Origin of the sequence: Streptomyces chattanoogensis (genome assembly GCF_001294335.1) — a bacterium.
In the GTDB taxonomy this organism is placed as follows: domain Bacteria; phylum Actinomycetota; class Actinomycetes; order Streptomycetales; family Streptomycetaceae; genus Streptomyces; species Streptomyces chattanoogensis.
In genome coordinates, this window is sequence record NZ_LGKG01000185.1 from 1 (window position 1) to 57,671 (window position 57,671).

Consider the following 57,671-nt stretch of genomic DNA (forward strand, 5'->3'; position numbering starts at 1 on the left):
GGGGGGGGGGGTGGGCCGGGGAAGGCGCAGGGGCCGTTCGGGGACCGGCTTGGGGGGGGGTGGCGCGATATGCCGAGGGGGCGGTGGCGCCGGCCTCGGTGGCGGTGGCGGCGGCTTGGGCGGCGGCTTTGGTGGTGTCGTGGCGCGCGGCCGGGGTGCCGGCGGGTGGGGCCTGGGCGTCGGGGTGGCCGACGTACAGGGAAAGTGCCAGTGGCGGGGCATGGGCCACCCGGTGGGTACGCCGACGGGCGGGCGGGTCCCGGCGTAGGCGCAGTTGTCGCCCCTGCCGTAACTATTGCCGCTGTGGCTGATGAGGGTGCTGTGGTGACTGAGGCGGTCGTGAGCGAGTGCTGACGGGGCGGGGAGCGCCAGTACGGCGATCCCGAACGGCACGGTGAAGGCGGCGGCCGCGAGGCATGCCGCGAACCGGCGTGATCGATCTATTTCCCACACATCGGACAGCCTGCACAGGCGCGGCGCGGCTCAGCCGTGGTCTTCCGTCGGTTCGCTCGAAGGTGGTAAGTGCCGTTTGTGCGGGAGAACTTGGTGGTGCGGGTGCGTTTCGCGGGGATTGTCCGGCGGCTTGTGCGGGGCGTCCGTCCGGGTCCTGTGTTGGGCGCCGCCCCGGCGTCAACCTTGCGCGGGTCGCACCACCCCGCGCCAACTGGCCGTTTGGCAGGCGACCCCGCCGGATGAGGCACAATTCCCGTCCAGGGATGCCAAGTTGATGAGCGCCGCGGCCGGGATGCGAACCGGTCACGGCCAGGACGATCTCGATCACGACGGCGATGACGAGGGTGCGGGGCGGTAGCGGACGTGTCTGTTGAGGCGGCGGGCCGGGTGGCCGGAACGGGCGAGCCGGGAGGGGGCGGCGCCTGCCTGTGCGGACAGTGCCCGCACGGCGCCCGTGCGGGGCACCGGCAGGCGGTCGCCGCGTTTGTCGCGCTGCGCGAGGACTTCGCCGCCGGACGGGGCGTGCCGGCCGGGCTGGCGCACTCCACCGGGGCCGCCCGGCAGTGGGTCTCCGATGAACTCACCTTGTCCGCCCGGGCGTTGGCCGAGCGCGCCACCGCCGAGGGGGGTGCCTGGCTGGCGGCCGTGCCGCGGCGGACCCTGTCGGTGGTGTGGGCCGCGGTGACGGCGCTGCTGCTCGGGCAGGCGCTGACCGCCATCGGGACGGGCTGGACCCTGGCCCGTACGGCGGGACTGGCCGCCGCCGTCGCGCTCGCCCTCGTCCTGACCGCCGCGGCCTGGCGGCACCGCGCGCACGGCGGCGCGCTGGCCCCGCTGATCGGCGAGGACCGGCGGCTGTCCACCTCGCGCGCGGTCGCGGCGGGGTGGGTGACCGTCGTGCTGTACGCGGTGCTGATGGCCTCCGTCCAGCTCGCCGCGGCGGGCCCCGGCAAGCGCAGCCGCCTCCTCGCCGGACTTGAACTCCCCTACTGCGGCGCCTTGTTGGCGTCACTTTTCCTCGGGTGTGCGGTGGCGGTGTCGGCGCATGCCCTGGTGGCCGTACGGGTCCGGGCGGGGCGGCTGCAGAAGGTCCCCGCCGGACGGCCGCGGGCCGCCGATCTGCTGGCGGACGACGCCGGGCGGGGCAGCTTCCCGGACGCGCAGTATGTGCTGGTGAACGGGGCGGTGGCGGCGTACGCGCTGGTGCGTCTGGCCCGGCGGCCCGAGCAACTGCCGTCTCTGCCTTGGGGGTTGGTGGCGCTGCTGCTGCTTTCCGGCGTCACCTATCTGGCCGGGAAGGCGGTGTCCGGCGGCCGGCCGGTCATCCTGTCGGTCGTCCGGTCCCGGGAGCTGGGTGATCTCGCGGCGCCCATCCGTACCGGCGACGACATCGAGATCCGCGGCACCGGCTTCGTCCCGCCGGGCGCGGGGACGCCGGACCGGCTGGCGCGTACCGTCGTGCGGATCGGGGCGGTGTATGTCCCGGTCCCTCTGGTCCCGGTGGCGGGGGGCTTCGCCAGTCCGGCGGACGATGCGCTGACCGTGCCGGTGCCGGTCGATGTGGAGCCGGGGCGGGTGGAGGTCCGGGTCGTGACGGCCGCGGGGGTGGAGACGGCCGGATATCCGATCGATGTGCAGGAGTGATCCGCACGAGTGAGGCAGGCGTTCCGGCGTGGCGTGATGGCCCGTGGGGTCTGCCGTGGGTGTGGTGTCCCTCTGTCGCGCGGCCGGTGGGTGACCAGCGGGCATCGATTTGTTGAATCCGGCAGGGATGCGTGTACGTACCTCCCCAGGAGGCGCGGGCGCAGGCACAATCGTCTGCGCTTGGTGGCCAACGGAGAGGCGGACGTCATGGTGCACGCGAATCGTACGGTCGGTGCCGATTTGGGAGGTACGGGCGCCGGTGGCCCCGACACCGGGGTGCGGGGGACTCTCGGGCGCCATGCCCTCCTCCCCTTGCGGCTGTTTCTCGGCGTCACCTTCGTCTATGCGGGGCTCGACAAGCTGACGGACTCCGGCTTCCTGGCCGCCCGGGGGAGCGGCTCGCTCGGCGGGATGCTGAACCAGGTCCACGACACGGCGGCGCTGCCCGTGCTGGTGGAGCTGGCCCAGAAGAGTCCGGTCGGTTTCGGCTATGCCATCGCCGTCGGCGAGCTGGCCGTGGGCCTCGGAACGCTCCTCGGTCTGCTGGGACGGCTGGCGGCGTTCGGCGGCGCGCTGATCTCGCTGACGCTGTGGCTCACGGTGAGCTGGTCGACCACGCCGTACTACTACGGCAACGATCTCGTCTACCTCGTGGCCTGGATCCCGCTGGTGATGGCGGGTGCGCCGAAGTTCTCCCTGGATGCGGCGCTGCGGAACCGGCGCAACCGGCATGGGGCGCAGTTGTTCGGGTGAGCCGGGCGGTGGCACGGGGCACCCGTCGGGCCGGTGGTCCGGCGGGTGCCGCCGTGTCAGGAGTCGTGGGTCAGGAGTCGTGGGTTATATGGCGGCGGGTGGTGGCCCAGACGGCGGCGGTGATGCCCGAGAGGAGCAGGCCCGCGGGGATGGCGAAGAAGAGCCAGGGGCCGGGGGCGTGCCAGATGCCGAGGGCGTCGAGGCCGTAGCCCGCCCCCACGGCGATGGCGGTGACGCCCGAGATCAGCCGGGCCGGTTCGAAGGGGTGGCGCTTCATGAGGCGGCTCCCTCGGGGGTGGTCGGTGCGGTGGACGGGACGGCGGGCGGGCGGGGCGGGGCGCGGCGGATGTCGACCTGCCCGGCACCCACATCGAGCCTCAGCTCCAGCGTGCCGCGCGGTTTCTCGCCCTTCTTCAGGCCGGTGGCGGGCAGGGTGACCGTCCGCTCCCCGCCGGCGGAGATGTCCACGTCGTTGGGGGCGTCGCCGGGCAGCTGGAGATCACCGAGGCCCAGCGAGACATGAACGGTCGTGGTGACGCCGGGCGGCAGCGTCACCTGGAGGCGGCCGGCGCCGACGTTCGCGCTGGTGCGGACCGTACGGCCGTCCTTGAGGGCCAGTCCGCCGAGGTCCAGCCTGCCGTCCCCCGAGCCGAGTGCGTAATGCGGCTCGACGGCGGCGAGAGTGGTGGGGGACCAGACGCGCCGCTGCCAGTCGGCGGTGAGGCTCTTCGGCAGGATGGTCGCGCCCGCCAGGAGCAGGGCCGTCAGGACGACCATGAAGACCGTGCCGCCGCCCGTCCGGCCGAGCCAGGCGCTGAGGACCAGGCCCAACCCGAAGACCACCAGGGCGCAGCTCAGGCCCGCTTGGAGCGAGGGCACGAGGGCGTCATGCCGGGAGACGGCGACGGCGGTGCCCGCACCGGCGAACACCGCCAGCAGGAACGTCCAGCCGCCTATGGGCCGTCCCGTACGGGGTCTGCGGCGCGCGGCGCTCTCGGGGGCGGGCACGGGCGGCCGGGGCACGCCCCCGGCGGGCCCTTCACCTCGCAGTCCGGCGGCCTTCCCGGGCCGGCCGTGCTGGAATGTGCAGCTGATGTCGAGCGGGCCGGTCTCGGGGCCCCAGAGATAGTCCACCCTCGACAGTGCTTCGCTGGAGCGCGGGTCCCGCCACCACGACGGACTGTTCGGCGCGGGGGGTGCCTGGGTCTCCGGCGGGGCGTCGGCGACGGCCTGGGCGGTCGCGGCGTCCACCGACTCCAGGCCCTCGGTCTCCGCGAGGCGGCGCCGTCGCGACCAGTAGGCGGAACCGGTCGCTGCCAGCGTCAGCATGATGACGAAGGACATCACGCTGCCCTTGCCCACGGTCGTCAGGAACAGCCCGCAGCCGACCAGCGCGAGCAGCAGGGCCGTCAGCGCCGTGCCCTCGACCCGGCCGGAGAGCAGCCTGCGCCCCTCGTTCTCCTCCTCGCCGACCAGCGGGATGATCAGCCAGGCGAAGCCGTAGACGATCAGGCCGAGGCCGCCGGAGACGGTGAGGACGGCCAGCACGATCCGGAAGATCACCGGATCGAGATCCCACTGGCGGCCCAGCCCGCCGCACACCCCGGCAACCACCTTGTGCCGCCGGCTGCGGCGGAGCGGCGGATGCGGCGGGGTGGGGCCGGCGGGATCGGAGGGCGCCGGCTCCTCGGCGGGGGCTGCGTCGTTCATGGACCCATGGTGACAAGGGCGATGGGCTCCCGGCATCCGTGGAAACCCTGGCAGAACCCTGAGATCGGCCCTGAGGGCGCCCTGACGCGTGGGGTGACGCGTGCGGTGACGTGTGCGGTGACGACGCGCCGGAGGACGGAGGGAGGCCGGTGGCCGCGTCCGGCGGCCGGTGTGGCCCGCACATTTTCCGGCCCCAGGGTCGGTTTTGCCGCCTCACTTGGGCACGCTCAATATCCGCATATCCCCCCGAGTCCTTCCGGAGCCCGGAAATTGAGGCCGCGACGGGCGGTGGGCAGGGGCCGAACTGTCGCCATCGGAGACTATCGTTGCGCCCGGGATACGTACGGGTTTCCGAAGGGGCGTGCGGTGGCGGAGGCTGCGTCGGTGGACGAGGGGCGACTGGTCGCCGGGCGATACCGCCTGGTCGAACGGATAGGCCAGGGCGGTATGGGCACCGTCTGGCGGGCCCGGGACGAACTCCTCGGGCGCCAGGTCGCGGTCAAGCGCCTGCATGTCTCGCCCCAGCTGGACCAGGACGAACTCGCCACCCGCTACGAGCGCACCACCCGCGAGGCGCAGTCCGCGGCCCGTATCAACCATCCCAACGTGGTGGGCGTGCACGACGTCGTGGACGATGCGGGGCTGCCGTGCATCGTCATGGAGTACGTCCCCTCCTCGACGCTCGGCGACGCCATCAAGGAGGAGGCGCGGGCGGGCCGTTCGCTCACCCCGCGGGAGGCCGCACGCATCGGGCGCGGCATGATCGCGGCGCTGCGGGCCGCGCACTCCGCCGGGGTGCTGCACCGCGACGTCAAACCGGGCAATGTGCTGCTCGGCAAGGACGGCCGGGTCGTGCTCACCGACTTCGGGATCGCGGTCGCCTCCGGGACCTCCACGCTCACCAAGACCGGCGAGCTGGTCGGCTCCATCGACTACTTGGCGCCCGAGCGGGTCAAGGGCGGTACGCCCGGGCCCGCCTCGGATCTGTGGGCGCTGGGAGCGACGCTCTATCAGGCCGTCGAGGGACGGCCCCCTTTCCGTAAGCACACCGCGGTGGAGACGGCGTACGCCATCGCGATGGACCCGGTGGAGCCGCCGCGCAACGCCGGGGCGCTCACTCCGCTGATCGAGGCGCTGCTGGCCAAGGAGCCGGAGGAGCGGCCGACGGCGGACGTCGTGGAGCAGGCGCTGCGGGCGGCGGAGGCGGAAGCGGACACGGCGCTCCTGGGGCGCGGTGCGCTGTATCCCGGTGGCGGGGCGGGCGGCGCCGAGGCGACGGCGGGTGACGGGACGCGGGTGTCCACCCGTCAGACGCCGCGGCCCGCCGAGTCCGTGCCGGGTCCCGGGGCGGAGCCCGTACCGGAGTCCCGTACCGAGGAGGTTCCCCGGCCCGCCGCCGGGGGCCGCCGCCGCGCCGTCGTCTGGGGCGTCGTGGGCGCCCTGGCCGCCATGGCCGTCGCGGGCGGTGTGCTGTACGCGACCGGATACCTCGCTCCGTCGACGGACCAGGCGTCGGGAGACCCGAAAGCCACGACGCGCACGCAACATCCCGCCAAGAAACCCAAGCCGGGGCCGAGCCCGAGCAAACTGCCGCCCACGCCGGACGGATATCACCGGGTCACGGAAAAGGAGTTCGACGTGTCCTTTCCCGTTCCCGACGGGTGGACACGTATCTACAAGCCGCTGCTCCGCGAGGTCGACTACGTCGACCCCACCCGGAAGGTCAACCTGAAGATCAGCGTGCTGAACTTCGCCAGCGCGAACCAGGTGCGGCACTTCGAGCAGGTCGAGCAGCAGGTGCAGGCGCAGCTGGCCAAGGAAGGCCACCACTACGAGCGGATGCGGCTGCAGGACACCACGTTCCGGGGGGAACAGGCGGCCATCTGGGAATACCGGTTCGAGGGTTCGGTCCGCACCTTCCGCGCCATGGACCTGGGATTCGGGCACGAGGGCGACAAGGAGTACGCGGTCTATCTGTCCGCGCCCGAGGCCCAGTGGCCGCAGTACGAGCCGGTGTTCAACGCGGTGCGGGACGGATTCAGTTACAAGTAGCGCAGGGCCGGGCGGCTGCGGCCCGCTGCCGTACGACCCTGAGGGCGATCTCCGGGTCCGGTCAGGGTCGACCCTGATGTCCCGGGCCCGCGCGGCGTGTGAACATCGGAGCCATGACCACCGCGCCGCCCCGCGCCGGGACCAGCTACGACCCGGCACCGGACCCCGAAGAACCGCCCGTACGCAGGCTCTACCGCAGCGCCGACGGGCGGTTGCTCGGTGGTGTCGCGCGCGGGCTCGCCGGGCATCTGGGGCTGCCGGTCTCCTGGGTGCGGATCGTGTTCGTGGCGCTCTTCATGGCCGACGGCCTGGGCGCCCTGCTCTATGCCGCGTTCTGGTTCTTCGTGCCGCTGGGCGTCGGGGGAGTGGAGGCCCGGAGTCCCGCGGCGGGCGACAGGAAATGGCGGCGGCCGGTCCGCAGACCGGACAAGGGCCAGGTCTTCGCGCTGATCGCGCTGCTGGCCGGGGCCTCGATCGTCGCCTCCAGATTCCAGCTGGGCCGGGCCAACGGCTATCTCTGGCCGGTGCTGCTGATCGGCGCCGGTGTCGCCCTGGTGTGGCGCCAGGCGGACAACTCCCGCCGCGCGCAGTGGCTGGAGCTCGGCCGCCGCAAGGGCGTGCTGCCGATGGTGCGCGGCGCGGCCGGAGTGGCGCTGGTCGGCGTCGGCGTGACCGGCATCGTCGTGCTCCAGGGCTCGGTGCGCCATCTCGGCTCGGTGCTGCAGGCCGCGCTCGCCGTCGTCGTCGGCATCGCGCTGCTGGCCGGCCCCTATCTCGTACGGATCATGCAGGACCTCTCCGAGGAACGGCTGATGCGCATCCGCGCCCAGGAGCGGGCCGAGGTCGCCGCCCATGTCCATGACTCCGTCCTGCACACCCTCACCCTGATCCAGCGCAGCGCCGACGACCCCCGGGAGGTGGCCCGGCTGGCCCGCGCCCAGGAGCGCGAGCTGCGCGCCTGGCTCTACAAACCCGAGGGCCGCGGCAAGGAGGAGGACGAGGAGCCGGGGACCCTGGCGGAGGCGGTGCGCAGAACCGCCGCCGAGGTGGAGGACCACCACGGCGTCCCGATAGAGGTCGTGGTCGTCGGCGACTGCCCGCTCGACGACGCGCTGGGCGCCCAGATGCAGGCCGCGCGCGAGGCGATGGTCAATGCCGCCAAGTACGGTGGCGAGGGCGGAGCGGTGCAGGTGTTCGCCGAGGTGGAGGGCCGTACCGTCTTTGTCTCGGTGCGTGACCGCGGCCCGGGATTCGACCTCGACGCGGTCCCCGCCGACCGGATGGGCGTCCGGGAATCCATCATCGGCCGGATGGAGCGGAACGGCGGTACGGCCAGACTGCGCGCGGCGCCCGACGGCGGCACGGTCGTCGAGCTGGAGATGGAGCGCAGGGAGTGAGACGGGGCGCGGGGAGCGGGACGGGCGGTACAGGGGGCGTCGGGACGGCGCGTAACGGATCATGCCTGAGGCGACGGGCGTGACGAGCACGGTGCGCACGACGGCCATGACGGGCATGACGGCCACGACGGAACAGACAACGAGGGACGGACGGACGATATGAGCAGCGACGATGCCCGGCAGGGCGGCGCGGAGCGGGGCGAGGCCGACGGCGGGGCCGCGGACGAGGAGCGGACCGTACGGGTGGTACTGGTCGACGACCACCGGATGTTCCGTACGGGCGTCCAGGCGGAGATCGGCCAGACCGACCGGACCCGCGTCGAGGTGGTCGGCGAGGCGGCCGACGTCGACCAGGCGATCACGGTCATCACCGCCACCCGCCCCGAGGTCGTCCTCCTGGACGTTCACCTCCCCGGTGGCGGCGGCGTCGAGGTGCTGCGCCGCAGCGCCACGATGATGGCCGACCCCGCGCGCCCGGTGCGCTTCCTCGCGCTGTCCGTCTCCGATGCGGCCGAGGACGTCATCGGCGTCATCCGGGGCGGCGCCCGCGGCTATGTGACCAAGACCATCACCGGCACGGACCTGGTCAGCGCGATCTTCCGGGTCGCCGACGGCGATGCGGTCTTCTCCCCGCGGCTGGCCGGCTTCGTCCTGGACGCCTTCGCCAACAGCGACACCCTCCCGGCCGACGAGGAAATGGACCTCCTCACCCAGCGCGAGCGCGAGGTGCTGCGGCTGATCGCCCGCGGATACGCGTACAAGGAGGTCTCCAAGCAGCTGTTCATCTCCGTGAAGACCGTCGAATCGCATGTCTCGGCGGTGCTCAGAAAGCTTCAGCTGTCCAACCGGACCGAGCTCACCCGCTGGGCGGCGGCCCGCCGCCTGGTCTGAGCCGGGGGCGGCGGCCCGACGCCGCGCGCACGCAAGCACCGGGAAGGGCCGAAGAGGGATCAAAGGGGAAGGTGCAAGGAAGGTCCAAAGAAGGAGGAAACAAGGACCAAAGACGGGCAACCAGGACTGCGCGGATCACCATCTAAGGGCGCGGAGAGGCTCGCTGCCGGAGGCGGGGCCAGAACCACGGGGCGCCGGCGCGCCCCGCCCCACGTCCTTCGCGTAGATGTCCTGGAATCGAGATCTTGATGAGCCTGACGGGCACGCCCTTCTTCCTCACCTCCATCGCGCTTCTGATAGTCGCCGTCGTCCTGCCCCTCGGCCTGTGGGGACGGATAGCCGGGCCGCGCCTGGTGCGTACCCTCGCCCGGCTGCTGATGCTGCTGTTCGCGCAGGTCACCGCCATCACCGTGGTCTTCGTCCTGGTCAACAACGCCAACAACCTCTACGACACCTGGGGCGATCTGCTCGGCACCGACAGCCATGTCCAGGCGGCCCAGGACCTCGGCCCGGACGGTATGGGCGGCCGGAAGATCAAGGACGAGCCCAAGCAGATCCAGCACTTCCGTCCGGCGGACGATCCGAGGATGGGCACCGGCGTCCGGATGACCGATCTCCAGGGCCGGATCTCCGGCGTCAGCGGCGAGGTGTACGTCTGGCTGCCGCCGCAGTACGACGACCCCGCCTACCGCCACACGAAGTTCCCCGTGGTCGAGCTGCTGCCCGGCTACCCCGGTTCGGCCAAGGCCTGGTTCGGCTCGCTGCACGCGGGCGAGCAGCTGCGGCCGCTGATGCAGCGCGGTGAGATCAAGCCGTTCATCCTGGTCTCGGCGCGGACGAACCTCCTCACCGGCGCCGACACCGGATGCGTCAACATCCCCGGCAAGGTCAACGCCGACAGCTGGCTCACCGTCGACGTCCGCAAGATGGTCATCGACAACTTCCGGGCCGGCGACAAGCCGGACTCCTGGGCGCTGGCCGGCTATTCCGCGGGAGCCCACTGCGCCGCCAAGCTCGCGCTGTCCCACCCGGACCGCTACCGCGCCGCCGTCGCCATGTCCGGCTACAACGACCCGGCGCTCGAGCCCGACTCCCTCGCCGGAAAGGACCCCCAGCTGCGCGTCCGGTCCAACCCGATGCACATCCTGCAGACCGCCAACGCCGCCGGGCGCCCGCCGCGTACCGCCCTGTACGTCTCGGGCGCGGCGGGCGACGGCTACCAGGCGGGCATCGGCCTCCGGCAGCTGGCGAAGAGGCCGACGACGGTGACGGTGCAGCAGATCTCGGCGAACGCGGGCGGGCACACCACGGCGGTGTGGCGCAACCAGGTGCCGGAGATCTTCCGGTGGCTGGGCAGGCAGGTCCGGGTCACCCCGTAGTGCCCGCTGCGTGCGGCCGTACGGGCCTACGCCGGCCGCGTCGCCGCCGCGAACGGCATCTCGTCGACGGGCGCGATCCGCACCGGTGCGCCCGGGTGCGGGGCGTGGATCATCTTGCCGTCGCCGATGTAGAGGCCCACATGGCTGATGCCGGAGTAGAAGAACACAAGGTCTCCGGGGGCGAGTTCGGACCGGTCGATGCGCGGGCCGGAGCCGATCTGGGTGTAGGTGGTCCGGGGCAGCGAGACGCCGCCGGACTTCCACGCGGCCTGGGTCAGGCCCGAGCAGTCGAACGCCGAGGGGCCGGTCGCGCCCCAGACGTACGGTTTGCCGAGCGCGGCGTAGGCGAACGAAACGGCGCGTGCGGCACGGGAGCTGGGGGCCTGGGCGCCGGAGCGGGCCGGGTCCTCGGGTGCGGCGGCGGGCCCGGCCCCGGGCGACATCTGCCGCCGCTGCTCGTCCGTCAGCCGGTCCAGCAGCGCCTCGGCGGCGTCCAGTTTCCGCACGATCGTGACCCGCTGCCGCTTCAGGGCGGCCTCGCTGCGCTCCAGCCGCTCCGCGGTGGTCCTGGCGCGGTCGCGGACCTGGCGGACGCTGCCGAGCCGGCGCGCGTAACCGGCCACCGCGTTCGCCTGGTGGCTGCCCGCGCGCTCCAGGACCGTGGCGCCGTCCAGATAGCGCTGGGGGTCGGCGGACATCATCAGCCGTACGGTCGGGTCCACGCCGCCCGAGCGGTACTGACGTCCGGCCATGGTGCCCAGCTCGGCCTTGGCGGCGTTCAGTTTCTGCGTCCGGCGGACCGCCTCGTCCTGGAGCCGGGCCAGCTCCGCGCGTGCGGCGCCGGCCTCTTCCCTGGCGCCGTTGTAGTGCTGCGTCGCCACCTCTGCCTCCTGGTACAGCGCGTCGACCCGGCCCTTGACCTGGGCGGGGGTGGGGTGGGGAGCGGCCTGGCCGGTGCCGTCGAAGGCGGTGGCGCCGGCGGCGCCCGCGAGGGCCAGGGTCATGGCCTTGAGGGCTTTCGGGTGCTGCCTGGTCTTGCGGTGCGACGCCACGGGGGTCGTCACTTCCTTCCCTACGGGCCGGGGCCGACGCGAGGACGCTAAACCTGGCGGTCACGGCCCGGCGGCCAGATGCCCGTAATTGGCCGCTTTCGACCGGGGGTGACTCCCGGATGAGCGAGCCCTCACCGCGTACGCGCCGGGAGCGGTCTGCCCTGACCGATGCGGCGATCACGGGCGCCCTGCCGAAGGGTGCGTGATATGCGGCGGATACGATCCCGCACTATGGACGTAGTAACCAGTATCTTCGTCGGCCTGCACATCATCGGTATCGCCTCCCTGCTGGGCGGCTTTCTGACGCAGATGAAGGCGATGAGTGCGGGTACGGCCCGCTTTGTGCCGGCCATGCTGCACGGCGCGCTGACGATGCTGGTCACCGGCATCGTGCTGGTCGGGCTGAACCAGGCCCAGGACCACACGCTCAACAACATCAAGCTCGGCATCAAGATGGCCGTTCTGGTGGTGATCCTGGCGTTGGTCTACGTCAAGCGGGACGAGGAGCAGGTGGCCAAGCCGCTGTTCGGCGCGGTCGGCGGGCTCACGGTCGCCAACATCTTCATCGCGGTGCTCTGGACCTGAGGCCCGAAACCCGGCGCCGGTCCCGCCCGTACCTACGGCTCACCGCGCGGTCGTCCCCGAGAGGACGACCGCGCGGTGGCGTGTGGGGGGTGGTGTGTGGGGGGTGGGTCTGGGGCAGCCATGCGGCAGGGGTGCTCGCGACCCTTGGGGGTTCCCCTTGAGGGAAAGCGCCGGCGCCGGCCGCGCCGGATCAGCCGGGCCGGACGCTCCCGTAGATCGGCATGTAGTAGATCGACTCCTCGCGGACGTTGGCGCCCGGGTGCGGTGCGTGGATCATCTTGCCGTTGCCTATGTACATGCCGACGTGGCTGATGTCGTCGTAGAAGAAGACGAGGTCACCGGGCTGGAGATCCTTGGTGGCCACCCGCTCGCCGACCTTGACCTGGTCCCAGGTCGTACGGGGCAGATCGACCCCGGCCGCCTTCCACGCCGCCTGGGTCAGGCCCGAGCAGTCGTAGGAGCTGGGTCCGGTCGCGCCCCAGACGTAGGGCTTGCCTATCTGGGCGCGGGCGAAGGCGAGGGCCTTCTCGGCCTGGGTGGACTGCGAGCCGCCGGTGGAGTCGCCGCCCGTCTGGCCGCCCGTCTGACCGCCGGTGGAGCCGCCGCCGTCCTGCTGCCGCTGGCGCTCGCGCTCCTGCTGCTTACGCGCCTCCTCCTCGGCCCGCCGCTTGGCCGCCGCCTCCCGCTCGCGCTCCAGCTGCGCGAGCCGCGCCTTCTCCTGCGCGGTCAGCCGGGACAGCAGCTGGCGGGCTTCGGCCAGCTTGTTCTGGACGGACTCCTTGGACTGCTGCAGCGAGGTCTTGGTGTCCTGCAGCCGGTCCAGGCTCCGGGCCGCCTCGGCCCGCTGCCGGGCGGCCTGCGCAGCCTGCGCCTGGTAGTCGGTGACCGCCTGCTTCTGCCGGCCGGTCAGCCGCTCCATCAGGTGCGTACGGTCGAAGAAGTCCTGCGGGTCCTTGGCGAGCATCAGCTGCGCGGTCGGGTTCATGCCGCCGGTGCGGTACTGCGCCGAGGCGAAGGTGCCCAGCTCGCGACGGGACTCGTTCATCTTCTCCGCGCGCTTGGCGGCGGCGTCGAGAAGGTGGTTGACGGTGGCGCGCTGGTGGTCGACGTGCTCCTTGGCGGCGTTGTACTTCTGGGTGGCCACTTCGGCCTGGCGGTAGAGCCCGTCGACCTTCTGCTTGACCTCTTCGATGCTCGCCTTGGGCGCCCTGGGGGCGGCCTGGGCGGACTGCGAGAGCAGTGTGACCGAGGCGAGGGCGGCGGTGGTGAGCCCGGCCGCCGTACGGCTTCCGGACGTGGTGAGAACGCGGGTGCGCGGCTTGCGATGCGACGCCAAGACCGGCAACTCCTTCCGTGGACCGCCTACCGGGTTAGCTGTCGGGTTCGGGCGGTGTCGCAGACGGAAGGCTTGCCCTACGGTCCGTACGTCCGCCCCTGGCGGCCGCACCGATCGATTCACCCCGGTGGTGCTGGTGGGTCCCCGGCTCCGGGTGCCTGGGGGCAGGGCCGGACTCGGCGGGGGCGGCCCGTGCGCACGCTGTCGTCCGCGGGGAGGCGGGCTGCCCGAGCAGGCACGGTAGCCAACTCGTGTGGCCCCTGTGAAGGCTGATGTTCGATATGCCCGAAACCTTTTCGTTATCTGAAGGGCGCGGGGTCCAACGGCGGCCGGTGGGGACACTGCTGGCTGCTCGATGTCACGGGGCGCCTCCCCACAGTTCCTGTCGAAAACCTTGTGGAGCCCGCCCGACGCCGAAGCCCGCACGTCAAAGCCCGGACGACGAAGCCCGGAAGCCGGGCCCCGGCCGCCGGATCAGCAGACGTGGCCGCACGCTGTCAGTCCGGCGGCCTAGACTCGGTGGGCGATGAGCAGCCTCTTTGACGACAGCTTCCTGGCGGACCTCGGCCCCAAGGGCGAGGACGAGCACCCGCCGCCGCCCGAGGACGAGCACGGCCCGGCCCCGGAGGAGATCCCCGCCGACCTCTTCGGCGGGAGGTTCGACGCGCCGGTGCCCCGCGAGGCGTACTACCGCGACGGCGCCGCCCGCCCCGCCGTCGACCCGGCCGCGCTGCTCGAGGGGCTCAACGACGAGCAGAAGGCCGCCGTGGTGCATCACGGCAGCCCGCTGCTGATCGTCGCCGGCGCCGGCTCCGGCAAGACCCGGGTGCTCACCCACCGCATCGCTCATCTGCTCGCCGAGCGCCATGTCCACCCCGGCCAGATCCTCGCGATCACGTTCACGAACAAGGCCGCGGGCGAGATGAAGGAGCGCGTGGAGGAGCTCGTCGGCCCGCGCGCCCACGCCATGTGGGTCTCCACCTTCCACAGCGCCTGCGTCCGCATCCTCCGCCGGGAAAGCAAGAAGCTGGGCTTCACCTCGTCCTTCTCGATCTACGACGCAGCCGACTCCAAGCGCCTGATGGCCCTGGTCTGCCGCGACCTCGACCTGGACCCCAAGCGCTTCCCGCCCAAGTCCTTCAGCGCCAAGATCTCCAACCTCAAGAACGAGCTCATCGACGAGGAGACCTTCGCCGGGACGGCCGCCGACGGTTTCGAGAAGACCCTGGCCGAGGCGTATGCGATGTACCAGTCGCGGCTGCGCGAGGCCAACGCCCTGGACTTCGACGACATCATCATGACGACGGTCAATCTGCTCCAGGCCTTCCCGGATGTCGCCGAGCACTACCGCCGCCGCTTCCGCCATGTCCTCGTCGACGAGTACCAGGACACCAACCACGCCCAGTACACCCTCGTCCGCGAACTGGTCGGCCCGGGGACCGCCGAGGTGCCCGCCGCCGAGCTGTGCGTCGTCGGCGACGCCGACCAGTCGATCTACGCCTTCCGCGGTGCCACGATCCGTAACATCCTCCAGTTCGAGGAGGACTACCCGGACGCGACCACGATCCTGCTGGAGCAGAACTACCGCTCCAGCCAGACGATCCTGTCCGCCGCCAACGCCGTCATCGAGCGCAACGAGAACCGCCGCCCCAAGAACCTCTGGACGGACGCCGGCGCCGGCCCCAAGATCACCGGCTATGTCGCGGACACCGAGCACGACGAGGCGCAGTTCGTCGCCGACGAGATCGACCGGCTGACGGACGCGGGCGACGCCAAGGCCGGCGAGGTCGCCGTCTTCTACCGCACCAACGCCCAGTCCCGTGTCTTCGAAGAGATCTTCATCCGGGTCGGGCTCCCGTACAAGGTCGTCGGCGGGGTGCGCTTCTACGAGCGCAAGGAGGTCCGCGACGTCCTCGCGTATCTGCGGGTGCTCGCCAACCCCGAGGACTCCGTCCCGCTGCGCCGGATCCTCAACGTCCCCAAGCGCGGCATCGGCGAGCGTGCCGAGGCCATGATCGACGCCCTCTCCTCCCGCGAGAAGATCACCTTCCCGCAGGCGCTGCGCCGGGTCGACGAGGCGTACGGCATGGCCGCCCGCTCCGCCAACGCCGTCAAGCGCTTCAACGTCCTGATGGAGGAGCTGCGCACGATCGTGGAGTCCGGCGCCGGGCCCGCCACGGTCCTGGAGGCCGTCCTGGAGCGTACGGGCTATCTCGCCGAGCTCCAGTCCTCCACCGACCCCCAGGACGAGACCCGGATCGAGAACCTCCAGGAACTCGCCTCGGTGGCCCTGGAGTTCGAGCAGGAGCGGGGCGAGGCTGCGGCAGAGGGGGCTGCCGCCCCGGGTCCGGGCACGCTCTCGGAATTCCTCGAGCAGGTCGCGCTGGTCGCCGACTCCGACCAGATCCCCGACGACGACGAGGACGGCACGGGCGTCATCACGCTCATGACGCTGCACACCGCCAAGGGCCTGGAATTCCCGGTCGTCTTCCTGACCGGCATGGAGGACGGCGTCTTCCCGCATATGCGCGCCCTGGGGCAGACCAAGGAGCTGGAGGAGGAGCGCCGGCTGGCCTATGTGGGCATCACGCGCGCCCGCGAGCGGCTGTACGTCACCCGCTCGACGATGCGCAGCGCCTGGGGCCAGCCCTCGTACAACCCGCCCTCCCGGTTCCTGGAGGAGATCCCGGACGGCTACGTGGAGTGGAAGCGTACGGGCCCGGCGACACCGTCCGCGTCCATGGGCGGGCTGTCGTCGCGCGGTGGGGGAGGCTTCGGCGGGGGCATCGGGGCCACGCTGTCGTCGGCCCGCTCGAAGGGCCCCAGCGGCTTCGCCACGCGCCGCGCCGGGGACCGCCAGGCGGTCTCGCTGGCCGTCGGCGACCGCGTCACCCACGACAGCTTCGGCCTGGGTACGGTCGTCGGCGTCAAGGGCAGCGGTGACAACGCCGAGGCGACCATCGACTTCGGCGGCGAGAAGCCCAAGCGGCTGCTGCTGCGGTATGCGCCGGTGGAGAAGCTGTAGCGGTACAGCCCGCCCGACAAGGGGCGGGGCGGGGGCGGCGGTCAGTTCGGGTTGAGGCCGTGGCTGCGCAGCCACGGGATCGGGTCTATGGCCTCGTCCCCGCCGGGCCGCACCTCGAAGTGCAGATGCGGGCCGGTGGAGTTTCCGGAGTTGCCCGAGTAGGCAATGGTGTCACCGGCCTTGATCGAACCGGAACGGATCTTGGTGCTGCTGAGATGGCAGTACCAGGTCTCCGTGCCGTCGGGCGACGTCACGATCGCCATGTTGCCGTAGGCGGAGTTCCACTGGGTGCGGATGGTGCCGTCGGTGGCGGCCATCACGGGGGTGCCGTAGCTGACCGGGAAGTCGATTCCGGTGTGGACGGACATCCAGTTCACACCGGCCTGGCCGAAGAGCGCGCTCAGGCCGTGCTCGGTGACCGGCAGCACGAACTTGGGCCGCAGGGCCTCCTTGCGGGCCGCCTCCTCCGCCGCGCGCTTCTTCTCGAGGGCCTGGCGTTCCTTGAGGTCGATCCGCTCCTGGGTGCGGTTCGCCCGGTCGCCGAAGTCCCGGGCGTCCGCGCTGAGTCCGGCGAGCTGGCTGTCGAGCCTCTTGTTGACCGCGGACGCCTTGACCGACGCCTCGTCCCCTGCGGCCTGGGTGGTCTTCTCGTCCTTCTTGTCGTCCCCGACGAACCCGGTGACGGAGGCGGCCGCGGCCGCGCACACGCCCATGGCGGCGACGGACGGCACCGCGACGGTCAGCAGCGCCGAGCGCTTGGCGGTACGGCGCCGGCCCCGGCCCCGTACGGCCTTCCCGGCCGCCGGTCCGACGACCCGCCGGGGCTCGGGGGCGGCGGCGGTGACCGGCATGGCCTGGGTCATCGCCTCGGCCACGGAGACGGCTTCGTCGGTAGTGCCGGCGGCGGGGTGGTCGCCGGCGGGCTCGGCGGGGGAGCCGGCCTCGAACCCGGCCGTCTCGAACTGGGCCGTCTCGAACTGGGCCGTCTCGAACCCGGCGTTTTCGTACGGCGAGGGGCCGGCCTGCGTGGGGATGTCGGCGAGCAGGTCCTGGTCCACGGTCGACCAGACCGCGGTGGCGTCATGGCCGGCGGTGTCGTAGGCGCCGGTGGCGTACGTGCCCGTGTCGTAGCTGCCGGGGTCGTAGCCGCCGAGGTCGTAGGTACCGGTGCCGTACGCGAGCTGCCCTTGCGGCTCGTACTGCTCGTACTGCTGGTACTGCTGCTCGGGACCGGAGGCCTCGTATGCGGTGTGGGCGTACGGGTCGGAGACGTCGTAGGCACCGGTGTCGTACGCGCCCGTCGTGGCGTAGCTTCCGGTGTCGTACGCACCGGTGCCGTCGTATGCGGTGGTGGCGTACGCACCCGTCTCGTAGCCGCCGTTGGCGTACGTGCCCGTGGCATACGTACCTGTGTCGTAGGTACCCGCGTCATACGCGCCGGTCGCATACGTACCGGTGCCGTATGTATCGGCACCCGAGTCGTATTGACCCGTTGCGTATTGACCCGTTGCGTACTGGCCCGTTTCGTGCGAGCCGGGAAGTGAGCCGAAGAGAGGGTCGCCGTCGCCGTACTCGCCGTAGCCGGACGCGGAGTGCTGCTGCCCGTAGGCGTCATAGGTCGGGTAGCCCGATGGGTGACGGTCGTTCACCAACTTCTCTTTCGCCTCGGCAGCAGGAGAATTAGCGGCGACTGTACCCGGCGGTACGCGACGTCGACAATCTTCCAGAGGTTTCCGTCTCGGGGAGAACGGGCATTTGGCCGCCTTTCGGGAGCCCACATGCGAGTTTTTGGCGCGTCGTTCGAGATCTGTTCGAGGAAAAGTCGAGATCAGGTCATGAACTCCGGGCGGCCGCGGCGTGGCGTGCGATGCATTCAGGCCACCGAAATGGCGCTTTCTGCGTCTTCCGCGGTGTGTGCCGAGGTCAATGCGCGACGTATTCCGGCCGCGACGGTGGAGTTGACCGGTAGCGCGAGATGTCCGACACCGGAGACATGCACGTTGTCCGCGAGCAAATCCGGGTGATCGATCCGGGCCGTGTCGGCGGGCACCATCACCTGGTCCGTATCGCTCCAGAAAGCGACGAACCGGGTCCGGCAGTGCGGCGCCGGCAGCGACAGCTCCGCTATCACCCGGGAATCCGGCCGCATCTGGCGGACGAGCGGATGCGCCGACATCAGGGGCGCGACACGGGTGCCGGAGTGCGGCGTGCCGAGAGTGACCAGGGTGCGGACGCGGGCGTCGCCGCCGAGGCGCTGGACGTAATAGCGGGCGATGAGCCCGCCGAGGCTGTGGCCCACGATGTCCACCCGGCGGTGACCGGTCCGGGCGCACACCTCTTCCACATGGCGGCCGAGGAGCTCGGCGGCCCTGCGCAGATCGCAGGTCAGCGGGGAGTAGTTGAGCGCCTCGAGATGGCGCCAGCCGTGCCGGCGCAGCGAGCGGCGCAGCAGGACGAAGACGGAACGGTTGTCGATGAAGCCGTGGAGCAGGAGGACGGGCGGGTGGGCGCGGCCCTCCGTCGGGAGGACGGCCGGGGCTCCGGGGGTGGCGGGCCTGGGGTGCGGGATGGGCTGCTCCTGGGTGATGCCGGTGGGGTAGAGGAGCAGATGGCCGGCGAGGACCATCAGATCCATGGCGGTGCTGCGCAGGAGGAGCGGGAGGGAGGAGACACGGGTGAGCAGAGGGGACTGCATGGTCGACCTCCCGGAGGGCATGCGGGAGGCGCACCAAACGGCGCGATGGCCCGGCTGCGGCTTCCCGTGCGCCCGTCTCCGCGTGCACCCTGCCGTCCCGTGGCGGTGCGATACGCGGGACGCGGCGCCTGGCGGATGGGTCCCGTGTGTGATTTCCCCCTCGCCGCATGTCACGAAACGGCTGGGTACGCGATGCTGGAGATAACGTTCGTTCACGCTCGTGGCCGCCGATCGTGGCCGCGCGATCGATTGTCGGCTCGGCGGCACCGTACGGCGGGTGCCGTACTTGGCTTGGAGGCAGTGATGAGTGTGGCTCGGCACGACGGAGCGCAGGCGCAGAGCCAGGGCGCGGCGGGCAGGCCGGGGCCGATCCGGGTCGTGGTGGCCAAGCCGGGGCTGGACGGCCACGACCGCGGCGCCAAGGTGATCGCACGGGCGCTGCGCGACGCCGGTATGGAGGTCATCTACACCGGTCTGCACCAGACGCCGGAGCAGATCGTCGACACCGCCATCCAGGAGGATGCCGACGCGATCGGGCTGTCGATCCTCTCGGGCGCGCACAACACGCTGTTCGCGAAGGTGATCGCCCTGCTGGAGGAGCGCGACGCGGCGGACATCAAGGTCTTCGGCGGCGGCATCATCCCGGAGGCGGACATCGCTCCGCTCAAGGCGCAGGGCGTCGCGGAGATCTTCACGCCGGGCGCGACGACCACCTCGATCGTGGAGTGGGTCAACGCCAACGTACGGCCGCCGGCCGCCTGAGGCCGCGGCGCGGGGAGGGCGCACGGGGGCCGCGCGGTGGTGCGGGTTCCGTGCCGGTGCCGGTGGCCTGGGCGGTCGTGGGCGGGCGGTCATGATGCGGCCGGTGCGGCTGCGCCGGTCCCGTTTCCGGTTCCGTCGGCGGTGTCGGCGGGACCGGTGAGTTCGGCGTGCATGGTGGCGCGCAGGCGCAGCGTGCCGACCAGGCGCTGGAAGGCCTCGGACCAGTAGCCGCCGGAGCCCGGGGAGGCGCCTTCGGGCTCGTCGGTGACGGCGGTGAGCATGTCGAGACGGTCCGCGGCGGCCGGGTCCAGACAGCGCTCGGCCAGGCCCATCACCCCGCTGAAGCTCCACGGATAGCTGCCCGCGTCCCGGGCGATGTCCAGTGCGTCGACGACCGACCGGCCCAGCGGCTCGGCCCAGGGGACGGCGCAGACGCCCAGCATCCGGAAGGCGTCCGAGAGGCCGTGTGCGGCGATGAACTCCGCCACCCACAGGGCGCGTTCGTCCTCGGGCAGTACGGACAGCAGCTTGGCCAGATCGCGGGACGAGCCGGGCGGCGCCACCTCGGTGGCCCGGTCCGCGGTGGCGGGCGCGCCCAGCAGTGCCCGCGCCCAGTCGGCGTCCCGCTGGCGCACGGCGGCGCGGCACCAGGCGTCGTGCAGCTCCGTCCGCCAGTTGTCGGCCACCGGCAGGGCGATGATCTCGGCCGGGGTGCGGCCGTCGAACCGGTCGCGCCAGGCGTCCAGCGGGGCCGCCTCCAGCAACTGGCTCAGCCACCAGGCGCCCTGGCCGCGCCCGGAGGGCGGCTTGGGTGCCACGCCGTCCCGCTGCATCCCCGCATCGCACTCCTGGGGCGCCTCGACGGTGATCACCGGGCCGGAGGTGCGGCCCAGGCCGACGTGGGCGTGGGCGCGCTCCGCCATGCGGGCGGCGAGCGCCGAGCCGGGCAGCGCGGAGAGCAGTTCGGCGGCCGTGGCGCGGACATTGCGGCTGCGGTCGGACAGTGCCTGCTCGAGGAAGGGCTCATCGGCGGCGGAGAGGCCCTCGCGCAGCGCGTCGAGGAACATCAGACGGTCCTCGGCGCGCTCGGTGGCCCAGGTGGTGCCGAGGAGGGCGAGGCCGGCCGCCGGGTCCCGGCGGCGCAGCGCCGTCAGCAGGGTGACGCGCTCGGCGAACAGGCCCTCCTCCCACAGGCGCCGTACGCCCTCGGGGTCCTCGGTGCCCGGCACGGCCGCGGGGCCTGTGGTGCCGCGCAGCGCGAACGCCCAGTCGTCGTTGAGCCGGGCCAGCCACAGGGCGCGCGGGCCCGCCAGGGCGAGCGCGGCGGGCCGCAGGTCCGTACGGGCGCGGGCGGCGTCGAGCAGCGCGGGCAGCAGCGCCCCGGGGGCGCGATAGCCGTACTCCTGGGCGGCGGTGAGCCACTGGGGCAGCAGCTCGGTGAGGTCGGGGGCGGCGCCGCGGCGGCTGCCGTCGCCGGTGCCGCCGCGGTCGGCGAGCAGCAGGGACAGCCGGTGGCGCGCGGCGGCCGGCAGCGGGGGCCGCGGGTCGGCCGGCGCCGGGGCGGGCCGCTCCCCGGCCAGGGCCGGGCGCAGCGCGGCGCGGCGGCGGACCGTGCTCACGGCGGCCGCGTCCAGCAGCGCGGCCGCCGGGCTCCGGACGGACCGCAGCGGCACCGGTGGCATCCGCCGCTCCGTGCCGAGCAGGGCGGCGGTGACCAGATCCTCCCAGGCGGGAGTGGTATGCGGTGGGGCGGTCGGCTGCGGTGCGGTCTTCGGCGATGTGCTCGTCATGGGGTCTCTCCGGATGTCGGGCGGCGGTGGGCAGGGGTGCCGGCGGCGCGGCGGGTCACAGGGACACCGGCGTGGGGTCCCAGGCGGTCAGCGGCAGGAAGCCGCGGTGGCCGCATTCGCCGAAGACCGTGATCGGTGCACCGCCCGATATGGCGGCCAGCTGCCACAGGCCCGTACGGCCCGAGGCGCGCGGGTCCAGCGGGAGCGCCGACTCCCCGTCCGCGTCGGCCAGTTGCCAGCCCGCGCCGTCCCGGGGCGGGACCGGGGTGACATCGGCGAGCACCACCGGCCAGGAGTCCAGCCAGGGGTCGTCGCGCAGCGCGTCGCCGTACGCGGCCAGGGCGGCGTCGATACCGCAGCCGGGCGGCACCGGGCCGGGGGCGGCCGGGGCGTGCCGCTCGCCCAGGGCGGCGCGCAGCGGGCGGGCGCCCGGGTAGTAGGCCAGATCCGCGTCGAGCACCAGACCCGGCGGCAGGGCCAGGTCCAAGGGGCGGCCCGCACCGCCGAAGGAGAGATGCAGCGCCATCCGGCCCGTGCGCTCGCCGCGCAGAAAAATGCGGCGGCTGGTCAGCTTGCCGTCGTCGCTGTCCTCCTGGGCGAGCACCAGCCAGCGGTCCCGGACCGTCACCGCATCGGGCCCGGCCAATACGTCGGCCGCGTCCGTGGTCAGGCCGACGCGCGAGCGCACCGTCGCGGCGAGCGCGGCCGGCAGCCGCTCCCTCCCCAGGAATCCCTGGTCGAGGAGATGCAGCAGCGCGCACTCCTCCAGCATCCGGGCCGGCCAGTTCGCCCCCGAGGCCACCACCGACCCCAACTCCCGTACGCGGGAGGCGAGTCCGGGAGCCTGGGCGTCGACCATCCGCGCGGCCGTCTCGTCCCAGGCGCTGTAGCCGGCGCCTTCGGCCGCCGTCAGGCCCGTGCGCAGCAGGTCCTCCAGGCGCTGCTCCAGCTCCGTGGCGCCGGCGTCGATCCGCTGCAGCCGGCGCTCCGCCCGCCGCCTGGCCGCCTCCGGATCGGCCGGCGTGCGCGCCGCCGCGCTGCCTCCGGCCGCCGCGCCCGCGGCCCGCTCAGCCCTCTCCCGGCGCCCCGCCAGCCATTCCCCTGCCCACTGCGGCGGCTCCCCGGCCGGCACCTCCCCCGGGTCGCCCGCCCAGAGCAGCAGCAGGCCCAGCGCGTGCTTGCACGGAAACTTGCGGCTCGGGCAACTGCACTTGAATGCAGGCCCGGTGACGTCGATGACGGCTTGATACGGCTTCTTGCCGCTGCCCTTGCACTGGCCCCACACCGCGCCGCCGTCCGCGCCCGTCTCCGACCACGGTCCGGGCGCGGCGAGCTTCCCGCCCGCCTTGCGTGAGGCATCGTCAGGCGCCATCGCGAGCACCTGATCCGTCGTCCAGCGTTCCCCCTGCGGATTCATGTCTCCGACGCTACGACCCGCCACTGACAATCGCCGTTCCGCACAGTGAAGTAGCAGGCCAGAGACGGTTTTCGGGGCGTTGTCAGTGGTCTGGTGCAGGCTTGTTCTCCAGCAGGCGGCCGGTGCGGATTCCGCGGCGTGCCGCAGGCGTTGCCACGGCATTTCTGCGACGAGGGGGAGCCATGTCGGCCAAGTCCGAGACCAGCACCACGACAGCGAACGACCAGGCGCTGCGGCCGCACGCGGAGGACACCTTCGCGCACGAACTCAAGGCCCTCGCCGCGGCCGACGACCGGCCGCGGCCCGAGCGCTGGCGGCTCTCGCCGTGGGCGGTCGCCACCTACCTGCTCGGCGGCACGCTCGCCGACGGCACGGTCATCACACCCAAATACGTGGGCCCGCGGCGGATCGTCGAGGTCGCCGTGACCACCCTCGCCACGGACCGCGCACTGCTGCTGCTCGGCGTCCCCGGCACCGCCAAGACCTGGGTGTCCGAGCATCTGGCGGCGGCGGTCAGCGGCGACTCCACCCTGCTGGTCCAGGGCACCGCCGGCACCCCCGAAGAGGCGATCCGCTACGGCTGGAACTACGCCCAGCTGCTCGCCAACGGCCCCAGCCGCGAGGCGCTGGTGCCCAGCCCCGTGATGCGGGCGATGGCACAGGGCATGACCGCGCGGGTCGAGGAGCTCACCCGCATCCCGGCCGACGTCCAGGACACCCTCATCACCGTCCTGTCGGAGAAGACCCTCCCCATCCCGGAGCTGGGACAGGAGGTGCAGGCCGTCCGCGGCTTCAATCTGATTGCCACGGCCAACGACCGCGACCGCGGCGTCAACGACCTCTCCAGCGCGCTGCGCCGCCGCTTCAACACCGTGGTGCTGCCGCTGCCCGCGACACCGGACGAAGAGGTGGACATCGTCTCGCGGCGGGTCGAGCAGATAGGGCGTTCGCTGGATCTGCCGGCCGGCCCGGAGGGCATGGACGAGATCCGCCGGGTCGTCACGGTCTTCCGCGAACTGCGCGACGGCGTCACCGCCGACGGCCGGACCAAGGTCAAGTCGCCGTCCGGCACGCTGTCGACGGCGGAGGCCATCTCGGTGGTGACCAACGGCCTGGCGCTGGCCGCGCACTTCGGGGACGGCGTGCTCCGCCCCGGCGACGTGGCCGCGGGCATCCTGGGCGCGGTCGTCCGCGATCCGGCCGCCGACCGGGTCGTATGGCAGGAGTATCTGGAGGCCGTGGTGCGCGAGCGCGCCGGCTGGAAGGACTTCTACCGCGCCTGCCGCGAGGTGAGCGCATGACCACCAGGAGCACGGGGGAGCCGGTGCTGCTCGGCGTGCGGCACCACGGTCCCGGCTCGGCCCGCGCGGTGCGGGCCGCGCTGGAGCAGGCCGCGCCCGATGCGGTGCTGATCGAGGGCCCGCCGGAGGCGGACGAGCTGCTGCCGCTGGCCCTGCACAAGGACATGCGGCCACCGGTGGCGCTGCTCGCCCATGTGCTGGACGACCCCGGGCGCGCGGCGTTCTGGCCGCTGGCCGAGTTCTCCCCGGAGTGGGTGGCGCTGCGCTGGGCGCTCGAGCGCGAGGTCCCGGTCCGCTTCATCGATCTGCCCGCAGCGCACTCCCTGGCCATGACGGCGGAGGAGGAGAAGACGGAGGAGGAGAAGACGGAGGAGGGGAAGACGGAGGGGGGGAAGACGGAGGGGGGGAAGACGGAGGGGGAGAAGGCCGAGCGGGAGGCTGATGAGGCCGAGGCCCCCGATGTCCGGATCGACCCCCTCGGCGTCCTGGCCAGAACCGCCGGTTACGACGACCCCGAGCGCTGGTGGGAGGACGTCGTCGAGCACCGCGGGGCCGGGAGCGGGGAGGGCGCGGACGCCCTGGCCCCGTTCGCGGCGCTGGCGGAGGCGATGGGCGCGCTGCGCGAGGCGTACGGCGACGGCGGCCACGACCGGGATCCGGTGCGCGAGGCCCATATGCGGCTCCGGCTGCGCGACGCACGGCGGGAGTTCGGCGACAACATCGCCGTGGTGTGCGGGGCCTGGCACGTCCCGGCGCTGGCCCGCCGCAGCACCGTGACCGCCGACCGGCAGCTGCTCAAGGGGCTGCCCAAGGTGAAGGCGGCGGTGACCTGGGTGCCGTGGACCCACCGCCGGCTCTCCCGGCGCAGCGGCTACGGCGCCGGAATCGCCTCGCCCGGCTGGTACGGCCATCTCTTCAGCTCCCCCGACCGCCCCGTCGAACGCTGGATGACCAAGGTCGCCGGGGTGCTGCGGGACGAGGACTACGCCGTGTCGTCGGCGCATGTCATCGAGGCGGTGCGGCTCGCCGAGGGGCTGGCCACGGTGCGCGGTCGCCCGCTGGCGGGGCTCACAGAGGCCGATGACGCGATCCGGGCCGTCATGGGCGACGGCTCCGACGCCCCGTCCCTGCTGATCCACGACCGGCTGGTGGTCGGGGAGTTGCTGGGCGAGGTGCCCGAGGACGCCCCCGCGGTGCCGTTGCAGCGGGATCTCGCCCGCAGCCAGCGGACGCTGCGCCTCAAGCCGCAGGCGCTGGAACGGGAACTGGAGCTGGACCTGCGCAAGGAGACCGACGCCGGACGCAGCCGCCTGCTGCACCGGCTGCGGCTGCTCGGCATCCCCTGGGGCGAGCCCACCCGCTCTCGGGGCAGCACCGGCACCTTCCGGGAGACCTGGCTGCTGCGCTGGGAGCCCGAGCTGTCGGTGCGGGTCGCCGAGGCCGGTATCTGGGGCACCACCGTCCTGTCGGCGGCCACTGCCAAGGCGGCGTCCGAGGCGGTCGGTGCGGCCTCGCTCGCCGAGGTGACGGCGCTCGCCGAGCAGTGCCTGCTCGCCGAACTCCCCGACGCCCTCCCGGTGGTGATGCGTGCCCTGTCCGACCGCGCGGCGCTGGACGCGGACGTGGGCCATCTCGCGCAGGCGCTGCCCGCCCTCGTCCGCTCCGTGCGATACGGCGATGTGCGCGGCACGGACGGCGCGGTGCTGCGCGATGTGGCGCTGGGCCTGGCCGAGCGGGTCTTCGTCGGACTGCCGCCGGCCTGCACCGGGCTGGACGACGACGGCGCCGCGGAGATGCGCGGCCATCTCGACGCCACCCATCAGGCCGTCGGCCTGCTCGGCCAGCTCGAGGCCGGCGCCCGGCCCGAGGACGGGACACCGGAGCTGCGGTCCCGGTGGGCCGGGGTGCTGCGGGCGCTGAGCAGACGGGACGACGCCGTCCCCGGCCTGATCCGCGGCCGGGCCGCGCGACTCCTCCTGGACGACGGCCAGTTGGACGACGGGGAAGCCGAGCGGCTGATGGGCCTCGCCCTCTCGCCGGGCACCCCGCCCGCCGACGCCGCCGGATGGATCGAGGGCTTCGTCGGCGGCGGGGACGGCGGCATGCTGCTGGTCCACGACGAACGGCTGCTCGCACTGGTCGACGGCTGGCTGACGAGCGTGCCGGACGCCGCGTTCACGGACGTGCTGCCGCTGCTGCGCCGCACCTTCGCCGAGTACGAGTCCGGGGTGCGGCGCACCCTGGGCGAGCTGGTCCGGCGCGGGCCCGCGGCCACCACCCGCGATCCGGCCGGCGGGGCCAGCGGGACCAGTGAGGCCGGTGGGACCGGTGGGGAAGCCGCCGCCCCCGGCTTCGGTCCCGGCCTGGACCGCGACCGGGCCGCGGCCGTACTCCCCACGCTGCGCCTGCTGCTGGGGACGGACCAGGACGGCGACCCGGCCCGCCCCACCGCCCGACGACCGGATTCCGACCTCACGGGGGCACGCCCATGACCACGACGACGCCCGATCCCGCAGCGTCCGATCCCGCAGCGTCCGATCCCGCGATGCCCGGCCCGGCGGCCGCCGAGGCCGAGCGTCTGCGCCGCTGGCGGCTGGTGCTCGGAGGCGGTGCGGCGGACGGCACCGGATGCGAGCTGCGGGGCCGGGATGCCGCGATGGACGGGGCACTTGCCTCGCTCTACGGCCACGGCAGCAGCGGCAAGAGCGGCAAGGGGGCCGACGGCGGCCGGCGTTCGGCCGGGCTCGGCGCCTCGGCCCCCTCCGTGGCCCGCTGGCTCGGCGACATCCGTACGTACTTCCCCTCCTCCGTCGTGCAGGTGATGCAGCGCGACGCCATCGACCGGCTCGGCCTGAACTCCCTCCTGCTGGAACCGGAGATGCTCGAGGCCGTGGAGCCGGACGTGCATCTGGTGGGCACCCTGCTCTCGCTCAACAGGGTCATGCCGGAGACCACCAAGGAGACCGCGCGGGCCGTGGTCCGCAAGGTCGTCGAGCAGCTGGAGAAGCGGCTGGCGACCCGCACCCGCGCCACCCTCACCGGTGCGCTGGACCGCTCCGCGCGGATCAACCGCCCCCGTCACCGCGACATCGACTGGGACCGCACCATCCGGGCGAACCTCAAGAACTACCTCCCCGAGTACCGCACGGTCGTGCCCGAGCGGCTGATCGGCTACGGCCGGGCCGCCCAGTCCGTGAAGAAGGAAGTGGTGCTCTGCATCGACCAGTCCGGTTCGATGGCCGCCTCGGTCGTCTACGCCTCGGTGTTCGGCGCCGTACTGGCCTCGATGCGGGCCATCGACACCCGCCTGGTCGTCTTCGACACCGCCGTGGTCGATCTGACGGACCAGCTGGAAGACCCGGTCGATGTCCTCTTCGGCACCCAGCTCGGCGGCGGCACGGACATCAACCGCGCGCTCGCCTACTGCCAGTCCCGGATCACCCGCCCCGCCGAGACCGTCGTCGTCCTGATCAGCGACCTCTACGAGGGCGGCATCCGCGACGAGATGCTCAAGCGGGTCGCCGCGATGAAGGCGGCCGGGGTGCAGTTCGTGACGCTGCTCGCGCTCTCCGACGAAGGGGCGCCGGCCTACGACCGGGAGCATGCCGCGGCGCTGGCGGCCCTGGGCGCACCGGCGTTCGCGTGCACGCCGGACCTCTTCCCGGAGGTGATGGCCGCCGCCATCGAGAAACGACCGCTGCCCATACCGGACATGGCGGAGCAACGGTGACAGGACCACCTGGGGGACTTGCCAGACACCTGGCTGTTCGTGCAAGGATCAACCCATCGCTCGATCGCCCGCGACGAGAGTGACACCGGCCACGCGCGCCCGCGCGTTCCGGGTGTCCCCGTCCGTATGGGAAGGTCCCCTTCTTGTCTGCTGTGTTCGCCCTGCCTGCCGCCGTGCGCCTGCCGCGCACGGTGGCCGTGCGGCGTGCGCTGCTGGCGGGGCTCTTCCTGGTGGCCTTCGCCGCTCTCGGCTTCCTCTTCGGTCCCGGCGCACACGCCGCCGACCGTACGGGCACGCAGCCCGTGTCCAGGGAAGCCGCGCTGGCCGCCCCGCACGGGGCGGCGGAAGGGCTGTCCGGCTCCGAGGGCGAGTTCGCCCAGGAGGGCAAGGCGGCAGGCGAACGGTTCAACCGGCGCAGTGACGACGCCTCCACGGCGGTCACCGAGGCCGTACGGCCCGCCGCCGAGCGGCTCGCTCCGGTCACCGACCCGGTCACCCGGCCGGTGACCGGCGTCGTACAGGAGGTCGGCTCCACCGTCGGCGTCACGCCGCCCGTGCGGCTGCCCTCCGGTGAGCACACGGGACGGCCCGGCGACGGCACCGCCCCGGAGCACGGCAAGCGGCAGCACGGCGACCGGCCGGCCGGATCGCGGACCGTCGGCCAGGCCGATGCCGCCTCCGCCGCCACGCCGCACCCGGCGCACTGCACCGGCGGCCTGCACCGGGCCTCCCAGCACCCCCGTCCCGCCCTGCACCAGCAGCGGAACCAGGGACATCACGGCCTGCCGGGACAGTTCCCGCAGGGCCCCGTGGCGCCCGCCTCGCAGAGCGCGGGCGACGGCCACGGCCCCCGTGGCGGGGATCTGCACGCCGCCACCCCGGCACCCTTCACGCCGTTCCGGCTGCTGCCCGGTGGCGTCCGTACCGCCGATGGCGCCCCGACGCGCCGCCGTGCCGAAGACATCCTCGAATTCCCCGGCTAGGGCAGACCGCTCCGCGTCTGTACCACCGACCTGCCGCGCGGGGGCGAGACAGGTCTGCCCTACCACTCCTGAATTCGAAGGACTTCACCACCATGCGCTCGAACATTCGTCGTTCCATCGTCGTTGCCGCCGCTGCCACGGGCCTGTGGGCCCTGGGCTCCGTGGCCGCCAACGCCGCCGAGCTGCCGGCGACCCCGGACCTGGGCACGGTGACCGACACGAAGAGCCTGCCCACCGGCGACGTGACCGGCACCGTGACCAAGACCGTCAACGGCGTCACCACCACCGCCAAGACCACGGTCGGCGGCGCGGCCGGCAAGGCGAAGCTGCCGCAGCTCGGTGACGTGAGCGGCGCCGCGGACGGCGCGAAGAAGCTGCTGGGCGGCGCCGGTCTGCCGGACGTCAACGCCGGTGACCTGCAGAAGAAGGCCGATGTCAAGAAGGCGGAGAAGGCCGCCAAGAAGGCCGCGAAGAAGGCCAAGAAGGCCGCCAAGGGCGCCAAGCTCCCCCACGTCGCGCTGCCCGCCGTCCCGAACCTGCCCGGCACCCCGAACCTGCCCGGCGCCCCGTCGCTGCCCGCCACCCCGGGTGTCCCCGCCGCCGACGTCGACGGCCTGACCAAGGGTCTGCCCAAGGCTCCCGCGCTGCCCAAGGCCCCCGGCTCGGTCGACAACCTGCTGGCCGCCCTCGCCGGTGCCGGTCTGCGTCCCGAGCAGCTGACCAGCCAGGCTCAGGCCGCCCTGGCCGCCGCCCGTCCGACCGTCGACAACACCGCCGCCGATGTGCTGCCGCCCGTCGCCCAGCGCGCCGTCGTCAAGATCGTGCCGGTCGCCCAGAACGCCGTCGGCAACACCGGCCTGCTCGCCACCGACGCGGCCGGCAAGGCGAAGCCGTTCGCGGCCTCGATCGGCAGCCGTGCGCAGGTGCTCGTGGCGGGCGTGACCGCCCAGGCGACGCCGTTCGCGCAGGGTGTGGCGACCGACGCCAAGCCGTTCGCGCAGGGCCTGGTCACCGTCGTCGTGGCGGACGGTCGCAAGACCGCCGCTGACGCCGCCGCCGGTGCGCAGGGCCTGGCCCCGGTCAAGGCCGTCCCGGCCGTGCCCGCCGACCTGACCGACGCCGCCAACATCCCGGCCGTGCCGGCCGTTCCCGCCGTCCCGGCGGCGCCGGCCGTGCCGCACCTGCCCGTCCAGGGCATCTGATCCCCTCCGGCCGGTGACCCCGGCCGGCAGGTAGCCCCGGCCGTCCGTTTCGGCGGAGACGGACAGCCGGGCCGGGCCACGCCGGATCATCTCCGGCGCCCATGAACGGCCGGGCGGTTCTCTGTGGGGGAGAGCCGCCCGGCTTTTTTCTGTGCGAAGGCCCATCAACGAAGGCCCATCAACGAAGGCCCATCAACGAAAACCCTTCAACTGCCTATGAGTTGGGTACCCGCAGCCGTTCCCAGCTGGCCTTCCCCGGCACCCCGTCCGCATCCTTGCCCGAGAACCCGAGCTTGCGCTGCCAGGCGGCGTACGACTTGCGGTGGGCCTCGTTCCAGTCCGGGCCGGGCCGCCCGCTCCGGTAGTGGCCGCAGCCTTCGGCGATCAGGCGCTCGCCCATCGCCGCGATCACCGCACTGCGTTCGCCCGAGCGGAAGAAGCCGCTGCCGGGGAACGGTTCGTACGGCGGGTACTCCGGCTTCGGCGGCACCGGCCGGCCGCCGGACCCGTCGCCGCCCGCGCCGCCGCCTGCGTTGCCGCCCGTGTCCCCGCCGCCCCCGCCCCCCGGCGGCCCCTCCGGATCCATCGCCAGCCGCCGCCTGATCCGTTCCCGCATGCCGTCCATCGTGAATCCGCGCGGATCGACCTTCCCCGGCTGCCACTCCTTGTGGCCGATCACCGAGCGCTCGCTCCACCGGTGCGCCCGGCAGAGCGCCGCCGCGACCTTCTCGATCGCCCGCTTCTGCTCCTCCGGCCAGGGGTCGCCGCCGTTGCCGAGGTTGATGCACTCGAAGCCGTAGAAGTGCCGGTTGCCGTCGGCGTCGGCGGCGTCGTCCCGGGGCAGTGGCGTCTCGTCGATGACCGCCTGCAGTACATCGCGGTCGCCGAGCCCGGCGTGATTGGCCCGGCCGTTGCCGACGAGATGCACCTCGCCCTGCTTGTCGATCACGCCGTGGCACAGCGGCCCCGGCAGATCGGCATGGCCGTCGTAACACAGATCCACGGAGGCCTCGGTGCCCTGGGTGACGGTGTGATGGATCATCACTCCGTGCACCGGCCCCCACCGGCCCTTGGTATTCCGGTTGTGCCGACGCCAGTTGCGCACCTCGTGGACGACCAGCCCCTCGTCGCGCAGCGCTTTGAGCAGCTGGGACGCGGTCAGCGGGGTGGCCATCAGCCCACACCCCCCGCTTCGCCCGGCCCGCCGTCCGCCGCGCCGTCCGCCCTGTCGACCGCCGCCTCGGCCGCGGCGGTCGTCTGCGACCTGCTCGCGGGGGGCGCGGCCGGACCGCCCTGCGTTCCGAGGCCGCCGGGCTCGCCGGTCTCGCCATACGTTTCCTCGTCCCGCGCCTGTTCCTCGGCCGCCACCGCCGCATCGTCCGCCGCCGGGATGTCCGCCGCCAGCGGCCGGAACGCCAGCCGCAGATCGGGCACCGTCTGCTCGCCGTGCACCCAGGCCAGCGGCGCGAAGTGCACGGCGATCCCGGCCGGGTGCCGGAGCAGCGGCCGCCGGGCCGCGTCCGTCGGCCACTCCACGCTCCCGGTGGCCGTACGGGCCGGGATCAGCCAGTAGTCGCCGGTGCGGTAGCTGCCGCCCGCCGCGAAGTACACCTCGACGCCGTCCTCCAGCGGCAGCCAGCCGCCTTCCTCGACCGGCAGCGCACCGTGCCTGAGCCGCCCGTCCCTGCCGCCCCGCCGGACCGTCTGCCGGGCGCCGCCCTCGCGGTGGTCCCAGCGCCGCAGATACGGATGCAGCTCGGGCCGCCGCCCGGCACCCCCCGCGGGCTCGTCCGAGAGGCGCACCCGCCGCCCGGGCAGATCCAGCTCCTCGACCCGCAGCAGCGGCAGCGCCTCGCCCCGGCTCGTAGCGGCGGTGTCCACGAACTCGACCCGGTCGCCGACGTTCAGATCCAGCTTGTCGTCACCGCCGAGGGTCGCCAACTCGACCCAGGTGCCGTCCAGTTCATCGACGGGGAAGGTGACGGACCCGTTCTCCCGGGACCATTTGAAGGTGGCGGTCTTCGCGTCGCCGCCGTCGTGCACCTCGACCCGGTAGAGCTGGTTCTCCGGGCCCCGGTACCGCGCGTCCGGCCTGACCAGGCAGGGGTCGTCGTCCGCGTGGTCCGGCCGCTCGCTGCGCGCCGCGAGCCGGGAGCGGGGGGCGGACTGCTGCTGCGCCCACGTGTCGAACGCCTTGCGGATCTCGGAGACCGGCGGGTTGTCGCCCTCCAGCCCGAGCGCCGTGCCCGGCAGCGGCAGCACCTGCCACACCACCTTGGTGCGCGCCGCGGTGTCCGGCAGCGCGGATCCCAGCGCGACCTCGCGCAGCGCCGGGTCCTCCGCCGCGGTGACCAGGCGCTCCCACACCTTCAGATAGGCCAGATACGGGAACTCGCTGGGCAGCCGGTCCTCGGGGCGCTCCGGATCGCGGAAGCCGTCGGGCTGGTCCCAGTACGTCCAGGTGGCGGGCGGGGCGTCCGGCTCGGCCGCCGCCTCGGCGTCGTGCTCCCCCGCTTCGCCCTGTTCGCTCCGTTCCTCTCCGGCTGCTCCCGCCGCGGAAACCGCCTCTCCGGGCTGCGGCCGGGTCGCATCGAGCAGGATGCCGTCCACGTAGTAGCGGCCGCCGCCGATGATCAGGTCGTCCAGTGTGCCGCTGCTGCCCTTCAGGTCGATCTTGAAGCCGTTGGCGTCGCTCGGCCCGCCGTGCCGCCCGATCAGATCGGCGGCGAGCGTACGGGCCTGGAACAGCTGGATCGCGGTCTGCTCATTGGCGTCGGCGTCCAGCTGGACGCGGCCCTGCTGGGCGACCACGCCGGAGTAGTGCCGCTCCGGGCGGTGGGTGAGGCGCGAGAGATCAGCGTGCATGGAAGAAGTCCCCCTCGTTCGGGATGCTCATCGGGTCGGGAGTCGGACGGGCAGGGCCGGGCATCGCCACGGTCGGCGGGCTCATGTCACGAACACGATCCCCGCGTCGGTCCCGGCCGGGGTGTACTCCGCGAGCCGGGCCCGCAGACTGTCCTCACGCTGCGGCTGATAGAGGTCGTGATACGCGCCCATCTCCGCGCCGTCCTCCGCACCGCGCCGGATCTCCTCGGCGCAGCCCGCCGCCAACTGCCCGTACCAGGGCGTCCCGTAGCGCTCGCCGCGCAGCAGCGGCCGCACACGCGCCGCGTCCGCGGGCCCTGCCAGGTCCGGTTGGCAGCGGTGGCGGCGCGGGGTGCGCGAGCCCGGCGGTACGTAACTGAAGCGCAGACAGCCGATGCCGCGCCGGGCGACATGCATCCGACCGGTGAAGATGCTGTTCTCGGCCAGCTGTACGGCGTGGGCGTGCACTTCACCGATGACGGTGGTCCGGTGTGCGTACAGCACCGCATGCGCATGCCGGCAGTCGGGAGCCGACAGCGCCTCGCGGTCGTGACCGGTGGCGTCCAGGACCGAGTCGCGGAGGTGGATCGCCAGCGGGTCCTCGCCCACCTCGTCGCCGATGACCTCGATCGTGCCCAGGACCGTCCGGTCGATCTCCACGCAGGCGGTCGTCCGGTCCAGCACCAGGCTCGGCTCCTCGGGGGAGTGCGGAGCGCACTCCGGCTCCAGCGACCAGCCCGGCACCAGGGTGCAGTGCCGCAGCACGAGGGAGCCCATCGGCCCGGTGACATTGAGCCCGCGGCCGGTCACCAGCATCCCGTCCAGCACCATCCGCGGCCGCTCGCCGGACGGGCAAGCGGCGTCCCTGGCACGGATGTTGAGTGCGTCCGGCCGGTTGCTGTACCAGTCCAGCAGCCGGATGACCGGCCGGGTGCCCTCGGCGGCGCGCAGCTCCAGCCGGTCCCCGGGGTCCAGATCGAAGTCCAGCTGCTCCTGATAGGCGCCGCTGTGGGTGATCTCGATGATGCCGTCGGGTCCGCACCGCCCGGCGCGGCGGTCGTGCTGCCACGCCCCGTACGCATCCATGATCCGCTGGTGGGCCTGGCCGGGCCCGACCCGGTAGACGGCGGCATCGCGCGAGGTCTCGCGCTCCCGCGGATACTCCCCGCCGCCGAGCTCGTCGCCGAACCCGTAGTGGTAGTCCACCCATACGCCCTGCCGGGGCGCGGACCGCGCCCCGAAGGCGAGGCGCCCCAGCTCCGGATCCACCGCCACCTGCCCCCGCTTGGGCCGGTAGCGCCAGTCGCTCAGATCCGCGACGACGAGGTCGGCCGGCGGCACCGGAACGTCCTCGCCGTCCCGCCGGATGGTGAAGCTCTTGCCCGGCCCGTAGTAGTCCGCGAGCCGGTCGTGCAGCTGCCGGCGGCGGATCGCGGCCGGGACGTTGTCGATCGTCGCGATATGTGTGGCGGACGGCTCCGGCTCCGGGCGGGTCACCAGCGGGGTGTCATTGCCCAGGAGGGAGAAGGTGTAGAGGTTGCGGGCCCGGTCGATGCAGTACGCGGGCGCCCGGGTCACCGAGTACGGCTTCAGCCGCCAGACGAACAGCCCGACCCCGGCCGGGGTGTAACCCCCTTGTGTGCGAGGAGAGTTGACGCGGCGTACGTCCGCCGATCGCGCCACCGTGCCGAAGGGCCCGCCGGCCAGATCCAGCGCGGCGCCGTCCCGGACGTCCACCAGGCGGCCCCGGGCGGCCCGCCGCGCGTTCACCGCGGCCGTCCCCGACCCGTACAGCTTCACCGGCTGCCGGTGTGCCACCAGCCGGGAGAACTCCACCGCCCGCGCGGGCCATCCCGTCACCGACGCCGACAACTCCTCCAGCAGGGCCAGGGTGCCCTTGCGCCGCCGGTAGCCGACCGTCGCCGCCACATCGCGGCGGGGCGCCAGCGCCTCGGCCAGCCGCCGCCGCGAGGAGTCCGGCAGCCCGCCGTCCCGCAGCCCGGTGGCCAGCACCCGCTCGTACCCGGGCAGCGGGCGATAGCCCACCAGATCCCCGATGTACGGCAGCACCCACTCGGCGGCGCTCTCCACGAACCAGTCCTCGTACTGCTGGGCGACCCCGTCGCGTACCCGGTCGACCTGTTCGGCGATCACGGCCAGCAGCGCCCGCAGGGGCTCGCCGTTCGCGGGGTCCTCGGAATCGCGCAGCCGGTGCCACTGCGGAAGCAGCTCCGCGAGCCCGTCCGGCTCCCTTGTCGTACTCATCGGGTCACCTCCGTGAGGATCAGCGTGTCCGCGACCGCCGGCGAGAACAGCGCCAGCTGGGCCGGGCGGATACCGCGGAAGACGCACACCGCGCGGCCCTTCTCCAGGGGCCGGGTGTCGGTGATGCCGGGGTTGAGGCGGAGCAGTTCGGCGAGCGGAATGCCGTAGCGGGCGGCGATGGCGGTGAGCGTCTCCCCGTCCTTCTCCGTCACCTCGTGGACGTGTTCGTCGTACATGGCGAGCCGGGCGGGGACGGACGACGGCACAGGGCCGTCGAGCCGCTCGGCCAGCCGGGCGAGTCCGGCCGGGGTGACGGAGGCCGGGACCCCGGTGAAGGCGTCCACGTCCACATAGTCCACACCGGGGACGGACTGTGCGGTCGCCAGCACCTCGGACAGCCGGGCCGGCTGCCCCAACTCCCGTCCGTCGAAGCCGAGTTGACGCAGCAGGGCCGCCCGCACCCGTGGCTCGACCAGCGCCCACGAGTAATCCGGCGCCACCTTCACCTTCGCCATGAGCAGCAGCAGAACCGGCTCCCGTACGTCCACCCGCACCGGCAGCCGGGAGTCCCCGTACTCGGCGAGCGAGGCGCGCAGCGCCCGCAGCACCTCGGCATCCGGCGCGATCGGGATGTCGTCCACCCCGGCCACCGTCAGATGCAGGACCCGGCGCCGCCCGTCGTACAGCTCGCGCGCCGCCGCCCGGCCGATGCCCGCCCGCGACCGGGCGAAGTCCTCGTAGTCCGGCAGCGACACCAGCCGGTCCAGCGCGGAGACCGCCAGCGGCACGGTGCGGCGGGTCAGCCCCGGCCCGTCCGCGTCGGCACCCCCCGTGGCGGGCTGCGGATTGGTGACCGCGGTGACGCCCAGCGGCCGGGTGACGGCCTGGGTGATCCGGTCCGCCGCGACATTGGCGGCCCAGCCGGTGCCGAAGCGGTAACGGGCGCGCACATTGTCGTGGCCGGTCGGCAGCCGGGCGCCGTGCACCCCGTCCCCGAAGGTCACCGTCGCCCTGCCGTCCCCCGCCACGCCCAGCACATACACCCGCTCCCGCGGACCGCGCCCGGCCAGGCTGTCCACCGCATGCCACAGCAGACCGTCGACCCGCACCTGAAGCTCCGGTGCCGCGCCCAGCGGACTGTGGTCCGGCAGCCAGGTCAGCGGCGACTGCCAGAGCGCGAACGTCTGGTTCGCCCGTGCGCTGTCCCCGCTGCCGATCGCCTCGTCCCGGCTCTCGCCCTGCGTGGCGGCCACGACGTTGCCCTGGATGCGGACGCTGTCCCGGCGGTAGCGGTAGGCGAGGTCCGCGGTCAGGGTGAGCGTGGTGTGGACATGGTCGCCCGGCAGATGGGGATCCAGCCGCTGGTCCACCGCCGCGATCACGGCCAGCTCGGTGGCCCGGAGTCCCGCCGACCCCGGGACGCCCGGAATATCGGTGCGTTCACCGGAGACGATCAGATGCCGTCCGGGCCGCAACCCGTCGTACAGCCCGGCCAGTTCGATCTCGTTGCCGTGGACGTCCTCCCCCAGCGGCTCGTCCGCCATCCGCAGCGGCTGCCCGCCCGCATGCACGGTGGTGTCGCGGATCGCGGAGAGCACCACATCGTGCTCGTCCAGCCAGGGGTCGGCCAGGGTCAGTTCGGTGCCCCGCCCGGTGATCCCGAAGGAGGTGTAGGCGGCGGTGCGCACCGCCGTCACCCGGGTGGTCACGAACGCCAGCTTCTTGTCGCCCGGGATGCCGTCGTTGCCGCCCGCGCCCTTACGGGGCCGCTGGACGACGACCCAGCTGCCGACCGTGATGCCGTCCTGGACCGAATCCAGCGGCAGCACAGAGCGGTTGGCGGGCGCCGGGACCGTCGCGATGCCGATCTCCACGGCGGGCGGCTCGCTGCCCGGCGTCCGGCGCACCGTGATCTCGTACTCGCCGTGCCGGATCTGGTCCTGGTCGCCCGGCCGGAGATGCCAGGACTTCGGCCGGCCGTTGTTCACCGCCACCTCGATCCGTCCCGACTCGTCCGGGCGGGCCGCGAACAGGGTGCGCTCGGGCAGCCCGGCCAGCAGCCGCGCGGTGACACCGGACTCCTGCGAGTCGGCGGGGCGGCGGCCGAGCCAGCTCAGATCGTGGTCCTGGCCGGTGCGGGTGGACAGTTCGACCCGCCCGGGACCGAGGTCGAAGGGCTCGTCGGACGGCAGATTGACGGTGTGCTGGACCGTCCGGCCGGTCTCGATGTGCTCGAACTCCGCCTTCACGGGGACCTTGCCCGCCGTGTCGTACACGATCCGCATGCTGGTCAGCACGCCGCCGGTCAGCGGCCAGTCGGCCTGCCGGATCACCCGGCCCTGCTCGTCCTGTACGGGCTTGAGCGGCGCATTCGCCCCGAACGGCGCGGCCGTCACCCGCATCGCCAGCAGCTCGCGCAGCGCGGCGGGCACCTCGGGCGCCGCCTGCCGCCACGCCGCGTACATCCCGTCCGCGAGCCGCGGGTCCAGGGCGGACAGCAGCCGCGCGGTCAGGTCCGAGCCCGGGCCGAAGAGACGGCCTGGGGTGCGGGAGGCCGCCCCGGTGCCGGACGGGGGGCGGACGACGCTGGTACGGAGGGCGGGGAGCACGGCGGCCAGGGCGCTCAGGGCGGGGGAGCCGGTGCGGTCCGGCCCGTGCGGCGCGCCGGACACCGCAGGCACCCGATCCAGGTCACCGGCCCGCTCCCGGAGTTCCCCGACCACCGCCGCCAGCTCCTCGAACCAGGCCGCGACCGCCTCGTACGGCGCGGCCAGCACCTGCGCCTCCGCCAGCCGCTCATGCGGACCGGCCAGCCGCGCGGCGAAGGCGGCGGGTGTGGTGAGGGCGCCCAGGTCCTTGCGCAGCGGCGCCAGCACCTGGCCGTCGAAGGTCTCGATCAGCTTGCTGACCGGGCGGGGGTTGGGCGTCTCGGGCGTCGGCCCCGGCGGATAATCCGGATCGTCCGGATCGCCCGCGCCCTCCGGTTCGGTGATCCACTGCCGCAGCTCGTCCACCAGCTCCTTGAGGGTGGGCGGTGCGGACTGCGGCAGCCCGATCGCGGTGAGGTCCTCGTCCCGGTCGATGCGGACCGTGGCCACCGGCAGCAGCAACTGCTTGCTGCCGAAGTCGAAAAGCAGCTGGTCACCGGTCCCCAGCTGGGTGGACGTCCCGGAGACGAACAGCTCCGACCGCTTGGCCAGATCCTCGGGGACCAGCAGCGACGGCCGCCGTCGGCGGACCTTCAGCAGATTCCAGTCCCAGCGCGCGGTCAGATCCTCGCTCGTCTCGAAGGTCTGCGACTCCTCCCCGGTGGCCGCCGGCACGCTGTGGCTGCGCGCGCCGCGCGGGATCACCACCGGCAGGTCCTTGGCGCGCGGGTCCTTGTCGAGGGTGTACGCGAGGTATGTGTCGGCGGCGACCCCGGGCCGCGGCCGGTGCCCGACCAGCCGCCCGAGCAGCGCCAGCGACCGGTGTTCGTTCGCCGTCCGCAGATATCCCTCGTCCGCGATCCGCTCACTGTGGAAGGTCAGTGCGTCGCCGAGCACCGCCCAGGCGTCCAGCAGCCCGATCGCCGGGTCGTCCGGGGTCCGCACCGTCAGGCCGCGCAGCGCCGGATAGGCGGGCGAGGCGAGCCGGTCCAGCATTCCGGCAAGGAATGAGGCGTGGTCGCCGACGCGGTAGGCCAGGGCCGTACGTCCCGGCGGGTTGTAGAGGGCGTCGGGGGCGCGGCGCTCGTCGCTGCCCCCGCATCCGCATCCGCAGGTGCTGCTCATCGGGCACCCCCGGCTTCTCCGTACGGGCCGGCCTCGATGGCCAGCCGGCCGTTCTCCGGACGCTCCGGGTCGTTGTCGCACCCGGCGATCTCCAGCGGGCCGAGCCGCAGCACACCGTCCTCCAGTTCTCCGTTGTCCTCGTGGAAGAGCCGTCGCAGCCGGGTCACCCGCACGCCCGCCACGCCCGGCACCGCGGCGGCCACCGCCACCAGACGGCTCAGCCGGACCGGTTCGCCGAAGGTCAGCGCGTCCGGGTGGAAGAAGCCGAGACCGCCGCCGGGGAGCCGGCGGTTGCCGAGCACCCGGCTCAACTCCGCCAGAATCCGGCCGAGTTGATGGCCGGGTGTGGCGCAGACCTCCAGCGCGATGTCCAGCGGCACCGTCCGGGCCGGCACGACGACCAGGTCGTGCCCGGTCCGCCGGTAGCCCTCCAGCGCGTACGCGACCGCATCCAGCAGCTGCGGCGTCGGCTCACCGGTCCCCGCCGCATCGACGGCCACATGCGCCTCCTGGACGCTGCCGGTCCAGCGGATCTCCGCCGCCGCGCGCTGTACGCCGGGGAGCGCGGAGGCCAGCTCCGCGTAGTCCTGGGCGGTCACGGCCCGCAGCCGGGTGCGCTTGAGGTCGAGCGGGGCGAGCTGGCGTACCTGCTCGACGGGCTCGGGCCCGGTGCCGCCGGTCGCGGGGAGGGGGTTGCGGACACCGGCGACGGGCAGCGGCGCGGCGGCCTCCGAGGCTTCCGGGGCCCGGCTGAGCACCAGGTGGTTGATGGCCTCGGCGCCGACGTTGCCGGACGTGCCGCCGCCGATGCGGTAGTGCAGGGTCAGCCGGCTGCCGGGCGCCGGACGGGCGCCGTACCGGCCGTCCCCGAACCGCAGCGCGATCCGCCCGTCGTCCCCCAGCTCGCCGACGAAGTGCCGGTCGCGGGGGCCGCTGCGGAGCAGGTCGCGGCGCGGGGTCCAGGTCCGGTCGCCGTCCTGGAGCCGTACGGCGGGCAGGGCCGCCCGCGGATCGGGGACGAGACCGGCGGCCGGGCCGTGCAGCACCGGCTCGTCGGGATGCAGCCCCGCCGCATACGCCGGGCCCCAGCTGTGCGCGATCTCCCAGGCGATGTGCCCGTCGAGGACCGTACCCGCGCGGGCCCGCGCGGTCAGCACGTCCAGCCTGCGCAGCTTGGCGTCCAGCAGCCGGTCGCCGCGGTGCAGCAGCTCCCGCAGGGCCCGTACGGGATGGCGGCGCAGCTCCAGCCGCTCCAGGACCTTGAGCCCGAAGACCACCGCCAGCTCGGCGATCTCCTCCTCCGCCAGCCCGTCGTGGTCCCGGGCGCTGCGCCACAGCTCCACCAGGCGCGCCCGCACCTGCTCCCGGATGCCCGCCAGCCGGCCGGCCTGCCCGGCGGCCACCCGGTCGGGCTGCGGGAAGGGGACGGTCTGGGCGACGGGGGAGCGGTGCAGCACGGGACGGAAGCGCGGGGCGATACCCGGGTAGACGGACTGGGCGAGCAGCGTGCGCAGCGCCTCGGCCTGCGCATACGCCGTACCGGGTACGACCCTCTCGCGCCGCTGCCCGGCCAGTTCCAGGCCCAGCCCGGCCCGTACGGTCGCCTCCTCGCCGACGGCGGTGAACAGCTCGCGGATGTCGTCCGGTGTGAGGGTCTCGTGACAACCGGTCTTGTCCAGAAGGGCGTTGAGGGTGCGGGCCGTGCCGTTCCCGCCGTCCTTCCGGTCCCCGCAGCCGAAGACCGGGGGCTCGCAGGACGGGAGAACGGCGGGAACGGGCGGGACGGTGACGGTCTCCGGGACGCCGTCCCCGGCGGTCAGCGACCGGCCGTGGTCGACCAGGACGACATTGCCGCGGGCCACGCTCACGTCCTCGACGGGGGCGCAGTCCGTACCGCCCCGGGTGGACAGGCAGAGCGGGAAGGCGAGCGCGTCCTCCGGCGCCCAGGTGACCTCCAGCACCGGCTGCCCGTCGAGCCGGTCGACGGCCGGGGTGACGGAGGTGAGGCGGACCGGCTGCCGGTGCGTGGGGTCCTGGTCGCCGGGCGTTCCCGTACGCGGCCCCTTGACCTCCTCGAAGAGCAGCAGGTCACCGGGGTTCAGCCGGAGCGCACGGGTCTCGCAGGCCTCGTCCGCCCACGCGTCCCGCAGCGTCGCACCGGTGGCCCCCTTCGGCAGGACACAGACCTCGTCGCCCCAGGTCCACAGCCGGATGGCGTTGTGCTCGGGCCGCAGCGCGAGCGGCGCGCCGGTGACCGGCTCGAAGACCTCCACCGTGCCGCGCTCGTCCAGTACGGCCAGATCCCGGTCGTCGATGACGGTCCCGGTCTCCGGCCGGTCCCGCGGGCCGTACGTCCTGCCGTCCACGGCGGCGAAGCGGAACTCGCCCGGCAGCAGCGTCAGTTCCGCCACGACCTCGAGTGAGACGAAGGCGCGGGCGCTGCACCCGTCATGCATCGGATAGTCGATCAGCCGCACATGGCGGCGTACCGAAACCCGTCGCCGCGCCGTGTCGAGATAGGCCTCCGCGGCGACCGCGTCCTGCTGACAGCTGATCTGGTCGGCGGTGTGGGCGAGCAGCTCGACCAGCGTCATCCCCAGGTCGGCGGGGTTCCGCTCGGTCCAGTCGGGGGTGGTCAGCCGCATCCGGTCCAGGACGGCCTGGCGGAGCGTGTCGTAGTCGCGCGCGGTGTAGTCGACGACCGGGGAGGGGACCGCGGGACCGGCCTGGAACGTCTCCGGGCGCCCGCCGCCCGCCACCGCGTCGTCCCCGCAGTCGAACGGGCTGGGACAGTCGACCCGGAACACGAAATCCGCACCGTGATACCGCTGGTCGAACCCCTCGTACGGTTCGGTGCCGGGCCGCCCGTAGGGATCGGTGGTGACGACCGACAGCCGGTACCGGGACGTGTCGCCGGTGCGGTCCAGCACGACATGCAGCCGGTCGTCGAGCTCGGGGTCCTCCTCCCGCTCGACGGAGATCTCCACCGCCTCGAGACCGGTGCTCCGGCGCCCGCCGTCGATCCGGATGTTCTCCGGCCGCAGCCCGTGCGGCGCCTTGCCGAGAAAGGTGACCGTCAGCGTCACCCCGTCGTCCGCGGCCTCGACCGCGTCGATGCCGTTCAGCCGCGCCGCCCTGATCCGGCCCCGCCGCCGGTCCGTGCGGCACAGCAACTCACCCGCACCGCCGCCTCGCTGCTCCACCGGCCTCATATCTCCCCCCGTCCCTCGAACACCTCGTCGCGCCGACTGGCGGTGGTACGCACCACGTAGCGCAGATGGACCCGTACGACGTTGTCCTCGCTGACGACATCCAGGGACTCGACCTCGATCACATCCCCCAGCCAGCGCTGCAGCGACGCCTGCACCGAAAGCTCCACGGCGGAGGCCAGTTCCGGACTGTTCGGCGTGAACACCAGGTCCAGCAGCCCGCACCCGAATTCCGGGCGCATCACCCGCTCGCCCGGACTGGTGAACAGCAACTGCTCGATCAGATCCCGCACATGGTCGTCGTGATCCGCATGCGCGGTCCGCCCCCGCCGGTCGACCCGGAACGGAAACGCGACCTCGGTCCGTACCTTCCGCTCAGCCTTCATCGGCTGGACACCCCCTGCCGGGCCTGGTGGCCCTGACCTCGGCCCCGGCCCTGGCGGACCTGGTCGGCCTGGTGGACGGACGCCACGACCGGCGGGCCCTGCGGCACCGGCCCGGCGCTGAAACACATCGCCGCGGCGGTGTCGAGCAGCACCGGCACCCCGTCGACCCGTACGGCGTCCTCTCCCGCGGTCGGCGTCCAGCGGATGCTGGTGCAGGGCACAGGGCGATGCCCCACGGTGTGCGGACATCCGCTGACCGTGAAGAGGTCCGCGGTGGTGGCCACCGGAGCGCCGTCGATCCGCACACCGCCGCCGCCCGTTCCTGTGGACCCGGCGGACAACGCGCGCCCTCCATGCGGGCAACTGATCACCGCACCCCCGTGCACGAGGTTCCCGGTCATCATGCAGAACTCACTCCCCCCGCTCCGGCTAACGTTTCCTGGGCACGGTCAACCGGCCCTCGTTGATGTCGACCTGATCCCCGGCCAGCGAAATCGAAGCGCCGTGCCCGTTGTTGATGTGCACACCCGTTGCATCGATCTTCACGTAGGCGCCGCCCGGGGCTTCCAGCAAAATCCCGTCCGTCGGCACGTCCGACATCACGATCTTGTGCTTCTTCGGCGTCTGGATCACGACGGGCCGGGACTCCGGCGGCTGCACCCGCGCATCCTCCGGAAGTTCCTCCCGGCTCCCGTACCAGCACCCCACCCAGATCGGGTAACTGGGCTCTCCCTGCTCGAATTCCACCCACACACCTGCCCCGACCGACGGCACGACCACCTGCCCCGCCTCCGGGCCGGTGAACGGAAAGCAGGGCAGTGCCCACGTGGACGGTTCCTCACCGAGCACGTCCGGGACCTGGACGATCAGCCGCCCGCGTCCTGTCGGGTCGTTGTTGTTCACCACCCGGCCGCGGAACTTGCCGAGAAAGCGGTTGTTGGGTGTGCCGGCCATCTGCGTACATCTCCTGGATCTCCTGAGCGCTGCTATGGACGTGCGGTCCCGCTGTGGACGTGCGGTGGCGCTACGGACGTACGGTGTCGCTGCGGGCGATGAGCCCTTCCCTCGACAGCGTGAAGTTCTGCTGGTACGAGCCCGGCCGGAGATTGGTCGTCACGCTCTTCACGTAATAGTCGCCGTCATACGTGACACCGGCCCCGCGCACCCCGACCAACTCCCGCGGCCGCAGCACATATCCATGCCGATTGACGTCCAGCTGCCCCGACCCCGAAATGGCATCGGCGGACGTCGCCGCTCTTCCCAGCGCCTCCGCCTTCGCAATGGCCTCATCCCGCTTCGCGGTCCCGCTCAGCGTCTTCCGCTTGAGCGCCGGCGAAGCCCGCAGCCCCAGCGGCGGCCGCAACGGACTGATATCCGGCTGGGCGAGCAACGGCGCCCGCCGCGTCACCGGATCCTGCACCCGCGCCTGCGGCTCTTCCCGGGCGGTCCCGTCATACGCAAACGTCAACTGGTCCACGGTCGAGTTCACATCCATATTCACATTCAGCGCATGCTGCCGCTGCCCCAGCCGCTGCTCCGGACCCCAGAAAGCCGTCGACCGCCCCGGCACCGGCCCCGGATCCAGATAGAACGTGTACCCGTTGGCCCTCGCCAGCTCATTCAGGTACTGCAGATCCGTCCCCACCTGGTAATCGACCCGCTGCTGCTCCCGCGGCGGCTGCGGAATCTGCTCACCGATGATCCGCGCGTCGATCCCGTAATCCGCGTACTTCCCCAGAATCCGCTCGACCCGCTGCGAAGGCGCCAGATTGGGATACCGATCCGTCCGCTCCTCCAGATCCATCAGCAACGACAGATCTTCCCCGGTCACGGTCAGCGTGCTCTGCCCCGGCTGATTGCTGGCCCCCACCTCCTGCCGCACGATCAACCCGTCCAGCAGCACAAACGGCGTCCCCTTGATCGCCACCGCGACAATCACCCGGGTCTTGGGATCGAAGAACCCCTCGGGCAGCAACCGATGAACAAGCGGGCCCTTCTTGGTCAGATCGAACGCGATCTGAAACCCGCTCCGCTCACCCGCCGTACTCGTGATCTGCGCCGACAGCAGCGCCTCGGTCACTTCCGGCGGCACCGGCCGGGCCAGCTTCGGCCCCATGTACATCGACACATGAATCGGACCCCGCCCGACCGGCTGCTCATCCCCCATTCCGCACCCCCGGCCCGCCCACGCCGCCAGGGAATCCCCCCGGCAACGGAATGGCTATCTCTTCCCCCGCCTCATCCGTCAACTCCCGTGGATCCAGCACCGGATTGGCGTCGGCGATCCTCCACCACTGCCCCGGATCACCGAAGTACCGCTGCCCGAGCTGATCCGCCCGCTCACCGGCACCGACGGTATGCGGCACGCTCTCCTCGGCGGCATCCGAAAGCCGGGGAAGCAACCGCCTCTTCGCATACCTCACCTCGGTGCCATCGGCGGCCCGGTGCACCCCGATCTCCACCTCGTGATACCGACTGCTCCGCGGATACGGATGCGCACCGGGAACGTCGTCCAACGCCCGCTCATACGGCTCGATCACGCCTCAGATCCCCCTCCCGAGCCCCAGCCCCGCAAAACTCCCGCCCCACGCCGCCCGCGCCAGCTGCTCCTTCTGCGCCAGGTGCGCGAGATAGAGCTCGGCTCCCGGATGCCCCGGCGGCAGATCACTCACCGTCAGCACCTTGAGCCCCAGACTGAGCGAAGCCCGTATCGGATTCAGATACACATCGAAGGCGGATTCATTGATCGACAGCTCGGTCAGCCGGACCGGCATCACCCGCTTGCTCCCCCACGTGAAGAGAGTGAGCGGCGTCTCGATGGGACTGATCTCAATGGTCCCCTTCTTGCTGAGATGCGACGCCGCCCGCAACTGCGCCGTCGTCGGCTGCACCAGCATCTCCAGCACCGCCAACTGCGGATGAATCCCGTCCGGCGCCGCCACATCCAGCTGATCCGTGCCATCGATCTCCGCGGTGAACTTCCACGTCTCCTGCGCCGGCCCCTTCAACCGCAACGCCTCATTACGGTCACCCCCACTGTCCCCGCCCCCACCGCCGCCCTCACCTCCGGCGGCCTGCGGCGCCACGGAGCGCTCGAGCGTGTCCGGGTTGAACTGGAGGACGATGAGGCGCTGGGGGGTGCCGCGTTCGGGATCGACCACGACTATTCCGGAGCGGATGGGTTTGGGGATGTCGGCGTAACGGGTCACAGCCGGGCCTCCAAGCGGGCCGCCAAAGGCGCGTAGTCGTATTCGGGGAAGAGCTCCGGGAAGACCCGCAGCATGATCCTCAGGCTTTCCAGAGTGGATGCGTACTCTCTGGCGCCGAGCGGCACGTCGGCAAAGAGGTACTGCCAGCCCGTCACGCCCTTCGTGATGAACAGGTTGTCGAGGTAGTCGCGGTAGTCCAGATCGAGTTGGACGAAGGTGTGGAACCTGTCGAGGAACCAGATCTCCGGACTTGATACGCCCGGCAGGAACCTCATGGTGGCCAGTTGTCCGCCGCCGCCCCGCGAGATGTCATCGAGGATCGAGAGTTCCGAGAGCAGCTTTTCGTCGCTCTTTTCCCAGGCGAAGTCGTGGACGAGGAGGTTGACTTCACTGCTGCTGTCGATGTTCATGACGTTGAACTCGCCGACGAGTGGCACATCGGGATCTGCGGCATGCCAGTGCAGCGCCATGTACCGGTAGGGGAAATATGCTTCCTTGAGCCGTTCGGAGAGCGGAAAACCTTCCTCGGCCATCAATTCGAAGATCGGCGTCGGGTCCTTCCCCGTCCCACCCGGGCCCTCTTCCTCGTACATGACGTCGAAGAACGGAGATTCGCGCACCTCACGGATGGCCTTGAACAAACGGCGCTCATACGGAACCATTCGATCCTCACTTTTCCTTGTGGAGCTGGCGCCAGTCGACCAGCTGCGCCGTCTGGAGCATCTTGAGGCGGTCGATCGCAATCTCCAGCTGGGGTAGCGACCTTGGTCCCCTGCTCGCCTTCCGGGCGCGCATCGCCGTCGTAAAGTTCCGGATATTGGTGAATTTGTGTCCGGGTTCATCCAGGCGCTGCTTCACGATGTGCCCCGCCAGACTGCTCTTGATGTTGAGCCAGTCGCTGATCTGCTTGGCCCCGTAGGTGTTGATGTAGAGCTTGTTCTTCTCGTTGGGCTGCGGCGGTTCGATGTCGAGCCCCAGCGTCTGCTTGCCGGCGCTCAGCCGCTGCCAGTCGCTTCGCTTCGAACCCGTTCCCTTGATCTTTTTGTACGGGCCCCAGGTGGTGCGGAAGTAGGTGGGAATGTCGTTGATGGCACCGGAGTTGCCGAACTTCACCCTGGACTCGAACCAGACGGGCTTGTTCTTCGCGGCGCGCCAAGCGGGCATCTCCACTCCGCGCTCGAGGTCCTTGTTCACGCCGCGGCGGGCCGGCACCAGATTGTTCTCGGCCGCTTGGCCACCGAGGCGCTCGGGGAGCAGGTGTGCCCTGACCCAGGCTCCGCCCTCCTGGAGGTTGCGGAGGGGATCCGTGATGTAGTCCCAGCCGGGCGGCCTGACCGTGCCGGGAGGAGTGCCCCATGGGACGCGTGGCTGGCTGAGGAAGTCAGCGCTGATGGCGCTCGCCCTGCCGCTGTGGAAGCCGGGGAGACTCGGCTTCGGCAGGTCGTTGGCCGCCGTCGGCGCCCCGGGCGGGTTGGGGTAGGCCGACGGCTCGGACCGGGGCTCCGAATAGTCCCCGCCCAGCACCGGCATGGACGGGTTCAGGGAGGCCACGACGGTGAACGGATCTCCTCCGACGGGTTCCAGTCCGGTGAGCCGGTAGTGGAGCTTCATGGACTTCAGGAGGCCGAGGAACGGCGAGCGGGGAATGCCGGGGCGCATCGCCCTGAGCAGCCTGGGCCGGATGCGCGCGACGATCTTGAGCAGCCGCTCTTCCTTCGACTCCTTCTTGTTCTCGTCCTTCTTCGTCCTGTCCTTGTCCGGCTTGGACTTGGGCCTGCCCGGTCCCCGCCTGTCGGGGCGCCGCTCGGGCTTGCCGGGGCCCTTCTTGCCGTCCTTGGGCCGGGGCCTGCGCGGGCCGTCCCGGTCCGGCTTCGGTTTGTGCCGACTGTCGCCGTCCTTGCCGTCCTTGCCGTCCTTGGGCTTGGGCTTCTTGCCGTCGCCTTCCTTGCCGTCGCCCTTCGGCTTGTTCGGGTCCTTCGGCTTGGCGGGGTCCTGCTCCTTCGGCTTGGTGGGGTCCTCGTCCTTGGGCTTGCCCGGGGCGTCCTTGTCGTCGTTCCTGGGCTTGCCGGGAGTGTCCTTGCCGTCCTTCGGTTTGGTGGTGCCGGGCGTGTCCTGGCCGGTGTCCTTGGGCTTGTCCGGCACCTGGTCCTTCGGCTTCGGCTTCGCGTCCAGGTTCGGCTTCGGCTGCGGTGTGGGGTCCGGCTTCGGCTTGGGCCTGGGGGCCGGGGTGGGGCGGGTGTCCGGCCTGTCGCCCGGCCTGTCCTGCTTCGGCTGACCCGGCTTGTCCGTCTCCGGGGGCTTCTTGCCGTCGCCGGGCCTGGCGTCCTTCGGCCTGCCCGGACTCGTGTCCCTGTCCGGCGTCTTCGTCGTCGGCTTCTTCGGGTCCGTCTTGGGGTCCGTCTTGGAGGCCGGCTTCGCGTTCGGCTTCGTGCCGGGGCCCGTGCCCTTGCCCGGCTTCGGGAGGTTCGACGAGGGGGGTGGCGGTGCGGAGCCCGTGGTGCCGTCAGGGGCTTCCCTGTTCCCCTTGTCCCCCCTGTCTCCCCTATCTCCCTTGTCCGCGGTGGAGTCCTTGTCGCCGCCTTTGCCGTCCCCGTGCCCGGCCTTCGGGTTTCCGTCGCCCTTCCCGCCCTTGCCCCCCTTGCCGAGTTTCGCCGCCACTCCCTTCAAGCGGCGGCCCACCTTCGCGACGTACTTGCCGATTCCGTTCAGGAGGGCCTGGTAGGCGAGTTCGAGAAGGGCGACGATTCCTGCCGCGACCGCCTTGGCGAAGAGGATGCCGGCGCCGCCCTGGCGGACCGCCTTGAGCCAGTCGAGGACCGCGCCGATCGCGCGCAGGATCGCGCCGAGCGCACCGATGGCCGTGCGGATCGCGTCGATGACCGCCATCACCCAGCCCGCGCCGGGGATCAGCTTCGCGATGACCTTCGTGATGACGATCTCGCCGATGATGAAGGGGAGCATGGGGACGACCGCGTCCCAGGTCTCCTTCACGATCTTCTCGAGGGTGAAGCCGCCCTTGATGAGCTTGTCGAGGATCGCCTTCGGCACCCCGATGATTTCCTCGATCTTGGACTGGAACCACTGCTTGACCGCCGACTGAACCTCGCGGAACAGATGGTGCTTCGCACCGTCCACCGCGGAGTTCTTCGCGCCGCTCAGCCAGCCGCCCGGGTCGTCCATGAAGTCGATCGCGATCATCATGAAATCGCCGAGTGCACCGAGGAGTTTGGACGCGAACTCGAGGACGGTCTTGATCGCGTCCACGACCGCCTTGATGACGTCCATGAGCATCTTCTTCAGGACGTTCAGGATGTCGCTGAGGATTTTCGCGATCCGGTTGAGCAGGTCCGTGATGATCTTCTTGAGGAGCGCCGCGAGCTTCGTGACGAGGGCGATCGCCGCCGCGATCAGGTCCGTGATGAACTTCCGGATCCGGTTGGCCAGTTCGATGATGGCCTTGACCATGTTCTTGGCGAACTCGATCAAGTCGTTGATGAGGTTCTTGATCGTGTCGACGATGAACTTGCGGGCCTCGTTGATCCAGCGCTCGACGTTCTCCTTGAAGTTCTTGATGAAGTTGACGACCGCGTCACGCGCCTCCCGGATGATCCGGACAATCGCGTTCTTGATCTCGATGACCTTCTCTTTGATCCAGTCGAAGGCCTTCGTGAGCCAGTTGCCCGAGTCGTTCGCGGCGGTGTCGGTCTTCTTCTTGGAGTCCGTCTCCGCCTGAGTGGCCTTGTCCTGGATCTTCTTGTCGCTGCCCTCCTTCTCCTTCTTGGTGTCGTCGTCGGTCTTCTTTTCCCTGTCCTCGACGTCTTTACGGACCTTTTCGTGACGCTCCGTCTTCTTGGTGCCCAGCTTCTTGAGTTCCGCGTCCTGTTCCTTGCGCCAGCCGGTGCGCTGCGACGTGACGTCGTTCTGGGCCTTCGCGCGCTCGCCCGCCTGCTCCGCGGTGTTCTTCGCAACCGTGTCGCCGACCTGCTGCTTGTGCTTCTGCTGCGACTCCCGGAAGTCCTTGTCCTTGGTCTGGCGGCCCTCGGACATGCCCTTCTGGCCCTTGCTGAACGCTGCCTGGAACTGCGGGCCCCGGTCGTGCTCCGCCACCGTGGAGGCCGCATCCGCGGGCACCGCGCCCGTCGACGCCTTGCCCGTCTGCACCCCTCCCTTGCCGCCCTCGCGGCTGGGCACCTTGGCCTTCAGCTGTTCCTTGGGGGCATTGGGGTAGACCTGGTCCTCGCCCATGGGGCGCCCGGCGTCGTCACGGGCCGTCGTGCCCGTCTCCTCGCCCTTGGTGTCGACCGCCCGGCCCTGTTCGTCGGACTTCTGGTCGGCGGCACCCTGCATCTGCACACCCGGTGCGTTGCCCGCCCGGGCCTTCTTGAGCGCCTCGTCCTTGGTCGGCAGACCGGCGAACTTGGCGGCCAGCTCCTGCTTGTCCACCTTGAAGCCGAGCTTCTCCGCGAGCCAGCCGATGCCAAAGCCCAGGGCCATCTTGAAGGTGTCCCAGCCGCCCGGCTCCTCCGCCTTCTCCGCCTCGATCTGACCCTCGGGCTTCTGCTCGCCCTTGACCTCGGCCTTCTCCTGTTCGGGCGCATCGGACTGCTTCGCGGGGTCCTGCGAGTAGGCCGCCGGGGCGTCGGCCTTCGGCTTGCCCTCAAGGGTCTGCGGTGCGCCTGCCGGGCGCTGCATGCTCGGCGGTGCCGACGCGAGCTGCTTGTGCTCGTCGCCGACCGTGCGGTCCACCGAGCCGCCCACCCCGCCCATGGCCTGAAGTGCCTTGTGGGGCTTGAGCTTCGCCGCCGACGACAGGCCCGCCTCGGGGGACATCTGTGACAGGTTCGGGGCCGGGCCCGTGTCGTTCTTCCTGCCCTTGGCCGGCGCGGCCCCCTTGCCGCTTCCGCCCTCCTGGGCTCCGCCACCGCGCGGCGTCCTGGGCGCGGGGGCCTCCTTGGGAGCGGCGGCCGGCTCCTCCTTCGTGGCCTTCGCAGGCTGCGAGGCCTGCTTCGGCGCGGGTGCGGACTCCTTCACCGGTTCCTTGGGTCCCGGTTCCTTCGTGCCCTCTGCGGACGCTCTCCGGCCGCCCTCTTCCGTCTGCGACGTGTCGCTCCGGTCCCCGGAGGACGCCTCGTTGCTCGCACCCCCAGGCGTGTCCGCGTGCGAGCCGCCCGAGACGTGCGCATCCCGCGCGGGTGACGGGGACGTGCTGTCCTGGCCCTTCTCGCCGCCCTTGCCCGCGGTGTCGCCGTCGCCCTTGCCCGAGGCGGCCGGTTCGGTCTTCTTCTGGCCGTCGTTCTTCTGCTCGTCCTTCTTCGGTTCCCCGCCCTTGCCCGCGGTCTCGGGGGCCGCCGCCCTGCCGCCCGCCGCCTGCGGGGACCCCTTCTCCTGGGCGCCTGTGGCCTTGTCGCCCGCGGCCTTGGTGTCCTTCTCCTCCTTGGCGGCGGGCTCCTTCGCCTCGCCGCCGCCCTCCGTCCTGCCCGCGGACTCCTGCACTGTCTTCTGCGCGGCGACGGGACCCGCCTTCGGGTCGTCCCCGCTCTTCGGGTCCTTCGACGATGCGCCCGCCCCCGGCCGGGACTCGGTGGCCCGCTCCGCCTCCAGGCCGTCGGAGAGCGCGTCGCCGGGCCCGCCCTCGGTCTCCACCGACGGCCCGGACTCCAGGGGCGCCTCGGCCGCCGCCTCCTGCGGCTCGGCCTCGGCCTCCTCGTCCTCGGCGTCCTCCGCGTCCCGCTCGGCCTGCACCCTGTCGGCCTTCGTCGGCGGGGGAGCGGGGAAGGAGGGCACGGCCTGAGCGGTGGACGGGTCGAGCGTCTCGGCCGCCGGCACCCCGGAAACATCGATGTCCTGCTCGGGCAGGAAGTCGTCCGGCTGCAGCGGGGTGTCCCAGGCGCTCTTCTCGGCGCCGCCGACCTCGACCTCCGACTCGCTGCCGGAGCCGAACGGGTCCTCGTCGTCCTTCTCCTCCGGCCCGTCGAGGTCCTGGTTCCGTACGCCGTCGAGCGTGCTCAGCGGGCCGGGCGCCGGCGCCTCGGCGCCCGTCCGTGCCGGTGAACCCGAGGGCTTCTCCTGCCCGCGCCTGTCCTGCGGCTTCGGCTGCTGACCGGCCACCAGCGAATCGGCCGCGCCCGGACGGTTCTTGGCCGCGGACTCCTCCTTGCTCGCGGCCGGGGTGCCCTTCTGGTCCGCGCCCTCCTTGCCGCCCTCGGCGCCGGACTTCTTCTCGCCGCCCTGCTGCCCTGCCCCCGGCTTCCCGTCCGAGGACTTCCCGTCGGGGCCCTTCTCACCCCCGGACTTCTCACCCCCCGTCTTCTCGCCCCCGGCCTGCTCGCCCTTGCCCGCACTCCCGGCCGGGGACCGCCCTTCCCCGGACCGGCCTTCCCCGGACCGCTCTTCCCCGGACCGGCCTTCCCCGGACCGCTCTTCCCCGGACCGCCCACCCGCCGCCGAAGACGACTGCTGCTGCGGTGCGGCGGCCGGTCCCCCCTGCGGTGTGCTCCCGTCCTCCCGGGTCCCCCCGTTGCGCGGTGTGCTCCCGGCGGCCCCCTCCGCCCCGAGCCGTTCCTTCTCCGGCCCCGGCGCCACCGCCGGCTCCCGCTCCTCCGCGCGCCGCTCCTCGGCCGTCCGCCGCTCGCTCTCGCGCTCGTACCGCAGCGCCTCGGCCGCATCGGGCTCGATGAACGGGGCACCGAGCGAGTTCTGCTCCAGGCCGTCGCCCCAGAGGCCGTCGTCGGCCCCGGCCTCGTCCACCAGGTCCAGCACCCGCTCGAGTTCCGGGCTGAGCAGCCTGTTCTCCAGGCGTGCGAGAACGGCGTCCTGCAACTCCTCGGGCAGCCGGGCCAGTTGCATACGGGTGCGCTTCGACCGGTCCTCCGGGTCCCCGCGTACCGAGCGCACGACCGAGTTCGCCAGCCGGTCCACCAGGGTCGCCGGATCCAGCAGCTCCATGCGCCGCCGGTCGGCGTCCACCGTCGCATACCGCAGCCATCCGGGCGTCGCCTGCCCCGGCACGGCCTCCGCCTCCCCATCGGACCGCAGGGAGCCGAGCATCGCCGCCCGCACCGTCTCCTGCGCCGCCGACTCCGCCTCCCGCTCGATCCCCTCCTGCGGAAGGCTGACCGACCCCAGATCGCGGCCCGCCCGCAACGCACCCAGCCCGTGGGGATTCTGGACGGTGTGCAGCAGCTCATGCGCCAGCAGCCGCTGCCCGTCCGCCGTGCCGGGGCGGTACGTCCCCTCGCGGAAGAAGATGTCCTGGCCGACGGCGAACGCATCCGCGCCCATCGTCTCCGCCAGCTGCCCCGAGTCCCGGTCGGTGTGCAGCCGGACCTGGCTGAAGTCGTGGCCGAGCTGCTCCTCCAGCTCACGCCGTACGCTCAGATCGAGCGGCTGGCCCGCGCCGCTGACGATGTCCTTGGGCTCGGGTGCCCGGGACACGGCGCGCTCCTTGCGCTTGCGCCGCTTCTCCTCACGGGCCGCCCGGGTCTCCTGGGCCGAAGCCTGCGCCGCACTCACCGGGCCTCACCCCGTCCCGTCAGCCCCGCGTGCACCGCGCGGGCCAGCGCCTCGCCGATCCGCACGGGGGAGGCGGTGGCCGGCAGCGGCGGCAGACCGGAGAGCTCCTCCAGCGACCGCCCGGAACCGTCCGCCGCGAGCGGCACCCCGCGCTCCCGTACGAGCCGGGCCAACTCGTGCTGGAACGCGGCCGATACGCGGTCCGGGTCGACCCGTGCGTCGAAGCCGTCCAGGACCAGCTCGCCGATATCGATACGGAAGGACTGCGGCGCGCCCGTCTCCCCGGCACCGCGGTGACCGACCTCGTTCAGACCCATCCGTGGACCTCCGACGGTGTCAAGGAGCGTTCCAGCTTCAGGTACTCGGTGCGGGCGGCGGCCAGCATGTGCCGCATCTGCAGCCGGTCGCCCTCCTCCGCGGCGAGGAAGGCCCCGGAGAGGGCGATATTGCGGATCGAGCCGCCGGCGACGGTGAGCTGAGCCAGCAGCGAAGGCTCGATGCCCTTCATGGGAGCCTGCGCGGGCAGCACCCGGCGCCAGATCTCCGCCCGCTCCTTCTCGCCCGGGAAGGGGAAGTCCACGACGAAACGGATACGGCGCAGGAACGCCGAGTCCAGCGCCTTCTTCATGTTCGTCGTCAGCACCGCCAGGCCGCGGTACGCCTCCATACGCATCAGGAGGTAGCTGACCTCCAGGTTCGCGTAGCGGTCGTGACTGTCCTTGACCTCGCTGCGCTTGCCGAACAGCGCGTCCGCCTCGTCGAAGAGCAGGAGGGCGCCGCCCCGTTCGGCCGCGTCGAAGACCCTGCTGAGGTTCTTCTCCGTCTCGCCGATGTACTTGCTGACGACCTGGGAGAGATCGATGATGAAGAGATCGAGGCCCAGCTCCTTGGCCATGACCTCGGCGGCCAGCGTCTTTCCGGTGCCGGAGCCGCCTGCGAAGAGCGCCGTCACCCCCAGACCGCTGCGCAGCGCCTTGGCGAAGCCCCAGTCCTGGTAGACGGTGCCGCGCTGCCGTACATGCGCCACGATCTCCTGGAGGATCCGCAGCTGGCGGTCGGCGAGGACGAGGTCGTCCCAGCCGGCGCGCGGCTCGATGCGGCGGCCCAGCTCGTCCAGGCCCATCCGGGCCTCCGTCAGGCCTGCCTGCCAGGCCAGTTCGGCGGCGTCGAGCACCTCCGAGCCGGGCAGATCACGGCGCACGGTGGCGGCGGCCGACCGGACGACATGCGGCGGCAGCTGGAACTGCGCCACGAGTGCCTGCAGTTGACGATCAGTCACCTCGGGTAGGTCCGCGAAGGCGTCCGCCCACAGCCCCAGCTGCTCCTCGTCGGACAGCTTCGGCACGGTGACCCGCTCGCCGCGCGGCCGGCCGGTCCGGCGCGGCTCCGGACCGGCGACGACCAGCGGAACGGCCGCGCCCGCGATGAAGGAGTCGGCCGCGGCGTGCTGGTCGCGGTCCATCTCGCCGACCTCGATGAGGAGCGCGGCAGGAAGCAGGATCGCCTCGCGCTGCCACAGGCGGGCCAGCCGGTCGCGCTCGGCGGCGTCGGTCGGTACGTCGTCCGCGGCCATGGAGTACAGGCCCAGGCCCGAGCGGCGGGCGGCGGTGGCGGCGATATCGGCGCGGGAGCGCAGATCGGCGCCGACCAGTTCGACGCGGAGCGGTGCGTCCGGGCCGCCGCCCGTCCACCCGGCGGCGACGCGGCTCGCGGCCAGGTCGTACGACGGCGGCAGGCTCGCCGGCGGGCTCGTACGGCTCAGCAGGCCGTGCAGCCTGGCGTCCAGATAGGGCGAGCCGACGAGGAAGTGCAGGATGCGTTCGTCGAGGCGGAGCCGGGTGGTGGTCAGGCGGGTGGCGTCGTCCAGCTCGATCAGACGCCAGCGGCGGAGGGGGGCCACCGGCGTCAGGGCGCTCCAGTGGGGTTCGCCGAGGGCGGCCAGCGCCAGGGAGAACGTCGGATGGGCGCGGCCCGGATCGCCGCAGGCCGCGGCGCACCGGGGTCCGGTGGTCGGGTCCAGTTCGGCCGCCGCGAGCAGCAGGACGATCTCCCGCTCGAAGGGGCTGAGGCCGAAACAGGCGGTCAGTGCGTCGAGGGCGCCGGGTACCGCGGGCGGACCCGCGGGGGAGGGGACGACGGCGGCATCCGCCGGAGCGCCGTCCGGCCCGCCCGCACCGTCCGGTGGGGTCCCGTGGGCCCGCGCGGCGTGGGCGTCCAGGCGCGCCAGTACGGACCGGATGGCCGCCGTCAGCGCGGCGCCGTCCGCCGCACCCGGTGCGCTCCCGCTGCCGCCGCTGCCCATGTCCTTCTCCGCCCCCGTTCCGCCCACCGCGCCTCAGCTCTCCTTGGCGTCGTTGCTGTCGTTGCTGCGGGTCGTCGCCTTCCGGGTACGGGTACGGGTACGCGCGGGCGCCGCCTTCTTCGCGGGCCTGGCGGGCTTCTCCTCGGCGGTCCCGGCCCCGGCGGTCTTCTCCGGCCCGGTCTCGGCGGGTGCGGCGGGCTCCCGCTTCGGAGCCTCCGGCGCCCCCTGCGCTCCCGGCGTCCCCTCCGCCCCCTCCGCCTGCTCCGCCCCGAACGTCACCACCGTCACCTCCGGCCGCTCCACCGGCTTCGCCGGCTTCGGCTTCTGATGGCCGTCCAGCAGCACCAGCGACGCCTGGTACACCACCGACAGCGCATACGGCGTGTTGTGGAGCATCCCCCAGAGCTTCGACGTCTCGTCGATGTCCATCTGGGCCGGCGTGAAGCGGACCTTCTGGAGCGACTCGGCGAGATCGCTGCCCTCCAGATACGGCCGCTGCACCGCCTCCTCGATCAACTCCTTCGGCAGCACCGGAATTTCGTGCAGGGTGCGCACGACACTGCCGATCAGCCGCTGCCCGACCAGCTCCGTCTCCTCCCCGTACGCGCTGATCAGGAAGTGCAGATCGACGGCGGCGGCGGGCCGCTTGAGCAGCGTCCCGTCGGAGGCCCGGGTCACCAGGTCGTTGTTGCGCATCGACGGGTTGTGGGTGACCTGGTAGAGGAAGACCGTGACCGTCGGATCCGTCGGGGGATCGGACGGCGGCTTACGGGTCTCCACCGAGACGGCCATGTCGATCTCGGGGTGCAGATTGTGCTCGATCAGCAGCGCAAGGGCCTGGGTGACCGTCGCGAGGGCGAGTGCGTTGCTCATGACGTCTCAGTTCCTCTTCTCGTCGCGGGAGAGGTAGTCCGCGAGGCTCAGCGACGGCCCCCGGCGCTCCGTGCGCTCCGGCCGGGCGGCCGTTCCCCGGGCGGGCCGCTCCGCCCCCGCCGCGCTGACCTCCAGCCGCCCGATCTGCACATGCACCACCCGCTCGGCCGGGCGCTGCCCCCGCCGAGCGGCCGCCGCGGCCCGGGCGGCGTCACGGGGCGCCGGCACCTCGTCCGTACGCGGCCGCAGCGCGGCGGCGACGGCACGCGGCGCGGCCTGTGCACCGCGCGGGGCGGGCGACGGCACACCCGGACGCAGCACGGATGCGTCCTCGCCTGCTTCCCCCGCCCGCCCGCGCGGCCGTACGGCCACGGTCGGAGCGGTACGCGAACCGGGATCCGGGAGCGCAACCGGCCGCAACAACCCCGATTCCACGCGGAGTTGAGGTGCCGGCCGCTCGGGGCCGTCCGGCGGTCCGGGCCGCGGCATCCGCACCACCGTCTCCCGCTCGGCGACGGTCCGGACCTCCCGCTCGTACCGGACCGGATCGCCCCCGGCCACCGCCCCCAGGGGCGCCTGCGGGAGCAGCGGCGCCGGATCGTCCGGCCCGGCGGGCGTGTTCCGTAACGCCTCGATGCGCTCGAACGGCTCCGCCGGCCGCGGCCGGACGAGCACCCTCCCCGTGCTGCCGCCGGGAGGTGCCCCCTGCCCCCCGCCCACCCCCGGGAGGCCGTCCCGGCCCGCCGGCGCATACCGCGCCAGCAGCCGGCCGAAGTAGTCGTCAGGCATCCGCGCACAGCTCCAGGTAGTAGCGGCGCCGCAGCGGGCTGAGCGCCAGGATCCGGTCCTCGCTCCAGCCGTAGGCCGAGGCGAGCAGATGGACATCGAGGAGTACGTCCCGGGCCCAGGCATCGAGCTCGGTCCACAGGTAGGCCGCGATGTCCAGCTCGGCCGGGGTGGCCGCGCCGCACTCGGGGCAGGCGATGTTCAGGGTCAGCTCGGCCGCCGGGTCGGCCCGTTCGGCCTCCGCGGCGAACCGCTTCAGTACGGCGTCGGGCAGCGCCGCGATCTCCTCCTCCGTGGCCTCCCGCCCGCCCCGCACCGCCGAGCGCAGGCACCG

40 protein-coding genes and 1 riboswitch (1 of these 41 running past the window's edge) are annotated in these 57,671 nt (G+C 72.4%); of the genes, 14 read left to right on the forward strand and 26 right to left on the reverse strand.

Translation table 11 applies throughout. The annotated features are described in order from the left end of the window. The first annotated feature begins 816 nt into the window (after nt 1–816). Nucleotides 817–2,097: a hypothetical protein gene (locus ADL29_RS34710; RefSeq protein WP_053927498.1), complete on the forward strand. Its 1,281-nt coding sequence runs from the start codon at nt 817–819 to the stop codon at nt 2,095–2,097. A 207-nt stretch (nt 2,098–2,304) separates the two neighbouring features. Beyond that, nucleotides 2,305–2,850: a TQO small subunit DoxD gene (locus ADL29_RS34715; RefSeq protein WP_053927634.1), complete on the forward strand. Its 546-nt coding sequence runs from the start codon at nt 2,305–2,307 to the stop codon at nt 2,848–2,850. A gap of 70 nt (nt 2,851–2,920) precedes the next feature. Here the strand turns inward: ADL29_RS34715 and ADL29_RS34720 are convergent, their stop codons facing one another. Together ADL29_RS34720 and ADL29_RS34725 are read right to left on the reverse strand one after the other, a co-directional pair. Next, nucleotides 2,921–3,127 carry a hypothetical protein gene (locus ADL29_RS34720; RefSeq protein ID WP_053927499.1) on the reverse strand — a complete coding sequence of 69 codons (207 nt, stop codon included), beginning with the start codon at nt 3,125–3,127 and terminating at the stop codon, nt 2,921–2,923. Continuing rightward, nucleotides 3,124–4,560 carry a PspC domain-containing protein gene (locus tag ADL29_RS34725; protein WP_053927500.1) on the reverse strand — a complete coding sequence of 479 codons (1,437 nt, stop codon included), beginning with the start codon at nt 4,558–4,560 and terminating at the stop codon, nt 3,124–3,126. Before ADL29_RS34725 ends, ADL29_RS34720 begins: the two co-directional genes overlap by 4 nt. Before the next feature lie 366 nt (nt 4,561–4,926). On the opposite strand from ADL29_RS34725, the gene ADL29_RS34730 reads away from it, so the two are divergent. From ADL29_RS34730 to ADL29_RS34745, 4 genes are all read left to right on the forward strand, one after another. Further along, nucleotides 4,927–6,612, forward strand: a complete 1,686-nt coding sequence (locus tag ADL29_RS34730) for a serine/threonine-protein kinase (protein WP_053927501.1) — start codon at nt 4,927–4,929, stop codon at nt 6,610–6,612. A 113-nt stretch (nt 6,613–6,725) separates the two neighbouring features. Further along, nucleotides 6,726–8,009, forward strand: coding sequence for an ATP-binding protein (locus ADL29_RS34735; RefSeq protein ID WP_053927502.1), 1,284 nt, complete (start codon nt 6,726–6,728; stop codon nt 8,007–8,009). A 159-nt stretch (nt 8,010–8,168) separates the two neighbouring features. Continuing rightward, a complete protein-coding gene (locus ADL29_RS34740; protein WP_053927503.1) occupies nt 8,169–8,900 on the forward strand; it encodes a LuxR C-terminal-related transcriptional regulator in 732 nt (243 codons plus the stop codon). 248 nt (nt 8,901–9,148) lie between these two features. Next, on the forward strand, nt 9,149–10,279 hold the full coding sequence (locus tag ADL29_RS34745) for an alpha/beta hydrolase (protein ID WP_053927504.1): 1,131 nt from the start codon (nt 9,149–9,151) through the stop codon (nt 10,277–10,279). Between the two features lie 26 nt (nt 10,280–10,305). On the opposite strand, the gene ADL29_RS34750 is transcribed toward ADL29_RS34745, so the two are convergent. After that, entirely contained in the window at nt 10,306–11,343 is a 1,038-nt protein-coding gene (locus ADL29_RS34750; RefSeq protein ID WP_245689757.1) for a C40 family peptidase, read from the reverse strand. 219 nt (nt 11,344–11,562) lie between these two features. Between ADL29_RS34750 and ADL29_RS34755 the strand changes: the two genes are divergently transcribed. Then, nucleotides 11,563–11,916: a hypothetical protein gene (locus ADL29_RS34755; RefSeq protein ID WP_053927506.1), complete on the forward strand. Its 354-nt coding sequence runs from the start codon at nt 11,563–11,565 to the stop codon at nt 11,914–11,916. 190 nt (nt 11,917–12,106) lie between these two features. Here ADL29_RS34755 and ADL29_RS34760 read toward each other — a convergent pair whose 3' ends face one another. After that, nucleotides 12,107–13,252: a C40 family peptidase gene (locus ADL29_RS34760; RefSeq protein WP_053927507.1), complete on the reverse strand. Its 1,146-nt coding sequence runs from the start codon at nt 13,250–13,252 to the stop codon at nt 12,107–12,109. Between the two features lie 7 nt (nt 13,253–13,259). Beyond that, a riboswitch (cyclic di-AMP (ydaO/yuaA leader) is annotated at nt 13,260–13,429 on the reverse strand. Between the two features lie 349 nt (nt 13,430–13,778). Here ADL29_RS34760 and pcrA point away from each other — a divergent pair. After that, nucleotides 13,779–16,277 carry a DNA helicase PcrA gene (gene pcrA, locus ADL29_RS34765; protein WP_053927508.1) on the forward strand — a complete coding sequence of 833 codons (2,499 nt, stop codon included), beginning with the start codon at nt 13,779–13,781 and terminating at the stop codon, nt 16,275–16,277. A 41-nt stretch (nt 16,278–16,318) separates the two neighbouring features. Here the strand turns inward: pcrA and ADL29_RS34770 are convergent, their stop codons facing one another. Together ADL29_RS34770 and ADL29_RS34775 are read right to left on the reverse strand one after the other, a co-directional pair. Beyond that, entirely contained in the window at nt 16,319–17,926 is a 1,608-nt protein-coding gene (locus tag ADL29_RS34770; protein WP_053927509.1) for a M23 family metallopeptidase, read from the reverse strand. A 224-nt stretch (nt 17,927–18,150) separates the two neighbouring features. Beyond that, on the reverse strand, nt 18,151–18,972 hold the full coding sequence (locus ADL29_RS34775) for an esterase/lipase family protein (protein WP_053927510.1): 822 nt from the start codon (nt 18,970–18,972) through the stop codon (nt 18,151–18,153). Nucleotides 18,973–19,275: 303 nt separating this feature from the next. Between ADL29_RS34775 and ADL29_RS34780 the strand changes: the two genes are divergently transcribed. Beyond that, complete coding sequence (locus tag ADL29_RS34780; RefSeq protein ID WP_046926436.1) at nt 19,276–19,734, forward strand: cobalamin B12-binding domain-containing protein; 459 nt, start codon at nt 19,276–19,278, stop codon at nt 19,732–19,734. Between the two features lie 89 nt (nt 19,735–19,823). Here the strand turns inward: ADL29_RS34780 and ADL29_RS34785 are convergent, their stop codons facing one another. Both ADL29_RS34785 and ADL29_RS34790 read right to left on the reverse strand, forming a co-directional pair. Beyond that, on the reverse strand, nt 19,824–21,524 hold the full coding sequence (locus ADL29_RS34785) for a DUF5691 domain-containing protein (RefSeq protein ID WP_053927511.1): 1,701 nt from the start codon (nt 21,522–21,524) through the stop codon (nt 19,824–19,826). A 55-nt stretch (nt 21,525–21,579) separates the two neighbouring features. After that, nucleotides 21,580–22,941, reverse strand: coding sequence for an SWIM zinc finger family protein (locus ADL29_RS34790; protein WP_053927512.1), 1,362 nt, complete (start codon nt 22,939–22,941; stop codon nt 21,580–21,582). 182 nt (nt 22,942–23,123) lie between these two features. Here ADL29_RS34790 and ADL29_RS34795 point away from each other — a divergent pair, with 182 nt between their 5' ends. From ADL29_RS34795 to ADL29_RS34815, 5 genes are all read left to right on the forward strand, one after another. Next, the gene (locus ADL29_RS34795; protein ID WP_053927513.1) at nt 23,124–24,242 is read left to right on the forward strand and encodes an ATP-binding protein; all 1,119 of its coding nucleotides are present in this window, start codon (nt 23,124–23,126) and stop codon (nt 24,240–24,242) included. After that, a complete protein-coding gene (locus ADL29_RS34800) occupies nt 24,239–26,734 on the forward strand; it encodes a DUF5682 family protein (RefSeq protein WP_053927514.1) in 2,496 nt (831 codons plus the stop codon). Before ADL29_RS34795 ends, ADL29_RS34800 begins: the two co-directional genes overlap by 4 nt. Nucleotides 26,735–26,787: 53 nt before the next feature. Next, complete coding sequence (locus ADL29_RS34805; RefSeq protein WP_053927635.1) at nt 26,788–27,972, forward strand: VWA domain-containing protein; 1,185 nt, start codon at nt 26,788–26,790, stop codon at nt 27,970–27,972. Nucleotides 27,973–28,115: 143 nt separating this feature from the next. Further along, entirely contained in the window at nt 28,116–28,955 is an 840-nt protein-coding gene (locus ADL29_RS34810) for a hypothetical protein (protein WP_157878653.1), read from the forward strand. A 92-nt stretch (nt 28,956–29,047) separates the two neighbouring features. Further along, complete coding sequence (locus tag ADL29_RS34815; RefSeq protein ID WP_053927516.1) at nt 29,048–30,157, forward strand: hypothetical protein; 1,110 nt, start codon at nt 29,048–29,050, stop codon at nt 30,155–30,157. Nucleotides 30,158–30,371: 214 nt separating this feature from the next. Here the strand turns inward: ADL29_RS34815 and ADL29_RS34820 are convergent, their stop codons facing one another. The 18 genes from ADL29_RS34820 to ADL29_RS34905 all read right to left on the reverse strand — a co-directional run. After that, the gene (locus tag ADL29_RS34820) at nt 30,372–31,331 is read right to left on the reverse strand and encodes a peptidoglycan-binding protein (protein ID WP_053927517.1); all 960 of its coding nucleotides are present in this window, start codon (nt 31,329–31,331) and stop codon (nt 30,372–30,374) included. Then, on the reverse strand, nt 31,331–33,022 hold the full coding sequence (locus ADL29_RS34825) for a DUF6519 domain-containing protein (RefSeq protein WP_053927518.1): 1,692 nt from the start codon (nt 33,020–33,022) through the stop codon (nt 31,331–31,333). The genes ADL29_RS34820 and ADL29_RS34825 overlap by 1 nt, the downstream gene beginning before the upstream one ends. Before the next feature lie 81 nt (nt 33,023–33,103). Continuing rightward, the gene (locus tag ADL29_RS34830) at nt 33,104–35,287 is read right to left on the reverse strand and encodes a hypothetical protein (protein WP_053927519.1); all 2,184 of its coding nucleotides are present in this window, start codon (nt 35,285–35,287) and stop codon (nt 33,104–33,106) included. Then, entirely contained in the window at nt 35,284–39,060 is a 3,777-nt protein-coding gene (locus ADL29_RS34835; RefSeq protein ID WP_053927520.1) for a putative baseplate assembly protein, read from the reverse strand. The genes ADL29_RS34830 and ADL29_RS34835 overlap by 4 nt, the downstream gene beginning before the upstream one ends. Then, nucleotides 39,057–42,263 (reverse strand): putative baseplate assembly protein, encoded by a 3,207-nt coding sequence (locus tag ADL29_RS34840; RefSeq protein ID WP_245689758.1) that lies wholly within the window; start codon nt 42,261–42,263, stop codon nt 39,057–39,059. The genes ADL29_RS34835 and ADL29_RS34840 overlap by 4 nt, the downstream gene beginning before the upstream one ends. Nucleotides 42,264–42,268: 5 nt before the next feature. Further along, the gene (locus tag ADL29_RS34845) at nt 42,269–42,655 is read right to left on the reverse strand and encodes a GPW/gp25 family protein (protein ID WP_053927522.1); all 387 of its coding nucleotides are present in this window, start codon (nt 42,653–42,655) and stop codon (nt 42,269–42,271) included. Next, nucleotides 42,652–42,996, reverse strand: a complete 345-nt coding sequence (locus tag ADL29_RS34850; protein WP_342671192.1) for a hypothetical protein — start codon at nt 42,994–42,996, stop codon at nt 42,652–42,654. Before ADL29_RS34850 ends, ADL29_RS34845 begins: the two co-directional genes overlap by 4 nt. An 88-nt stretch (nt 42,997–43,084) precedes the next feature. Continuing rightward, the gene (locus tag ADL29_RS34855) at nt 43,085–43,609 is read right to left on the reverse strand and encodes a phage baseplate assembly protein V (RefSeq protein ID WP_053927523.1); all 525 of its coding nucleotides are present in this window, start codon (nt 43,607–43,609) and stop codon (nt 43,085–43,087) included. Nucleotides 43,610–43,679: 70 nt separating this feature from the next. Continuing rightward, nucleotides 43,680–44,822, reverse strand: coding sequence for a hypothetical protein (locus ADL29_RS34860; protein WP_053927524.1), 1,143 nt, complete (start codon nt 44,820–44,822; stop codon nt 43,680–43,682). After that, nucleotides 44,812–45,195, reverse strand: a complete 384-nt coding sequence (locus tag ADL29_RS34865; RefSeq protein WP_053927525.1) for a LysM peptidoglycan-binding domain-containing protein — start codon at nt 45,193–45,195, stop codon at nt 44,812–44,814. The genes ADL29_RS34860 and ADL29_RS34865 overlap by 11 nt, the downstream gene beginning before the upstream one ends. Nucleotides 45,196–45,198: 3 nt before the next feature. Next, the gene (locus tag ADL29_RS34870) at nt 45,199–45,864 is read right to left on the reverse strand and encodes a hypothetical protein (protein WP_053927526.1); all 666 of its coding nucleotides are present in this window, start codon (nt 45,862–45,864) and stop codon (nt 45,199–45,201) included. Further along, nucleotides 45,861–46,505, reverse strand: a complete 645-nt coding sequence (locus ADL29_RS34875) for a hypothetical protein (RefSeq protein ID WP_157878654.1) — start codon at nt 46,503–46,505, stop codon at nt 45,861–45,863. The genes ADL29_RS34870 and ADL29_RS34875 overlap by 4 nt, the downstream gene beginning before the upstream one ends. Before the next feature lie 28 nt (nt 46,506–46,533). Further along, the gene (locus tag ADL29_RS34880; protein WP_053927528.1) at nt 46,534–53,376 is read right to left on the reverse strand and encodes an eCIS core domain-containing protein; all 6,843 of its coding nucleotides are present in this window, start codon (nt 53,374–53,376) and stop codon (nt 46,534–46,536) included. Continuing rightward, entirely contained in the window at nt 53,373–53,693 is a 321-nt protein-coding gene (locus ADL29_RS34885) for a hypothetical protein (RefSeq protein ID WP_053927529.1), read from the reverse strand. Before ADL29_RS34885 ends, ADL29_RS34880 begins: the two co-directional genes overlap by 4 nt. Further along, nucleotides 53,684–55,678 carry an ATP-binding protein gene (locus ADL29_RS34890; RefSeq protein ID WP_053927636.1) on the reverse strand — a complete coding sequence of 665 codons (1,995 nt, stop codon included), beginning with the start codon at nt 55,676–55,678 and terminating at the stop codon, nt 53,684–53,686. Before ADL29_RS34890 ends, ADL29_RS34885 begins: the two co-directional genes overlap by 10 nt. A 33-nt stretch (nt 55,679–55,711) precedes the next feature. Further along, nucleotides 55,712–56,551: a Pvc16 family protein gene (locus ADL29_RS34895; protein ID WP_053927530.1), complete on the reverse strand. Its 840-nt coding sequence runs from the start codon at nt 56,549–56,551 to the stop codon at nt 55,712–55,714. 6 nt (nt 56,552–56,557) lie between these two features. Further along, entirely contained in the window at nt 56,558–57,340 is a 783-nt protein-coding gene (locus ADL29_RS34900; protein WP_053927531.1) for a hypothetical protein, read from the reverse strand. Beyond that, on the reverse strand, nt 57,333–57,671 hold the final stretch of the coding sequence (locus ADL29_RS34905) for a T4 family baseplate hub assembly chaperone (protein WP_053927532.1). Its footprint extends 417 nt past the window's final position; only the last 339 of its 756 coding nucleotides appear in the window; the start codon falls outside the window, past its right edge — the gene reads right to left on this strand; the stop codon is at nt 57,333–57,335. The genes ADL29_RS34900 and ADL29_RS34905 overlap by 8 nt, the downstream gene beginning before the upstream one ends.

What these genes read in the sequence shown, in the direction of transcription:
- ADL29_RS34715 (WP_053927634.1), top strand. Translation starts at nt 2,305, where the DNA reads ATGGTGCACGCGAATCGTACGGTCGGTGCCGATTTGGGAGGTACGGGC.
- ADL29_RS34720 (WP_053927499.1), bottom strand. Translation starts at nt 3,127, where the DNA reads ATGAAGCGCCACCCCTTCGAACCGGCCCGGCTGATCTCGGGCGTCACC.
- ADL29_RS34725 (WP_053927500.1), bottom strand. Translation starts at nt 4,560, where the DNA reads ATGAACGACGCAGCCCCCGCCGAGGAGCCGGCGCCCTCCGATCCCGCC.
- ADL29_RS34735 (WP_053927502.1), top strand. Translation starts at nt 6,726, where the DNA reads ATGACCACCGCGCCGCCCCGCGCCGGGACCAGCTACGACCCGGCACCG.
- ADL29_RS34740 (WP_053927503.1), top strand. Translation starts at nt 8,169, where the DNA reads ATGAGCAGCGACGATGCCCGGCAGGGCGGCGCGGAGCGGGGCGAGGCC.
- ADL29_RS34745 (WP_053927504.1), top strand. Translation starts at nt 9,149, where the DNA reads ATGAGCCTGACGGGCACGCCCTTCTTCCTCACCTCCATCGCGCTTCTG.
- ADL29_RS34755 (WP_053927506.1), top strand. Translation starts at nt 11,563, where the DNA reads ATGGACGTAGTAACCAGTATCTTCGTCGGCCTGCACATCATCGGTATC.
- pcrA (WP_053927508.1), top strand. Translation starts at nt 13,779, where the DNA reads ATGAGCAGCCTCTTTGACGACAGCTTCCTGGCGGACCTCGGCCCCAAG.
- ADL29_RS34775 (WP_053927510.1), bottom strand. Translation starts at nt 18,972, where the DNA reads ATGCAGTCCCCTCTGCTCACCCGTGTCTCCTCCCTCCCGCTCCTCCTG.
- ADL29_RS34780 (WP_046926436.1), top strand. Translation starts at nt 19,276, where the DNA reads ATGAGTGTGGCTCGGCACGACGGAGCGCAGGCGCAGAGCCAGGGCGCG.
- ADL29_RS34785 (WP_053927511.1), bottom strand. Translation starts at nt 21,524, where the DNA reads ATGACGAGCACATCGCCGAAGACCGCACCGCAGCCGACCGCCCCACCG.
- ADL29_RS34790 (WP_053927512.1), bottom strand. Translation starts at nt 22,941, where the DNA reads ATGAATCCGCAGGGGGAACGCTGGACGACGGATCAGGTGCTCGCGATG.
- ADL29_RS34795 (WP_053927513.1), top strand. Translation starts at nt 23,124, where the DNA reads ATGTCGGCCAAGTCCGAGACCAGCACCACGACAGCGAACGACCAGGCG.
- ADL29_RS34800 (WP_053927514.1), top strand. Translation starts at nt 24,239, where the DNA reads ATGACCACCAGGAGCACGGGGGAGCCGGTGCTGCTCGGCGTGCGGCAC.
- ADL29_RS34805 (WP_053927635.1), top strand. Translation starts at nt 26,788, where the DNA reads ATGCCCGGCCCGGCGGCCGCCGAGGCCGAGCGTCTGCGCCGCTGGCGG.
- ADL29_RS34815 (WP_053927516.1), top strand. Translation starts at nt 29,048, where the DNA reads ATGCGCTCGAACATTCGTCGTTCCATCGTCGTTGCCGCCGCTGCCACG.
- ADL29_RS34820 (WP_053927517.1), bottom strand. Translation starts at nt 31,331, where the DNA reads ATGGCCACCCCGCTGACCGCGTCCCAGCTGCTCAAAGCGCTGCGCGAC.
- ADL29_RS34825 (WP_053927518.1), bottom strand. Translation starts at nt 33,022, where the DNA reads ATGCACGCTGATCTCTCGCGCCTCACCCACCGCCCGGAGCGGCACTAC.
- ADL29_RS34830 (WP_053927519.1), bottom strand. Translation starts at nt 35,287, where the DNA reads ATGAGTACGACAAGGGAGCCGGACGGGCTCGCGGAGCTGCTTCCGCAG.
- ADL29_RS34835 (WP_053927520.1), bottom strand. Translation starts at nt 39,060, where the DNA reads ATGAGCAGCACCTGCGGATGCGGATGCGGGGGCAGCGACGAGCGCCGC.
- ADL29_RS34845 (WP_053927522.1), bottom strand. Translation starts at nt 42,655, where the DNA reads ATGAAGGCTGAGCGGAAGGTACGGACCGAGGTCGCGTTTCCGTTCCGG.
- ADL29_RS34855 (WP_053927523.1), bottom strand. Translation starts at nt 43,609, where the DNA reads ATGGCCGGCACACCCAACAACCGCTTTCTCGGCAAGTTCCGCGGCCGG.
- ADL29_RS34860 (WP_053927524.1), bottom strand. Translation starts at nt 44,822, where the DNA reads ATGGGGGATGAGCAGCCGGTCGGGCGGGGTCCGATTCATGTGTCGATG.
- ADL29_RS34885 (WP_053927529.1), bottom strand. Translation starts at nt 53,693, where the DNA reads ATGGGTCTGAACGAGGTCGGTCACCGCGGTGCCGGGGAGACGGGCGCG.
- ADL29_RS34890 (WP_053927636.1), bottom strand. Translation starts at nt 55,678, where the DNA reads ATGGGCAGCGGCGGCAGCGGGAGCGCACCGGGTGCGGCGGACGGCGCC.
- ADL29_RS34895 (WP_053927530.1), bottom strand. Translation starts at nt 56,551, where the DNA reads ATGAGCAACGCACTCGCCCTCGCGACGGTCACCCAGGCCCTTGCGCTG.
- ADL29_RS34900 (WP_053927531.1), bottom strand. Translation starts at nt 57,340, where the DNA reads ATGCCTGACGACTACTTCGGCCGGCTGCTGGCGCGGTATGCGCCGGCG.